Origin of the sequence: Pseudomonas sp. QD4, assembly GCF_049199125.1 — a bacterium.
GTDB lineage: Bacteria > Pseudomonadota > Gammaproteobacteria > Pseudomonadales > Pseudomonadaceae > Aquipseudomonas.
On sequence record NZ_JBLZOM010000001.1, the window covers coordinates 1095338 to 1153008 of the forward strand.

At 65.9% G+C, this 57671-nt stretch carries 42 protein-coding genes and 1 tRNA gene (2 of these 43 running past the window's edge); 21 read left to right on the forward strand and 22 right to left on the reverse strand.

The window, feature by feature from the left end; translation table 11 throughout:
• Both ACOZJV_RS04875 and ACOZJV_RS04880 read right to left on the reverse strand, forming a co-directional pair.
• Positions 1 to 713, reverse strand: partial view of a hypothetical protein gene (locus ACOZJV_RS04875; RefSeq protein WP_421546973.1) — the 5' portion only. The gene continues 85 nt to the left of window position 1, outside the view; only the first 713 of its 798 coding nucleotides appear in the window; its start codon is at positions 711 to 713; its stop codon lies beyond the left edge, outside the window.
• Positions 714 to 899: 186 nt separating this feature from the next.
• Positions 900 to 1268, reverse strand: a complete 369-nt coding sequence (locus tag ACOZJV_RS04880; RefSeq protein ID WP_238596173.1) for a hypothetical protein — start codon at positions 1266 to 1268, stop codon at positions 900 to 902.
• Positions 1269 to 1432: 164 nt separating this feature from the next.
• Here ACOZJV_RS04880 and ACOZJV_RS04885 point away from each other — a divergent pair, with 164 nt between their 5' ends.
• Positions 1433 to 2359 (forward strand): YncE family protein, encoded by a 927-nt coding sequence (locus tag ACOZJV_RS04885; protein WP_421546974.1) that lies wholly within the window; start codon positions 1433 to 1435, stop codon positions 2357 to 2359.
• A gap of 55 nt (positions 2360 to 2414) precedes the next feature.
• Here the strand turns inward: ACOZJV_RS04885 and ACOZJV_RS04890 are convergent, their stop codons facing one another.
• A complete protein-coding gene (locus ACOZJV_RS04890; RefSeq protein WP_421546975.1) occupies positions 2415 to 3146 on the reverse strand; it encodes a leucine-rich repeat domain-containing protein in 732 nt (243 codons plus the stop codon).
• A gap of 329 nt (positions 3147 to 3475) precedes the next feature.
• Between ACOZJV_RS04890 and ACOZJV_RS04895 the strand changes: the two genes are divergently transcribed.
• From ACOZJV_RS04895 to ACOZJV_RS04910, 4 genes are all read left to right on the forward strand, one after another.
• Complete coding sequence (locus ACOZJV_RS04895; RefSeq protein ID WP_421546976.1) at positions 3476 to 4681, forward strand: SGNH/GDSL hydrolase family protein; 1206 nt, start codon at positions 3476 to 3478, stop codon at positions 4679 to 4681.
• Positions 4678 to 5382 carry a hypothetical protein gene (locus ACOZJV_RS04900; protein WP_421546977.1) on the forward strand — a complete coding sequence of 235 codons (705 nt, stop codon included), beginning with the start codon at positions 4678 to 4680 and terminating at the stop codon, positions 5380 to 5382. The genes ACOZJV_RS04895 and ACOZJV_RS04900 overlap by 4 nt, the downstream gene beginning before the upstream one ends.
• A 131-nt stretch (positions 5383 to 5513) precedes the next feature.
• Positions 5514 to 5588: transfer RNA gene (locus ACOZJV_RS04905), tRNA-Gln, on the forward strand.
• Positions 5589 to 5786: 198 nt separating this feature from the next.
• Positions 5787 to 6233 carry a DUF3806 domain-containing protein gene (locus ACOZJV_RS04910; protein ID WP_421546978.1) on the forward strand — a complete coding sequence of 149 codons (447 nt, stop codon included), beginning with the start codon at positions 5787 to 5789 and terminating at the stop codon, positions 6231 to 6233.
• A gap of 125 nt (positions 6234 to 6358) precedes the next feature.
• Here ACOZJV_RS04910 and ACOZJV_RS04915 read toward each other — a convergent pair whose 3' ends face one another.
• The 9 genes from ACOZJV_RS04915 to gspG form a co-directional block, all read right to left on the reverse strand.
• Complete coding sequence (locus ACOZJV_RS04915; RefSeq protein ID WP_421546979.1) at positions 6359 to 18736, reverse strand: filamentous haemagglutinin family protein; 12378 nt, start codon at positions 18734 to 18736, stop codon at positions 6359 to 6361.
• Positions 18737 to 18923: 187 nt separating this feature from the next.
• A complete protein-coding gene (locus ACOZJV_RS04920) occupies positions 18924 to 20141 on the reverse strand; it encodes a substrate-binding domain-containing protein (RefSeq protein ID WP_421546980.1) in 1218 nt (405 codons plus the stop codon).
• 406 nt (positions 20142 to 20547) lie between these two features.
• Positions 20548 to 21759, reverse strand: coding sequence for a type II secretion system inner membrane protein GspF (gspF, locus tag ACOZJV_RS04925; protein ID WP_078473773.1), 1212 nt, complete (start codon positions 21757 to 21759; stop codon positions 20548 to 20550).
• The gene (gspE, locus tag ACOZJV_RS04930) at positions 21759 to 23177 is read right to left on the reverse strand and encodes a type II secretion system ATPase GspE (protein WP_421546981.1); all 1419 of its coding nucleotides are present in this window, start codon (positions 23175 to 23177) and stop codon (positions 21759 to 21761) included. Before gspE ends, gspF begins: the two co-directional genes overlap by 1 nt.
• 261 nt (positions 23178 to 23438) lie before the next feature.
• Complete coding sequence (gene gspD, locus ACOZJV_RS04935) at positions 23439 to 25805, reverse strand: type II secretion system secretin GspD (protein ID WP_421546982.1); 2367 nt, start codon at positions 25803 to 25805, stop codon at positions 23439 to 23441.
• Complete coding sequence (gene gspM / locus ACOZJV_RS04940) at positions 25802 to 26368, reverse strand: type II secretion system protein GspM (protein ID WP_421546983.1); 567 nt, start codon at positions 26366 to 26368, stop codon at positions 25802 to 25804. The genes gspD and gspM overlap by 4 nt, the downstream gene beginning before the upstream one ends.
• Positions 26361 to 27527 carry a type II secretion system protein GspL gene (gspL, locus tag ACOZJV_RS04945; protein ID WP_421546984.1) on the reverse strand — a complete coding sequence of 389 codons (1167 nt, stop codon included), beginning with the start codon at positions 27525 to 27527 and terminating at the stop codon, positions 26361 to 26363. Before gspL ends, gspM begins: the two co-directional genes overlap by 8 nt.
• Positions 27524 to 28504 (reverse strand): type II secretion system minor pseudopilin GspK, encoded by a 981-nt coding sequence (gene gspK / locus ACOZJV_RS04950; protein ID WP_421546985.1) that lies wholly within the window; start codon positions 28502 to 28504, stop codon positions 27524 to 27526. The genes gspL and gspK overlap by 4 nt, the downstream gene beginning before the upstream one ends.
• An 8-nt stretch (positions 28505 to 28512) precedes the next feature.
• Positions 28513 to 28962, reverse strand: a complete 450-nt coding sequence (gene gspG, locus ACOZJV_RS04955) for a type II secretion system major pseudopilin GspG (RefSeq protein WP_078473767.1) — start codon at positions 28960 to 28962, stop codon at positions 28513 to 28515.
• A 148-nt stretch (positions 28963 to 29110) separates the two neighbouring features.
• Here gspG and gspI point away from each other — a divergent pair, with 148 nt between their 5' ends.
• Positions 29111 to 29500, forward strand: a complete 390-nt coding sequence (gene gspI / locus ACOZJV_RS04960; protein ID WP_078473766.1) for a type II secretion system minor pseudopilin GspI — start codon at positions 29111 to 29113, stop codon at positions 29498 to 29500.
• Positions 29501 to 29506: 6 nt separating this feature from the next.
• On the opposite strand, the gene ACOZJV_RS04965 is transcribed toward gspI, so the two are convergent.
• Positions 29507 to 29938, reverse strand: coding sequence for a type II secretion system protein N (locus ACOZJV_RS04965; RefSeq protein WP_421546986.1), 432 nt, complete (start codon positions 29936 to 29938; stop codon positions 29507 to 29509).
• Between the two features lie 116 nt (positions 29939 to 30054).
• Here ACOZJV_RS04965 and gspH point away from each other — a divergent pair, with 116 nt between their 5' ends.
• Positions 30055 to 30516 carry a type II secretion system minor pseudopilin GspH gene (gene gspH, locus ACOZJV_RS04970; protein ID WP_421546987.1) on the forward strand — a complete coding sequence of 154 codons (462 nt, stop codon included), beginning with the start codon at positions 30055 to 30057 and terminating at the stop codon, positions 30514 to 30516.
• Positions 30513 to 31136, forward strand: coding sequence for a type II secretion system protein GspJ (locus ACOZJV_RS04975; RefSeq protein WP_421546988.1), 624 nt, complete (start codon positions 30513 to 30515; stop codon positions 31134 to 31136). The genes gspH and ACOZJV_RS04975 overlap by 4 nt, the downstream gene beginning before the upstream one ends.
• Positions 31137 to 31247: 111 nt before the next feature.
• On the opposite strand, the gene ACOZJV_RS04980 is transcribed toward ACOZJV_RS04975, so the two are convergent.
• The 3 genes from ACOZJV_RS04980 to ACOZJV_RS04990 are packed head-to-tail and all read right to left on the reverse strand — an operon-like array spanning position 31248 to position 33423.
• Positions 31248 to 32198, reverse strand: coding sequence for a FecR family protein (locus tag ACOZJV_RS04980; protein WP_421546989.1), 951 nt, complete (start codon positions 32196 to 32198; stop codon positions 31248 to 31250).
• 38 nt (positions 32199 to 32236) lie between these two features.
• Entirely contained in the window at positions 32237 to 32782 is a 546-nt protein-coding gene (locus ACOZJV_RS04985) for a sigma-70 family RNA polymerase sigma factor (RefSeq protein ID WP_020296056.1), read from the reverse strand.
• Positions 32779 to 33423, reverse strand: a complete 645-nt coding sequence (locus tag ACOZJV_RS04990; protein WP_201132169.1) for a secretin and TonB N-terminal domain-containing protein — start codon at positions 33421 to 33423, stop codon at positions 32779 to 32781. The genes ACOZJV_RS04985 and ACOZJV_RS04990 overlap by 4 nt, the downstream gene beginning before the upstream one ends.
• A gap of 244 nt (positions 33424 to 33667) precedes the next feature.
• Here ACOZJV_RS04990 and ACOZJV_RS04995 point away from each other — a divergent pair, with 244 nt between their 5' ends.
• The 3 genes from ACOZJV_RS04995 to ACOZJV_RS05005 all read left to right on the forward strand — a co-directional run bounded on the left by ACOZJV_RS04995 (position 33668) and on the right by ACOZJV_RS05005 (position 36028).
• Complete coding sequence (locus tag ACOZJV_RS04995) at positions 33668 to 33979, forward strand: hypothetical protein (RefSeq protein ID WP_421546990.1); 312 nt, start codon at positions 33668 to 33670, stop codon at positions 33977 to 33979.
• Between the two features lie 106 nt (positions 33980 to 34085).
• The gene (locus tag ACOZJV_RS05000; RefSeq protein ID WP_421546991.1) at positions 34086 to 35519 is read left to right on the forward strand and encodes a PLP-dependent aminotransferase family protein; all 1434 of its coding nucleotides are present in this window, start codon (positions 34086 to 34088) and stop codon (positions 35517 to 35519) included.
• A 98-nt stretch (positions 35520 to 35617) separates the two neighbouring features.
• Positions 35618 to 36028, forward strand: a complete 411-nt coding sequence (locus tag ACOZJV_RS05005; protein ID WP_421546992.1) for a cupin domain-containing protein — start codon at positions 35618 to 35620, stop codon at positions 36026 to 36028.
• A gap of 101 nt (positions 36029 to 36129) precedes the next feature.
• Here the strand turns inward: ACOZJV_RS05005 and ACOZJV_RS05010 are convergent, their stop codons facing one another.
• Entirely contained in the window at positions 36130 to 40989 is a 4860-nt protein-coding gene (locus ACOZJV_RS05010; protein ID WP_201130754.1) for an NAD-glutamate dehydrogenase, read from the reverse strand.
• Positions 40990 to 41501: 512 nt separating this feature from the next.
• On the opposite strand from ACOZJV_RS05010, the gene ACOZJV_RS05015 reads away from it, so the two are divergent.
• From ACOZJV_RS05015 to ACOZJV_RS05060, 10 genes are all read left to right on the forward strand, one after another.
• Positions 41502 to 41855: a hypothetical protein gene (locus ACOZJV_RS05015; RefSeq protein ID WP_078473757.1), complete on the forward strand. Its 354-nt coding sequence runs from the start codon at positions 41502 to 41504 to the stop codon at positions 41853 to 41855.
• A gap of 221 nt (positions 41856 to 42076) precedes the next feature.
• Positions 42077 to 43036 (forward strand): AAA family ATPase, encoded by a 960-nt coding sequence (locus ACOZJV_RS05020; protein WP_003218556.1) that lies wholly within the window; start codon positions 42077 to 42079, stop codon positions 43034 to 43036.
• A gap of 5 nt (positions 43037 to 43041) precedes the next feature.
• Positions 43042 to 43989 (forward strand): DUF58 domain-containing protein, encoded by a 948-nt coding sequence (locus ACOZJV_RS05025; RefSeq protein ID WP_421546993.1) that lies wholly within the window; start codon positions 43042 to 43044, stop codon positions 43987 to 43989.
• Positions 43986 to 44480 (forward strand): DUF4381 domain-containing protein, encoded by a 495-nt coding sequence (locus ACOZJV_RS05030; protein WP_421546994.1) that lies wholly within the window; start codon positions 43986 to 43988, stop codon positions 44478 to 44480. Before ACOZJV_RS05025 ends, ACOZJV_RS05030 begins: the two co-directional genes overlap by 4 nt.
• Complete coding sequence (locus ACOZJV_RS05035) at positions 44473 to 45549, forward strand: vWA domain-containing protein (protein ID WP_421546995.1); 1077 nt, start codon at positions 44473 to 44475, stop codon at positions 45547 to 45549. The genes ACOZJV_RS05030 and ACOZJV_RS05035 overlap by 8 nt, the downstream gene beginning before the upstream one ends.
• Complete coding sequence (locus ACOZJV_RS05040; protein ID WP_078473779.1) at positions 45549 to 47306, forward strand: tetratricopeptide repeat protein; 1758 nt, start codon at positions 45549 to 45551, stop codon at positions 47304 to 47306. The genes ACOZJV_RS05035 and ACOZJV_RS05040 overlap by 1 nt, the downstream gene beginning before the upstream one ends.
• Complete coding sequence (locus ACOZJV_RS05045; protein WP_421546996.1) at positions 47303 to 48946, forward strand: BatD family protein; 1644 nt, start codon at positions 47303 to 47305, stop codon at positions 48944 to 48946. The genes ACOZJV_RS05040 and ACOZJV_RS05045 overlap by 4 nt, the downstream gene beginning before the upstream one ends.
• A 59-nt stretch (positions 48947 to 49005) precedes the next feature.
• Entirely contained in the window at positions 49006 to 50250 is a 1245-nt protein-coding gene (locus ACOZJV_RS05050; protein ID WP_421546997.1) for an exonuclease SbcCD subunit D C-terminal domain-containing protein, read from the forward strand.
• Positions 50247 to 53891: an AAA family ATPase gene (locus ACOZJV_RS05055; RefSeq protein WP_421546998.1), complete on the forward strand. Its 3645-nt coding sequence runs from the start codon at positions 50247 to 50249 to the stop codon at positions 53889 to 53891. The genes ACOZJV_RS05050 and ACOZJV_RS05055 overlap by 4 nt, the downstream gene beginning before the upstream one ends.
• Positions 53888 to 54502, forward strand: a complete 615-nt coding sequence (locus tag ACOZJV_RS05060) for a glutathione S-transferase (protein WP_421546999.1) — start codon at positions 53888 to 53890, stop codon at positions 54500 to 54502. Before ACOZJV_RS05055 ends, ACOZJV_RS05060 begins: the two co-directional genes overlap by 4 nt.
• Positions 54503 to 54555: 53 nt before the next feature.
• Here the strand turns inward: ACOZJV_RS05060 and ACOZJV_RS05065 are convergent, their stop codons facing one another.
• From ACOZJV_RS05065 to ACOZJV_RS05085, 5 genes are all read right to left on the reverse strand, one after another.
• The gene (locus tag ACOZJV_RS05065) at positions 54556 to 54681 is read right to left on the reverse strand and encodes a hypothetical protein (RefSeq protein WP_020296071.1); all 126 of its coding nucleotides are present in this window, start codon (positions 54679 to 54681) and stop codon (positions 54556 to 54558) included.
• 217 nt (positions 54682 to 54898) lie between these two features.
• Complete coding sequence (locus ACOZJV_RS05070; protein ID WP_078473750.1) at positions 54899 to 55078, reverse strand: hypothetical protein; 180 nt, start codon at positions 55076 to 55078, stop codon at positions 54899 to 54901.
• A 167-nt stretch (positions 55079 to 55245) separates the two neighbouring features.
• Entirely contained in the window at positions 55246 to 56421 is a 1176-nt protein-coding gene (locus tag ACOZJV_RS05075; protein ID WP_421547000.1) for a lactonase family protein, read from the reverse strand.
• Positions 56408 to 56701, reverse strand: coding sequence for a DUF5629 family protein (locus ACOZJV_RS05080; RefSeq protein ID WP_078473748.1), 294 nt, complete (start codon positions 56699 to 56701; stop codon positions 56408 to 56410). Before ACOZJV_RS05080 ends, ACOZJV_RS05075 begins: the two co-directional genes overlap by 14 nt.
• 198 nt (positions 56702 to 56899) lie before the next feature.
• On the reverse strand, positions 56900 to 57671 hold the end of the coding sequence (locus ACOZJV_RS05085) for an efflux RND transporter permease subunit (RefSeq protein WP_078473747.1). 1604 nt of this gene lie beyond the right edge of the window; only the last 772 of its 2376 coding nucleotides appear in the window; its start codon lies off the right edge, out of view; it ends in the stop codon at positions 56900 to 56902.

Here is a 57671-nt window from a genome sequence, read left to right on the forward strand (position 1 = left end):
TGATCGGTGCCGGGCGCCGCGACGCCGCTGGCGATGATCTGGAACTGATTCGCGCGGTCAGGCAGATCCCGCAGGCCGTAGGCCGCATGGCGCGAGATACGCTGCTGGCCATCGTTGTAACGCTGGCCCTTGACCCGGCACTGCAGGAGGTCCGCCGGGGCGGGGCGCTGGCGCGAGGCAAAATCATAAATCTCGACAATGGGCGCTTCGTGATTGCCGAGGATCTCCAGGACGTAAATCCCGTAGAACCACTCGCCGATCTGCACCGACGCGGCATCACCGGCCCTCCAGAACGTCTGGTCCTTGCTCCTTGCCGGGCGCCGGCTCAGCGCGGTCGGCGGCGAAACGAGCAAGGCCTTGACCGCCTCGCGCTGGCGATAAAAAGCGTCGCTCAGCACCACCTGGTCGTTGAGCCGGTCGACCGCCCGCAACGCACCGTGGGTCAAGCCGTCGTCCTTGAACCCATGACGGTGCAGCACCACCGCCAGGGCCAGGCATATCAGGTCCTTGTAATGATCGGTGGCAACCTCCCCGGAGGCGTTCAACACACAATTCCAACGCAACAACAGCGGCCCGATCACCCGCGCCGCGAGCGCCTCATGGGGGTCTTTTTCCGGGCCCAGCATCTCCCAGGCGGTAAGTCGCGAAACGTCATGCACGATGGGATCGACCAGATCACGGGGAAGATAAGCCAGCAGTTGTTTGTGATTCAAAATCGAGCGCCTGGGTTGTGAGAGGGGTTGCGGATCCTTGCCCAGACGCAGGCGCCGGGTCAAACAACAATTTGCCCGGCTGTAGCCGCTGCCAAGGCACGAGGCTGGGCTGGCCCTCATGGGCGCTGGAAGTACACCTGGAACAATTGCGCTGGATTTTATGATCAGCGCAGCCTCCAGCAGCAGCTACTTCACCGCCGCTAAAATCCGCTCCAGCTCCGGCCGCGTGTATTTCTCCCAGGGGCACACCTCCCGAGGATCGCCGCGGTGGCAATATTCCCCGGCATCAAACGCCTGATAGATGGAAAACGCCGGCTCAGGCATTTGCGCGTCCAGGGACAGGTCGACAATCGCGCCAATCAACCCGTTCATGACCTCATCGCAGAACTCGAAATCCCGACTGTTGGAGGTAAACCTTCGGGCCACGGCCAGCGCGACCTGGTTCAACAGGTCGCGCCGATCGACCTGCAGGCGCTGAGCAATAGGGTTCAGGTCGAGGCCGGAGCCTTCTTCGATGGCGGCGCGCATCACGTCATCAAGGTCGGCGTCGCTCAAAGTAATAATCATCGATGCAAGGATCCGCCATGCAAAAGGCCGGAGTATGCAACGTCGATGCAGGATCCGCCCAGCCCGGAGGTGTGCCACACCAGACGTCACTTTCCACCCCTCCTCCCAGCCTTTATCCTGCCGCTCCTTGTTCGCTGGCTTTTGGGGTTTTCATGTACGTCGATGTTCCGCGCCGCCTGGTGTTTTTTGACAAGAGCGACACCGCCAAGGTCCCGTGCCTGACCCAATACCATCCGGACACGGGGGCGCTGACCCAACCGCTGGGTGCCCAGCCGGATGACATGGTGTGGGATGTGGCGCGCGATGGTCGGCGCATGGCCCTGCAAGGGGCTGACTGGCAGGTGGTGCGGGGCGCCAGTCGCTCTCGCCTGAGTTTTCTGGAGGACGGTGCGGCGCTGCATGAGACCCAACAGTTCCTGTCGTTCTGGTGCCGGTTCGACCCCAGTGGCCGCTACGCGCTGACCAGCACTTTCAATGGCAAAAAACGCCCGGTGGTGATCGACCTCGACAACGGAACTTGCAGTGAGCCTATCGCCCGAGATGTGGACGCGCGCTACGGCTGCATCGACCCCTTGCAAGGCAGGCTGTGGGTGCCCGACGAGCGTACGCGCAACAGCCTGCTGGCGGTGGACTGCGCCAGTGGCGAAATCGACAAGCTGACGCTGGCGCTGGAGGCCAAGAGCAAGAGCCTGCGGTTTTCCCGGGACGGCCAGTCCCTGTTTGTCACGACCGACAGCAATCGGCTGCTCTGCTGCGACCGCACGGGCGCCACGCTGTGGTCCCGGGACCTGGGGGAATACGGCCAGTTGGGCTCGGGGACGATCCTGTTCAACGAATCCGGCAGCCATTTATGCGTGCCGATCTCGTCAACGCCACACTCGCGCTGGGGCGAAGACATCATCATCGCGGCCGACAGCGGCCGGATCGAAAACACCGTCGTGCGCCAGAAAGGCCCACCCGCCCGGCTCGCCGCCGACTGGTTTGGCGATCATCTGTTGACCCATCTGGCCGAGGTCGTGGATTTTTTCACCGGGGAAGTGGTCGAGCAGTTGGAGCTGTCGACTGTGCGGCCTGCATAAGAGCCAGCCGCTGTGGCTACTGGGGGTAGCCGCGACCCACCCCCATCGGCCGCGGCTACCCCTGCGCCTCACGCACCAGCTGATCAAACTCCCCGGTCAATTTCTCGAAGCGTTTGCGGTCGCAATCAGGACACAGAAACGGCATTCGCCGTCCGCTGAACAACGAGGTCGGCGCAGCGCATTTCTTGCAGGGAACGCGGGTCTCGTTACAGGCCGTCAGCGGCTCCGCCAATTGTGAATTCAGCCGGCCGGCAACAAAGGCCACCTGAGCCCGCTCGAACTGGTTCGACAGCTTGAGCCGGCGCAGGCCGGTGCAGCGTGCCAGCACGCGGATATCATCGTCATCGATCCTGGCATTGACCAACGACAGCTCGCTGAGCCCGGGCAACCCCACAAGGGGTTCAAGGGAGACCAGGCGCATCGGGTTGCCAGACGCCCCCTGGCTGCCCGACAGGTGCAATCGGGTCAGCTGCTGCAAGGCCTCGATGCCTGCCAGTTCATGCAGCCGGGGAACGTCAACAATCGACAGGCTCTGCAAGCGGGTCAATTGCCACAGCGGCGTCATGTCGTCGATTTTCGTCGCCCACTCCAGCTCCAGCTCGCGGGTGTCGACCAGCCGCTCAAGCCCTTGCAGGGAGGCCAGGGTCAGGTGGTAGAGCCGCAGCTTTTGCGCGCGGCAGTGCGCCAGCACCTGGGGCCAGACCTTGGGCCCGATATTGCGCAGGTCGAGCTCGGCACTTTGCGCCAGCGAGGTCTCTGGAAATGGCCTGTCGAGTAACACGATCATCGGCGACGCCTCTGCCTGAAAAAGAGTCCGCCCTTGAGCGCGGCGGCGCAGTATAGCCCCGGCAACGCGTTGCGCGCGGCAGACTCAGAGGTATCAGTGACCAGGTCAGGCCTGCTGCGCAGGCCAGCGGGAGCAAGCTCCCTCGCCACAAAAAAAAGCACAGTGCGACGCCCATACACCTGGCTCCTCTCCCTGTGGCGAGGGAGCTTGCTCCCGCTCGGCTGCGCAGCGGCCGCAAAGGGCGGTACGCGCCTTATGTAGCTCTCCTATGTAGCTCCCTTACATAGCCCCTTGTTAAGATCCGCCGTCCCCCATCTGGCGCCGCCACCATGACCCACCCCCGCCCGGCCCTGATCACCACCCCCATCAGCCTGGAACTGATGCGCGGTGCAGTGGAGCTGGAAGCCGGCGAACAGGGCCTGTTGCCCCACCGCCTGCCCGCCTGGGCCCGGGCGCAATGCGCGGACCCGCAGTTCGCCCGGGCCGAAGCCCAACCCTGCGGGGTGCGCCTGGTGCTGCAAACCGAGGCCACCGAGATCGAGCTGGATGTAGTGCCGATCCGCTACCTGTATAGCGGCGCACCGCCCCGGCCGCTGGGGGTCTATGACCTGTGGGTGGATGGACAGTTGCTGCACCAGTGCAGCGCCCAGGGCGGTGACCAGGTACGCATCGACCTGGCAACGGGTGCGCAGACGTGCACCTCGGGGCCGGTCGCCACCCTGAGTTTTGCCGGCCTGCCGGCGCGGGACAAGACCGTGGAAATCTGGCTGCCCTATAACGAAACCAGTTGGCTCCAGGCCCTGCGCAGCAACGCCCCGCTGGCGGTGCCCGAGGCCACCGGGCGCCCGGTCTGGCTGCACCACGGCAGCTCCATCAGCAACGGTTCCAATGCCGCCAGCCCGACCTCGATCTGGCCGGCGCTGGCGGCCCGCCTTGGCCAGGTGGAGCTGTACAACCTCGGCCTGGCCGGCAACGCCCTGCTCGACCCCTTCACCGCGCGCAGCATGGGCGGCATCGCCGCCGACCTGATCAGCGTCAAGCTCGGGATCAATCTGGTGAACGCCGACCTGATGCGCCTGCGAGCCTTTATCCCGGCGGTGCACGGCTTTCTCGACACCCTGCGTGACGGGCACCCGCACACCCCGCTGCTGCTGATTTCACCGCTCTACTGCCCGATTCATGAACACACCCCCGGCCCCGGCGCTTTTGATAGCCAGGCCCTGGCAGCGGGCAAGGTGCTGTTTCGTGCGTCGGGTGACCCCGCAGAAGCCCAGGCCGGCAAGTTGACCCTGATCCGCATCCGCCAGGAGCTGCAGCGCATCGTCGAGCAACGCCGGGCCGACGACCCGAACCTGCATTATCTCGACGGCCTGCAGCTGTACGGCGCCGAGGATTTTGCCGATTTGCCGCTGCCTGATCAGTTGCACCCGGACGATGCCGCGCACCAGCGGATCGGCCAGCGCTTCGCCAGGATCGCGTTCGACACAGGCGGCCCGCTGGCGCTCGAAAAAACCGCAACCGGAACCACACCGTGAATACCTACCTGCCCCTGTTCTGGGCCACCGACCTGGGCATCGACTACGGCGCACCGACCCTGTACCTGCGCGACCTGCTGCCGGCCGTGGGGCAAAACACCCTGGCAGCCTTCGATTGGCAGGCCCACCTGACGCCCGGTGAAACCCTGCAACTGATCTGGTGCCCGCCGGTCTCCGACCTCAACGGCTGGAGCGAACAACCTTCGGAAATCGCCCTGAGTCACCTGTTGCGGGCCAGGGTTATCCGCGCGCTGCCCGGCGCGGCAAACGCCCACGGCATGCTGCATGGCAAGTACCGCTATGAATTCGAGGTGCTTGCCTGCGAGGCACTGTTGCCTGTCCTGCGTGCACTGCCGCCCGTCCCGGACGCCTGGCACCTGCCCCAGGTAGGCACCGCGCGCGGCACCCGGTTGAGTTGGGATGAGGTGCGCGTGTGCGGCCGCGCCGAGGTTGCGGGGTTGATCTACCTGACCGCCAGCGCACCCCATGAAACCTATATGGAGATGCTCCTGGAAGACGATGGCGAGCAACTGACCGGGCTGTTTTCACTGCATATGGACCCGGGCTCCAGCACCTGCGACCTGGGCCGCAAGCGCCTGGCGGGCGATGAGCTGCGAGCCATCCGCCATGCGCTGGACATTGCCCGGCCCCTGAAGGATACCCAGGCCGCTTATATAGCCGAGGGCCCATTGCCTGAGTAAGCCGCTGTTTTAAAAACTATTTTTTTCAACTTTCACTTCCCATACGCGATAAATATTGATAAATTTCCGCGCGTTCTTGCACAGGGGCCTCCACGGCCTGCAGTGACAGCAAGCAACGTCGCAACAGCTACAGGGGCGTCGCCAAGCGGTAAGGCAGCAGGTTTTGATCCTGCCATGCGTTGGTTCAAATCCAGCCGCCCCTGCCATTTTCTTCAAGGGTTATCCACCCGTTATCCCGCAGCCGATACTCGGCTTGTGCCGCGTACATGCCGGCCGCACCGAACGACCTCCTCCGTCAGCCACCTCGCCTCGCCTGCCCCGGCCAATCCGCGCCTGTGCGCTGGAAATTGGCTCGAAAAAATCCGATAGTGGCGCCCCACGACACCACCCTATGGAGCTTTCTGATGTCGAATTCCCAACCCGCCACGGCGACCTTCGGCCCTATCCCTGGTGACCTGCTGGCCACGATGCACGGCTTGCGCGCCCAGCTCGGCGAGCGGATTGCCCAGCAGTTCCCAGGCGCCTCCCTGAGCGGCACCGGCGCCGATTTCGCCCTGTTGCAGCAGATGGTCGCCAGCCAGACCCTGGAGGATTCCGACGTCCAGGCCTGGGAGGCCATGGGCATCGCGCTGGGCGACGCATTGCTGGTGGAAGTCCCCGGCCTGGCCTGGGCCCTGGTCAGCGATGAGTACGGCGTCGATCCGGTCCTGCGCTACCGGCAGACCACCCTGCAGATCGGCGTGACTGGCCTGCTGCTGAAACGCGTCAGGCAGGGCGAGCCCATCGACGTTGAACATATCGCCCACTGGCTCAAGGAGTTCATTGAAACCCAGAGCCATGAATACCAGTGAGCAGCCACCCGCGCTGATCAGCTCGAACTGCGGTTGCGTACGCGGCGCGGCATAGGTCGTGGCGCGGCGACCGGCAAAAAAAGGGGCGATCAGCGATCGCCCCCGAACGTACTACGAGAACAACCCTATAACGTCAGCTGCCCACGTTCCTCATCGGTCAGGCGCGCCCGTGCCTGGTCGCTCAAGGGCCCTGCGCCCAGCACTTGCACCGGGCTGTCGGGGTTGTAGCCCGGGGCGCGGCTGGCGTCTTCGCGACCGCGTTGCAGCGGTTCGGAGCCAAAGCCCAGGACCTCGACGGTAACGATCGACGCCCGCCCCTGTTTCGCCGCCGCCTGCTGGTTGCGCGCAGCGTCTTCAGCAGCCTGGGAAGCCGCAGCGCCCGCCGAACTGGCCGAGCTCATGGCCCCGGTATTGACCGCCGCCGACACCGGCACCCCGGACGACTTGCCCTGGGTCTGGATGTTGGCCGCATTGACCACCCGCAGCGCGGCGATGTTGATATTGCCCGACACGCGGATCCCCGCCTCGCCGGCATCGATAGTGCCCAGGGGCGCGATCAGGTCGATGTCGCCGGCCGCGACTTCCGGGATCGGGTTGAGGGTGGCGATCCCGGCCCCGGTGCTCGGCACCGACGGCGACAGGCCGACGTTGCCCCAGGTGTCGTACACCCGCTTGGGCGGCGTATAGACCACGGTGGTCTTGGAACCGCGCCCGGCGTTGATGTCGCCGGCCGCCGACCAGCCCATGATCGAGCCGCCAAAGGTGGTCATGATCCGGCTCTGGCCGAGCAGGATGCTGCCCAGGGAATACAGCTGGATATCCCCCGTGCCCTGGGTGATGACCCCGGCCGACGCCGGTGGCGCCGCGCCTTCGATGCCGAAGGTCTGGTTGCCGCCGGGGGTCAGCATCTGGATCGAGCCACCAAAATCGGTGTGCACCCCGGCGCCGCCGAACAGGGTGATATCGCCCTGGTAGCGGATGGGGTTGCCGGCCACATCGGTCTGCGGGAACAACGCCGCAATCGCCGTGCGCCCCCGGGCATAGCTGCCCTGGCGCAGGCCGCCTTCCTGGGTGTACTCGCGCCCGCCGGCCTTGAGTTCGGCGAAATATACCTCGCGGGCAAACACCCGCTGCTGCTCCGCCGGCAGCGCCGCGTAATAGGCCCGGGCCTGGGTGCTGTCGCCGACAAAACCGAAGCGCCCGGCCAGCCAGGCCTGCAACTCGCCCTCATAGGTCTTGGCCACCTTGCCGGCGCCCAGGCTTTCCCCGGGCTGGGCCAGGTTGGCCGGGTCGAGGTAGGCCTGCACGAAGCGCTGGTAGTCCGGGCCGTTGGGACCGACGCCGGCCTGCATCACGATGCTCGACCCGGGGCGGCTGTCGCCGGGTGCCACGCCGCCGAGGCTGATGACGCTGACCTTGTCCTCCATCAGGATAGTGCGCCCCGCCGTCAGCTCCAGGGTGCCGGGGCCGGCGACCCTGAAGTTGCTGTAGAGGATGTCGCGCCCGGCACTGGCGATGGAGATATCGGTCGGGTCGTTATGGATAAACAGGTTGCCCACCAGGGTATAGGCACCGAAGTTGAAGTCGCCGCCAGTGCTGCCGTTCATGGGCGTGCCGCTGCTGACGATATCGCGCCCGGCCAGCATCCGTACCGGCCCACCGCCCTCGTAGAAGGTTTGCCCGAAGCGCGAGTCGGTGGTGGAGGTCATGGTGATCGCCCGGCCGCTGCTGACCCCCATCAAGTCGCCATTGATGGCATAGAAGCGTGCCGGTTCGGCGGCGCTGCCCCACTCGGTGGAAGCACTGTTGGGGCCGAAGGCGAACAACGGAAAGGTCCCGCCACGGGCCCGGTTGCCGTCACTGGGCAGATTGCCGCGGCCGACGATGGGCGCGCCCGTGAGGTTGTCTGTGGTCACGATATAGGCCGGGTGCTGCGGGGTGGCCAGGACCCGCGCCGCGGCGCTGGAGCGGCTCACCGTCAGGTCCCCGCCGTAGATCGAGTCGCCGGCCAGCAACTGCAGTTGGCCATTGAGCGACGGCGCCAGTACCAGGGCCGCCGGGACGTTGTTCGCGCCTGCCGAAAACTGCCTGGAGTGCCCGTAATACAGGCTGCCGCTGGCAGCGACCGCCCTCAGGGTGGCCGGGTACACCGTCGCCATATCGGTGGGGCTGCCGTCGTTCATGGGCGTGAGGTTGCCCCCGGCGGAAAACAGATCGACCGCGGTGCGCTCGGTCCACAGGGTGAACCAGCTCTGGCCGACGCCCCAGGTGCCAGCGGGGCTCTGATAACTCCAGCCATTGACCAGGGTCGCCCGACCCGGGTCGGCCACGGTCTGCAGCACCAGGTCGCCACGGGTCGACAGGTTGAACGTGGCGTCCCCCGGCACCAGGGTCAGACCGCCCGAGGCGGCCGCCAGGGTCGCGCGCTGGAAGTCGAAGGCGCGGATTTCGCTGGAGCTCTGGTCCACCGCCCGGGCGCCGTAATGCAGCTCCAGGCTGCCCAGGGCGCTGCCGCTCACTTGCACATGGCCACGCAGGTCCACCAGCGCGCCGTTGAACGCACCGGCCCCGTATTGGCGATAAGGGTTCAGGGCACCGCCCACCCGCAGGTTCAGGTCGCCGCCACCGGTCACTTGCCGACTGCCATCGGCCGCCAGGCGCCCGGTGCTGCCGACGGCCAGGATCAGGCCCTGGCTGCGGCGGTTGGCGTAGCCGGCGAAATCCGCCGCCGCCAGCGGTGCGAGCACCCCGGCATCGCCACCGACCTCTACCTCCAGGTTGCCACCGCCCAGGGTGCCGAAGCCGGTAAAACCGACCATCTGGTCGGCACCGGACACGCTGTTGGCGGTGTAGGTCCCGAAGTTGATCCACCAGGCCGTGTCCCGCGCCTGGCCGGCACCGGCGTCGTTGCCCTGGCGCCAGAGCCAGTTGCCGACATTGCTCGAGTCATGGCCCATGTCCGACCCCACCGGGCGACCGTTGGGGCTCTGGCTCGGGAGGTCGACGATATTGCCGCTCAGGTCGCCGCCGGCCTTGATCCGCAGGTTGCCGCCGCCTTCCGGGTACCAGGCGCGGTACAGGCTCTGGGTGCCGCCGTCGACCAGGGCTTCATAGCCGCCGGCGAGGTTCTTCAGGACCTTGCCGCCGCTGCCTGAGCGCGCCAGGTTGTAGGGGTCGCTGGCAGAGGTCTGGGTCGAGGAAGTGCCGGCGGTGTAGACGCCGAACAGCGAATCCATGCTCAGGTTGCCAGCCGCCAGCAGCTCCAGGTCGGCGGCACCGGTACGCACCACGCTGGGGCGGGTGCTGCTGGCGACCAGGGTATAGCCACTGCCGACCTGGCAATAACTGGGCGTATCGTCGCAAAGCCCCGGGTATTGCAGTTCGACGAAATCGATCGGCAGCCCCACCATGCTGTCGTCGCCAAAGAAGTCCAGCGAACCCTCTTCGGTCCAGACAAACTCCGGCTGGCCGTACATCCCGTAGTGACTGTCCGCCAGATGCAGATCGCCGGCCCGAGCCTGGGTTTGCAGCAGACGGCTGTCGGCGGCCTGGGTATCGGCACCCGCCACCAGGCGCAGCGACCAGGACTGGGAACCCTCGGCCAGCATCGGCGCGATGGCCCACAGCTTGCCCTGGCGCCCGGCCACCTCGGGCCGCAACTGCACCGACTCGACACCGGCCGGCAGCTTGATGTCGGTGCCGGACGGGATCAGCGCCCCGCGCGGCAGCAGCCGGCTGCCATCGAGGGTGACCACCGCCCGGCTCCCGGCCTGGCCTGGCAGCGGCACGCCCTTGGGCCAGGTCATGGCCCCGACCCGGGTGTTGCCGACCAGCAAGGTGCCGGCGTCCAGCACACTGCCCACGGCCAGGGTCTGGTCGTGGCCGAGCAAGGAGCCGGCGGTGAACAGCACCTTGCCGTCGGCATCGCGCACCGCCGCCGACAGCACCGTACCCGCCGGCAGGAACAGCTCCTGGGCCAGGGTCGCGGCGACCGGCAGGCGGCTGCCGGCCGGCAGCATCAGGCCGCGGATCGGCAGGTCGTAGTTCAGGGTGCTGCCGCCGGGGAACAGCGTGCCGTCGGCCAGGGTCACGCCCGTGCCCGGCACCACGATGTCGCCGCCGGTGAAGTCGAGGCCGGCCCGCAGAATCCAGCCCGTGTCATCGTCGGTGGGCGGTGGCGGCGCAAAGCCGTCGTTGATGCTGCCGTAGATGTTTAGGTCGCCACCGGCGCGCAAGGTCAGGCTGCCCACCTCACCGGAGCCGTGCACCTGGGTCTGCTCGGTGTGCGGGTTGACGCTGGCGTAGCGAAACTGCGACAGGTCGATATCGCCCTGCACCACCAGGTCGCCGTCGGCGGTCTTGCTGACGATCTCCACCCCCGGGCGCAAATGGAAGGCATCGGCGTAGGTGGCATTGTTCAGGCCGGCGAGTTTGTTCTGCATCAGGTCGCTGTTGTTCTTCGCCGCGTTGATAAACAGCACGCTCAGCGCATGTTTCTGCTTCAGGTAATCCTCATCGATCACCTGGTATGGGCGGCCACTGGCGCTGGTATCGGTGCCTTCCCGGGCGTCGTCGTAGCTGATCATGCCGTTGACCGCAATCGAGCGTGCACCCTGGATATCCAGCTGGCCATGGGCGTCGATGGCAATGTCGTCGCTGCTCTGATCGGGCTTGATCAGCCGTGGCGCATTCAGCTCCAGGGTGCCGCGGCTGCGACCGTCGTTGGCGCCGGGGGCCGTGCCGAGCGCAACCTCGGTGCCATGGCGCAGGTCGATACGCACGCCGTCGGCCAGGGTCAACTGGCCCTGGCCGGAGCTGAGCACCACCATGGCGCGGTTGGGCGAGTCGATGATCTTGCCGTAGCTGTCGACCCGCAGCCGGCTGCCATGGGCGTCGAGCACTGCGCTGCCGTCCAGGGTCAGGCCGTTCCTGGCCGCCAGGTTGATGCTGCCGACCCGTTCGCCGCTGGCGTCCACCAGGCCGTTGACCCGCAGGCTGCCGTTGTCCAGGGAGACGCTGATGCTGCCGGCCTTGAGGCCATTGCCGATGGTCAGGTCACCCTGCTTGAGCTGGAAACTGCGGGCACCAAACACCTGGCCTTCGTTCAGCCGCTGGTTGAGCGCGGCGAACTGCTGGTCGAGGCTCGCGCCGGCCCCCAGGTGCTGGGCCTGGATCTCGACGCCGCCCGCCGCGTACGGCATCAGGCTGCCACCGGCATCGTAATAGCCGCTGCTGCCGGCGAGGATCCGTCCTTGCAGGTCGACGCCACCCGCGCCCGGGTCCAGGGCGATGGCTTGCAGCTTGCCGGCCTGGTTGTTCCTGGCCGACAGGTCAATGGTCGAACCCGCCGCCTGCAGCACGTTGCCGGCGCGGCTCTGCAGCAGCACGTCGCCGCCCCAGCCATATTTGGTCAGGTCGTTGAAGGCAATGGCGCGCCCGGCCACATCGATCAGCGCGGCGTCGGTCAGCAGCACATCGCCCCGCGCACCCAGGGTCACCTTGCCGCTGGGCAGCACCACGGCGCTGGCCAGGCGGATGCTGTCGCCCTGCAACGCCAGCTCGGCGCCCTGGCCGTCAGCCGTGCCCGGGGTAACGCCCGTTGCCGCCACATCAATCGCGCCCCCGGCGGTGATGCGATTCACCGAACCGGCGGCACCGGTCAGCAACGGCGTGAGGATATTCAGGTTGCCGCCGCTGTACTGGAAGCCCTTGCCGGTTTCATAGGCACCCTGGCTTTGGTAGACCGCCAGGCTGCCCTTGTGGTTGGCGGTGATGCGCTCGCTGGCACTCAGGTTGACGCTGCCAAAGCCCAGGGCCAGGCGATCGAAGCTCTTGATCGTGCTGGGCTGGGCGAAGGCGCCATAACCGAACTCGATGCGCTCGGCCTGGATATCCAGGCGCCCGCTGCCCGTGCCGGCGCCACCGGCCACCACCGCGCCGGCAGGCGTATCCGTGCCCTGCCAGATCAGGTTGGCGGTGTGAATGCTCGCCACGTCGCTGGCGCTGCCCGAGCCGTAGATGGCCGGGCTCGACAGCAGCAGGTTGCTCAGCAGCGACTTGCCGGTCAGTGGGTCATAGGTGTCCAGGGCCGTGCTGCCGTAGAAGTTGAAGCTGTCCCGGGCCGAGAGTTGCAGGGTCTCCAGGGCCGGCGCGCCGAACTGGGTGTCGCCGCGCAGCAAGCGGTCCAGCAACTGCTGGTTGAGGGTCATGCCGGTCGGCAGGCGGCCACTGGCCGCGGCCGCAGCCAGGGCCTCGGGGCTGCCGACGTTGACGCTGCTCAGGCCCAGGTTGAGGTGCCGAGTGCCGTAGCGCACCTGGTCTCCCAGCTCGAAGGTGTTGTCGGTCAGGGCGACGATACTGCCCTCGGAATACAGCGCGGTCTGCCCGCTGCACGGGGCGTTGGTGCAAGCGCCGACCTGGATGCCGCCGCTGACCTGGCCGCCGGCCTGGGTCTGGCCGATGACGTTGAGCAGGCCGTTGGACACCGCCAGCAGGTTGCTCATCTGGTAGATAAACCCATCCCGGGCGTCGTAGCTGGCCCGGCCGCGGCCGATGCTGTTGATCGACGCGCCTTGTTCGAGGACGATCTGGCCGTTGCCCGCCACCAGAAACACCTCGGGCGCGGCCAGGCTCGCGCCCTGGCGCAAGGTGATCGAGCCCGACATAGCGTTGGTGCCACTCGCCAGGGTGATGTAGTTGCCGCCCTGACCGTACTTGACCAGGGTCAGGCCGCCGAGCATCAGGCGCGCCGCGCCCAATGCGTTCAGGCTCCGGTCATCCAGGGTCACGCCGCCGAAGCCGCTGCTGGCGGCGTTGCCGGCTTTCACCACTTCAATACCGCCAAAACCCGAATTCAGCACCGCCACCGTGCCACCGTAGCCACCGGCAGCCGCCTCGAAGCGGCCAATGCCCTCGAAGGAAAACGCCTCGGCCCCGGCGCCCGCGTACAGGGCCAGCTTCAGGGTCTTGGCATCCACCGGCAACAGCGGCCGCGGCACCCCGAGCTTGGCCGCGTCGGCCAGGGCGAACTGCGCATAACCGGTTTCGTTGTATTGGGAGTAACGACGCAAGGTCTCGGCCGGGGTCAGGATCACCTGGCTGGCCACACTGTTGCCGATCCCGGTATGGGCCACGGACAGGCGCCCGGCGGTTGACCAGGAGCCATTGCGCAGCTGCTGCGCCGTGCCTTCGCTGCCGAGCCCGGCCAGGCCGTTGATCTCGACCCGGAACGCCCCCGGCATCAGGGCGTAGGTCGACGGCATCAAGGTGTAGGTGCCTGCCGCCAGGCCCGGCACTCCGGCGCCGATGCTGATCTGCTGGCCGATCATCGGGTCCACCGCCCCACCTTCCGCCGCCACCGGCGCATAGCCCGGCTGCACTCCGGGCACGATCGCGTAGATCGGGTTGGTGCCCAGGCCCGGCAGGACAAAGCCGCCATTGGCGCCAATCTGCACCAACGGGCTGTAGCGGGCATCGGTGGAACCGCCACGCCCGGAGATAAACCCGGCCCCCAGCAACTCACCGCCGCCGGACAGATCCACCGTGGCCTCGGGCAGCACCTTCACCGACTGGCCGCCGAGGATCACCCCCACGCTCAGGTCGCTGTTCTCATTCACCAGCGCTCCCTGGCCAAGGAAGGTCACATTCTTGCCGTTGTACTTGTAGAGCTGGCCGTCGACCGTGCCGCCATAAGGCAGCACCAGGCCCTTGCCGCTGACCGAGGTCACGCTGCCGGGCAGCAACTCGACCCGGGTCGCCCCCAGGTTGCCGATTTCGATCAGGCCCAGGGGCGCACGCAGCACGCCGCCCTGCTTGATGGTTGCCGCGCCCAATTGCAGGCGGCCGAAGGCCGAATAAGGCACGGCCAGCTCGGCATTGCCGCTGCGGCCGATGGTCAGGGTCCGTGCGGGGTCGAAGTTCAGCAGCAGGCCATTGCCGGCCCCCACGTAACCAGCCAGCACTCGGGCCCCGACTTCGGTGGCCGGGTACAGTTGCGCCGCCCGCAGGGTCATGTCGCCGTGGGTCAGCAACTGGGTGCTGATGCCCTTGGCGATCACATCGGCGCCGGCACCGGCGAGGAAGCGCAGGTCGCCCTGGCTGGTCAGTTGCACATCATCGAAGCCACGGCGCTCGACAACCTGCTGGCTGCCATTGGCCTGGCGCAGGCTGCCCAGGCTGCCGAACACCACACTGCCGCGCACGTCGATCAGGTTGCCACTGGCGCTGAACTGCGCCTGGGTCGGCCGCTGTGACGGCGTTCCGCCGAGCACCGGATGCTCATACTGATCCTTGGCTTCCAGTGGCGCGAGGATCCCGGCCAGCAACAGGTAGGGCGCCGACAACTCGACCCGCGAGTGGGCCGCGGCGTTCTCGCTGAGGTTCAGGGCGCTGCTGTACAGGCGCAGGCTCTGGCCCATATGCAGCGAGACATCGCCATCGAAACTGAGCAGACCGTTGCTCAGCAGCGCCAGATTGTCGAAACCACCGGCGCTGACCTGGTCCACCCCGAGGCGGCCATGGCCGTACTCCAGGCTGGCGGCCGCGTCTTCGGCGGTCGCCGGCAGCGTGCTCGGTTGGTGCACCTGGCCGAGCACCAGTTCCCGGGGCTTGAGCACCCGGTCGGTCAGCGCATTCTTGATGTAGTACGGGCTTTCCAGGGCCAGGGACAGGCTGCCGCCCGCCGCGCCGGCGCCTCCGGCCCGGGCCGCAAAGCTGCCGTCCAGGTACAGGCCGTTGTTGGAGGCGAAGCTGATGCTGCCGCCATTGCTGGCCACCTGCACCCGGCCCTGCCCCGGTATATCCAGGGCCGCCTGGGCGCCGGAAGCCTCCAGCCGCGCGCCTTCTCGCACCACCACGAACAGATCGCTGGCCTTGGCGATGCCGGTGGCCAGGTCGATCTCGCCGCCGATGGCAATCGTGCCGCCATTGCGCACCTGCCCGTAACTGCGGCCACGGTTGTCCACCGCGCTCACCGCCCGGGCCGCGACATCGATCAGCGCCTGATCGCCGACCCAGATCGAACGCCCGTGGCCGGTGGCGTTGGCCGCCTCGCCACTGGCCGTCGTCAGGCCGCCGAGGCTGACGCGGCCACCCCAGGCATTGAGGGTGCCATTGACGGTCAACTGGCCGACGCTGCGCAGGTTGATCGCCTGCCCCGGGTCGACCGTGATCACCGCACCCTGGCCAACGCTCAGGGCGGTGGTCGCCAACTGGGCGGCGGTGGCGTATTGCGTGCCGGCGCTCAGGGTCAGGCTGGCACCACGGCGCTGAGTCAGCACACCTTTGGCCGGGTCCTGCTGGTACAGCTCCGGCAGCCAGCTTTGCAGCACGCTGGCCGGCGCGCTGCCGGTGGGGCGGGTGCTGGCCTCGGTGCCCAGGCGGTACAGCGGCTGGTTGACGTCGACCCGGGCGCCGTCGGCGACGATCAGGCCTTCATTGCCGGTGATGTCGTAGGCGGAAAAGCCCTTGTCGAAGAAGTCCCCGGCCAGTTGCAGGGTGCCGGCCACAGGCGCGGCGCCGATGTCGCCGATCAGCACCTTGTGCGCCTGCAGCGCCAGGGTGCCGCCGCCGTTGACCCCGTAGCCGAGCAGCTCGCTGCCAAGGTCCAGCGAGCCATCGGCCGCCAGGGTCAGATCACCGCCCTTGCCGCCACTGGTCCTGCCGTCGTAACCGATGCTCGCACCGGACGTGACATCCAGCCGGGTGCCGCTGGCCAGGTTCAGGTCGCCGCTGCTGCGTAGCGACAGCTTGCCGCCGTTGATAAAGGCCAGCCCCTCGCTGGCCTGCGGATCAAGGGCGAGGTTGGTCCAGCGTCCAGAGACATCGAGCTTGACCCCGGTCGCCACATCGACCCGGGGCTGGGCAGCGCCAATGGGTGCGAGGATCACGTCACCGAGCACAAAACCACGGTTCACATCCACCTGGTTCAAAACGTTGCCGGCATTGATCCGGCCGCCATGGGCGGTGAGGTCGGCGTTGATCTGGACCTGGGGTCCGAACAGGGTGATATCGCCGCCGTCGGCCACCTTCAGCCCACTGTTGACCTGGATCTGCTGCCGCGCACCGACCTTGATCGCCCCCAGCTGGAAGCCGTTGAGCTGGTCGCTGTCCAGCACCAACTGCCCTTGGCGATCGGCCGGCAAGGCGCTGGTGAGGTCCAGGCCGTCGGCGATCTTCTGCGTGTTGGCCTCGATCAGCACCTGGTCCACGCTCGGGCTCAGGGCGTAGCGCAGGGTGCCGCTGGCCTTGTTGTAGATCGGCGTGTAGTTGCCAATGATCAACTGCGCCCGCTGGGCAGCGGCCTTGTGGGATTGCTGGTAGCCGTCGAGGTTGACGTTGGGCGCCTGGGTCTGGCGCTCGCCCTTGAATACGTCGCTGATCAACTGGCCTTCGAGCACGGCGTTGCGGGTGCCGATCACCAGCTTGCCGGCGTCGCGGCCGATGGTGTAGCCGGCCTCGTAACGCCGTTGCTGGGCGATCAGCGGATTGTAGTAGTAGTCGTTGCGGTTCCAGCGCGTACTGATGTCTTCATACCCCTTGTAGAGCCCGGTGTAGAGAATGTCCCCCGGTGCCCGCGACAGCTCGTACAGCTGGCCATTGGGCCCCTTGAGCCAGCTTTGCTGGATATACCCGCCTTGCACGTCGACGGTGCCGCCGGAGAGGTTCAACTGGGCACCGGACTGGGTCACCACGTCCTTGCCGGTAAAGGTCAGGGTGCCGCCCTGGGCCATCCACTCACCGACTGTATGGCCCTGGGTACCGAGGTAGCCGCCCACCTCCAGCAGGCCGCCGGCGGTGTACCAGCGGTCGGTGGCGTAGCCATTGGTGCCGGCCGGGACGAACACCAGCTCCCGCAGGTCGACCCAGACATCGTTGTTGATCAGTTGGCCGTTATCGCGGTTGCCCGCCGAGTCGCGCTGCTCGTTGCCCTGGACGTTGATCTTGATGGTGTTGGACTCCATCGCCACCTTGACCCCGACGGCGCCGGACACATCGATAGTTGCGCCGTCGCGCACCAGGCTGCGCTGGCCCGCCGTCACCGCCACCTGGCCGCCGGTGGCCAGGGTGATGGAGCCGCTCTGGAAATCCACATGGCCACCGCTGACGATTTCGATCCGGGACTGATCGGTGCGGTCGCTGATGCTGCTGAGGTTATTGAACTGGCCAGTGATCAGGTTGGTCGGGGTGCCGTCGAGGTTGATCAGGCCATTGTTGCGCTGGCTGTCCAGGGCACTGCTGCCACTGCTGTCGAGCAGGATCGCGGTGGTGCTGCCCTGCCCCAGGGTCACGCTGCCCGTGCTGTCGCTGGCCGAATTGAGCAAGTGAATCGTGCCGCGGGTGTCCACCGAGGTGCTGGCCAGGGCCACGCCGTTTTGCTGCACCTGGTGCCCGGTCAGGGTGATATCGCCGGTGGACGCCATGATCAGGCCGGTGTTGGTGACCTTGCCGGCACTGCTGCCGGGGTTGAGGCTGGTCGCCACTTCGTTGCCCCGGGTGGTGGAATGCTGGTTGCCGCTGGTGCCCACGCCACGCCGGATGTAAAAACTGTCACCGGCCGCGAGGGTGGTCTGGCCCTTGGCGGTGATCAGGGTGCCGGCGTTCTCCACTTCCGACCCCAGCAGCAAGGCGTAGCCACCGGCGTCGGTGGACGTCGCCGGGCTGTGGGTCTGGATCAGCGCCCCGCGCTGCACCTCGACCTTGCCGGCGGCATCGGTAAAGGTCGGCAGGGTACCGTTGGTGTCCACGTACAGTCCGTGCTGGGTGAACTGGTCATCGCTGATGCTGGCGGCCGCGGCCACCAGGTTGCGCACGTTGACCTGGCTGCTGCCGCTGAAGATCACCCCGTTGCGGTTCATGATCATCACCGTGCCCGCGCCCTTGATCTGGCCCTGGATCTCGCTGGGCCGGGCATTGGGGTCGTTGACCCGGTTGAGCACGGCCCAGCTCGACTGCTGCTGGAAGTCGACCGTGGTGTTGCGCCCGACGTTGAAGGTCTCCCAGTTGAGGATCGCCTTGTCGGCCGTCTGCTCGATGGTCACCGTGGTCTGGCCGCCGGCCTGGGTCTGCACCGGGCCTTTGGCGTTGGTCCAGCCCTGGGTCAGGCTGTTGTCGACCTTGAGCCCGCCTTCGCCGAGGCCGTCGGGCACCGTGGTCACCCGGCCGAACGCGGCCTGGCGCCCGGCCGCCTGGGCCGCTTGCTGGGCGGCAATGGCCGCGACGCTGGTGTTGAGGTTGCTCAGGGAACGCTGCAACTGCTGGTTGGCCCGGGTCTGCTGGGACAACGGCGGCGGCATGCCCGGCACCTGGCCCCCGGTGCGCGCCGCCGTGGCCGCCTGGGACGCGCCCTTGGCGGCAAACCAACCGGAACTGAACGCCGTGGCGCCATGGGCACTGCCGGCCATCAGCAGCAAGGCGATGGCATGGGCCAGGGGCTTGAGCCGCAGGATCGCCTGGCCATCGTGGCCTTGGGCTTGGGGTTTGACCGGTGGTTTGCAGCGAACCATTACGACTCATCCTTTGTTATGACGCCCACGGGAGCACGACGCTTCAGGCAATAGGCCGTTGGCGCGGGCTGCGACCGAACGCTTGTCATGGAAAATTCATCTTTGAGGCCTCAGGGCGCCCCAAGCAAAAAATCAGCAACGGCCTGGGCCGTTGCTGATCGGGTATTGCGCGACAGTGAAGCGAGGGTTACAGCGGACGACCGATGCCGTTGCAGATGTTGCTTTTGCCGATGCTCTGATCGCTGCTGGCGGTCAGGAAGCTGCTGCGTACAGCGGCTTTCCAGGCAGTTGGCAGCGGTACGAAACGGTTGGCGGTGATGGCGGCGTCGTTGTTGGTGGCCGTTGCGGCACCGTAGTGGCGAGTGAAGAAATCACGCACCTGGTTGCTTTGATCCTGGTTGAAGTAGCACTGGCTGAAGATCAGGTTGGTGAAGCCCAGGATCGGGTAGCCGGTGGTTGGGTAGAGCTTGAGGCTCGGGTCAGTTGGGTTGAGGTCGATCTGAGCCTGGGAAGTGAAGACCGGAACCCAGGCGTTCGGGTTGGCACGATCAGTCGTGGCCGGTACGGCTACGGCGTTGATTGCGGCCGAGACGTTGGCCGGTGCAGGCGACAGGCCGACGATGTTTTTCGCCACATCTTTGCCCACGCGGGCCACTTTGGTGGCGTCGTCCAGACCGGCCAGGGTGGTGGCGGCGAAATCCGGGCTCATGTAAGTGATACGACCCTCAGCAACGGTGGTGTCGTTCAGCGCAGTCATCACGCCCTGGCTACCGGTAGCGGCCACAGCACCGGCTGGCAGGCCGCCCGAGTAGCTGCTGGCGAAGGTCGTGGTGACGGCGAAGGCGCCGGTTTCAGCGCACTTGGCGTTGAGGAAACGGGTGAACAGTTCGGTGGTGCCGCTGCTCTCGCTGCGGTAGACCACAGTGATCGGGCCAGTACGACCGGAGCCGGTGATCTGATCCCACTGGTTCACACGACCAGAGAACACACCGCACAGTTCGTTGACGCTCAGGTCAACGGCGTTGGCGCCGCTTTTGCGGAAAGGAATGGCAACCGAAGTGGCCACCGAAGGCACCTGGATCAACGGACCCCAGGCGGTGTTGTGAGCCGTCACGTAGCCGCTCAGTTCAGCCGCGGAGAGCTTGGAATCGCTGCCCGCCCAGTGCACGTTCTTGCCAGTGGTGCCGGCCACGAACTTGGTGTAGTCGTTGTTCAGGAAGGCCGATTTGCCGTTGCCGCTGCCGACGCCGATGTAGGGCGCGAAACCGGCGGTCAGTACGCCCGCAGTCTGGTACAGCGGTTGTGGCAGGGTTGCACCGCCGCCGTTGATGTCTGCCAGTGCAGCCTGGGCCGAGCACAGGGCCGCGAGGGTCAGGGATGCTGCGAGAACGTTGCGCTTAAACATGAAGAAGCTCCTTTCATCGTGTTCGTACGTGGGGTAGATGGCTCTTGCATGACGCCATGGCGCTCCGGTCCGCAGCCTTGATCCAGAGGGCTTGAGGGGTGAGGCCATGGGTAGAGAAGTTCGCAGCTTCCGGTGACAGATAAAGGAAAAAACCTCGGGAGGAACCGCGGGTTTTTGCCCGGGATTCTCGGGTGTTCAGCAGGGTTTTGCGGGGGCACGCCGGGCAGGTGAGCGCGAGAGTTCAGCGGGCCTCGGCGGGAGCCGGCAGCGCTGTTGAAGCCGGGCCCGACACATGACAGAACAACGAACCCGAGAACCCGCCTGCCCGGAGTCGGGAGCGCTGGCACAGCAGTGAAAAATTTTCGGGCCTGACCCCATGCCGCAGATAAAAACCGGGTGACCTTACTCAGGTCACCAGTTGGTTGATCTCGATGATCGGCAGCAGGATCGCCATGACGATCACCAGCACCACCGCGCCCATGACCACAATCATCAGCGGCTCCAGCAACGCGGTCATGCCCATGGCGCGGCGTTCGATATCCCGCGACAGGGTCTGCGCCGCGCGCTCCAGCATCGGCGGCAAGGCGCCGGTCTTTTCTCCGCTGGCGATCAGGTGGATCAGCACCGGCGGAAAGACCTTTTCCACCCGCAACGCCGCCGCCAGGTTGACGCCCTCACGGACCTTGGCCGTGGCATCGCTGACGCTCAGGCTCAGGCGGTCGTTGGACAGGGTTTGCCGAGCGGCTTCCAGGGCCCTGAGCAACGGCACCCCGGCGCCGCCGAGAATCGCCAGGGTCGAGGCAAAACGGGCGGTATTCAGGCCCAGCACAAAACGCCCGATCAGCGGCAGGCGCAGGATCCGGCTGTGCCAGCTCAGGCGTGCGGCGGGGTTGCGCAGGTACAGGCGCCACGCCCAGAAACCGCCTGCCAACAGGCTGAAACACAACCAGCCCCAACTGCGAATAAAGTCGCTGGCGTTGAGCATGGCCAGGGTCAGGCCCGGCAGGTCCTGGCGCGCCTGGGAAAACGCGCTGACCACCTGGGGCACCACGTAGCTGAGCAGGAAAATCACGATGCCGATCGACACCAGCCCCACCACCCCGGGGTAGATAAAGGCGGTGAGAATCTTGCCCCGCAGGTTGTTGCGCTCTTCGATGTAGTCGGCCAAACGCTCCATGACCTGGGCCAGGTCGCCGGACTCCTCGCCTGCGGCAATCAGCGCCCGGTAAATCTCCGGAAAGTCCCGGGGCCGCGCCGCCAGGGCTTCGGCCAGGCGCATGCCACTGCGCACGTCGGCGCGCACCGCGCTCAGGGTCTGGGCGATATGTTTGCGCTCGGCCTGCTCCACCGTGGCGCTGAGCGCAGCTTCCAGGGGCAGACTGGCTCCCAGCAGGCTGGCCAATTGGCGGGTGGCCCAGGCCAGGTCGTTGTCTGAAAGCTTGGCGCTGAACAGGCCCCCTGCCCCATTGGTTCCCTGATGGCTGTCCAGTTGCACCATTAGCGCCGTCAGGCCACGACCACGCAGGTTGGTAAACGCCGCACTCTGGCTGTCGGCCTCCAGGTGCCCGGACTCGATCTTGCCGCTGGCGTCGGCGGCTTCGTAGCGATAGCGATTCATCAGGCGTCCCGGGTTACGCGAAGGATTTCTTCCGGCGCGGTGGCACCGCTGCGCACCCAGCGCTCGCCATCCTCGCGCATGCTCAGCATTCCGGCTTTACGGGCAGCGGCCCTGAGAGCCTGCTCGCCGGCGCCCTGGTGAATCAGGGTGCGAATATCGTCGTCGATGCAAAACAACTCATGGATCCCGGTGCGGCCGCTGTAGCCAGTGTGATTGCACGCGGCGCACCCTTGTGGGCGCCAGGTGCCGGGGGCCGTTGGGTCCTCTTCCTTGCACTGCGAGCACAGGCGGCGCACCAGACGCTGGGCGAGGACTCCGAGCATTGATGAGGCGAGAAGAAAGGGTTCGACCCCCATGTCAATCAGGCGATTGACGGCCGACACGGCATCGTTGGTGTGCAAGGTTGCCAGCACCAAGTGCCCGGTCAGCGAGGCTTGCACTGCTATCTGCGCGGTCTCCAGGTCGCGGATTTCGCCGATCATGATGATGTCCGGGTCCTGGCGCAGGATAGCTCGCAGGGCCAGGGCGAAGGTCATGTCGATCTTGGCGTTGACCTGGATCTGGCTGATACCGGGCAGGTCGTATTCCACCGGATCCTCGACGGTGAGGATATTGCTGGTGCTGGCGTCGAGTCGGGCCAGAGCGGCATACAGGCTGGTGGTTTTGCCGCTGCCGGTGGGGCCGGTGACCAGCACGATGCCGTGGGGCTGGCGGATCAGGCTGTCGAGCCGGGCCAGCACCTCAGGGTCCATGCCCAGGGTTTCCAGTTGCAGGCGCCCGGCCTGTTTGTCCAGCAGGCGCATCACCACCCGTTCGCCATGGCCGGTTGGCACGGTGGAGACGCGGATATCGATGGGGCGCCCGGCCACGCGCAGGGCGATGCGGCCGTCCTGGGGCAGGCGTTTTTCGGCGATGTCGAGTTGGGCCATGATCTTGATCCGTGAGATCAGGGCGCCGTGCAGGGCTTTGCGCGGCGACACGACATCGCGCAGGGTGCCGTCGACGCGGTAGCGCACCACGGAATGGGTTTCGTAGGGCTCGATGTGGATGTCGCTGGCTTCGTCGCGGGCGGCCTGGGTTAGCAAGGCGTTGATCATGCGGATCACCGGGGCGCCGTCCTGGGTGTCGAGCAGGTCGGTGATTTCCGGGATGTCTTGCATGAGGCGATCGAGATCGACTTCGTTTTCGGCGGCGCCCACCACGGCGGCGGCGCTGCCGGTGTCAGCGTAGGCGCTGGCCAGCAGGCCATCGAGTTCGTCATCGCGGATGTGTTCGATGGGGCTGGGGCCGAATTGGCGTTGGGCTTCGTTGATTGACCAGCCGGGGGTTGAGGGGCAGACCAGGAGTATGGCGCCCGCCTCGCTTTGGCGCAGGAGGATGCGGTGGGATTTGGCCCAGGCGTAGGGGAGTTGGGTCATGTGGACTCCGCGGGATTTAGATCGGGGGCAGATCCGTTGTTGGGGGGTGGGCTGGTATTGGTTCCGCCCTTACGGCGGGTCACTTTGGAAAAGCCGGAATGCCGGCCCAGCCCAAAGTAACCAAAGGGCTCTTGCCCCACCATTGGGTACCTCGCCTAGGCTCGGCATGCCCTCGCTCCGGCCATCGTGGTTTAACGGGGCGCTGCAGATCAAAATCAAGAGCGCGGCGGCCTTCCGGCCGGCCTGGGTGTTGGCGCCGAATCATTGCGGCACCGCCCTGATCACGGCCCTGGGCCCTTGGGCCGCTGGGGTTGCGCCGGGGATGCCCTTCTCTACCGAGGGCAATTGCGGTGCCTGCATATCCGGCATGGCCCAGCTTCTTTCCGGCTGCAGGCCACCTTGGGCGCGGCGCATGAAGTCGTAGCGGTTCAGGGTGATACTGCGCCCCGCTCCGCTGTCGCGGATGATGTAGGGGCGTAAAAACACCATCAGATTGGTTTTGTTGACGCTGCGTTTTTCATTGCGAAACAACGCACCAAGCCCGGGGATATTCGACAGCCAGGGCACGGCGTCGTTGCTCTGGCTGTAGCCGTCCTGCAGCAGGCCGCCGAGGACCATGATCTGCCCGTCATCCAGGAGGATGCTGGTATCGATTGCGCGTTTGTTGGTGACAGTGCCGGCATCCACCGAAGCGCGCTGATCGACGCTGCTGACTTCCTGGTAGATATCCAGTTTCACCGTGCCGCCTTCGGAAATCTGCGGCCGCACATTCAGCTTCAACCCCACTTCTTCGCGCTGTACGGTCTGGAATGGGTTATTGCTGGTGCCGCCGCCTCCGGTCACATAGCTGCCGGTGACAAAGGGGATGGTCTGCCCGACAAAAATGCTCGCTGCCTCGTTATCCAGGGTCAGCAGGTTGGGCGTTGACAGCACATTGGTCCCGCCTTTGCTTTTCAGGGCACGGGCCAAAACCTTGAGGTCCAGCACTTTGCCTATCCCCGGAATATCCACCGTGCCGTTGACCAGGCCGATGTTCAGACCTTTGGGCAAGACATCGATGCTGGTCTTGCTGGTGGGTGTGCCGTTGATCCCGCTCCCCCCCAGGTTGACCCCGCCGAAACCACCAGTACCGGCCAAATTGCCGGCCTGCCATTGCACGCCGAACTCGCTGGCATCGTCTTCGTTGACTTCGACGATCAGGCTTTCGATCACCACCTGGGCCCGGCGCTGGTCGAGCATGTCGATCACTTCCCGCAGGTTGCGGTACAGCGGGTCCGGCGCCGAAATCAACAGGGTGTTGGTGGTGGCGTCGGCCTGGATGGTGACGCCGCCTGCGCTGAACGCGGTGCTCTGGTCGCTCTGGGCCGTGCTGCTGCCCTGGGTGCTGGCGGCACTGGCGCCCTGGGCATAGCCGCTGCTGCCTGTGCTGCCATTGAGGTTGCCGCTGGCGGTGGGTGTGCCGCTGCTGTTCTGGCTGCTGCCCTGGGCGCTTTGTCCGGAGCCGCCCATGCCGCTCAGCATCGAACGGGCATTGTCGTTGCCACCGCTGTCGCTTTCACCGGTCAGCAAGCCGCGCAGAGCCTGGGCCAATTTGCCGGCCTGGGCGTTGCGCAGGTAGACCACGTGCAGGTTGCTGGGGTTGCTTTGGGCGTTGTCCAGTTTGTAGATCAGGTTGCGTGCCAGTTCGGTCCGTTCCGGGCTGCCGGCGCGGATGATGATCGAGTTGGAGCGTGGGTCGCCGATCACGTTGATTTTTTGCGTCTGGTCGCCGCCCTGGTTTTCCAGCAGCTCGGCCACCATGGCCGCGATATCGACCGCGATGCCGTTTTGCACCGCCACCACATCGGTATCGATGGCGCTCGGGGTGTCGATGCCGTCGATAATCTGCGCCACCCGTTGCAGGTTTTCCGCGTAGTCGGTGACGACGATGCTGTTATTGCCCGGGTAGGCGTTGATCGGATTATTCGGCGAAACGATCGGGCGCAGCACCGGGATCAGGTTCACCGCGTTCTCATATTGCAGGCGAAAAGTCCGGGTCAACATGCCGTTGCCCGCGGGTTTGTCGGCGCTGTAGATCGGCCCGCCCAGCAGCTTGGCATCGGCCTCGGGCACCACCTGGGCCACGCCGCCCACATCCACCACGCTGAAGCCCTGCATGCGCAGCGCCGCGAGCAACATTGCATAGGCTTGATAAGCCGGCACCTGCCCCTCGCTGACCAGGGTCAAAGTGCCTTTGACCCGCGGGTCCACCAGGAACTGCTGGCCGGTGGAACGGGACAACGCCCGCACCACGGCCTGGATATCGGCCTCGACAAAGTTCAGCTGCACCGGCTGCTCACCCAGGGGGTTGCGCGCTGCGCTGCCACGGGTATTGGCGGCGTGGCCACGGGCGCTGTTGGTCACCGGGTGCTGCACCCTTGGCCGCGGCTCCAGGCTGCTGGCCGGGCGCTGGCGGTCGAGCAAGGCGTCGCCGCTGCGTCGGGTATCGGCCAGGGGTTGGCCCAGTTCGCTGTCCACCAGCAAGGGCGGCGGTGTCGGCGACTGGGTGTTGCTGCACGCTCCCAGGGCGAGCAATAGCAGGGGCGCGGCCTTGCGACAGCGCGCGGTGTTGGATCCTGACCACTTCATGAAGCTTCCTTAGCGCCAAGCGCCTGATCCATGCGAACGGTTCCGGACAATGTGCCGGCCGAATCTTCGGCCTGGGCCGCGCCTGCGCGTTGCAGGCGAGCCTCGGACACCTCCAGGGAAAATTGCCGGGGGCTACCCAGCAGCCAACCGACCACGGCATCCGCCGGGGCCTCTTGAAAGGTCAGGCGCCAACTGCCGGGCGCCGCAGCATCGGGGGCCTGCAATTGATAACGGTCCTTGAGCCCGGCACTGTCCAGGGCCTGGCGCAACGCCGGTTCCAGGTCCGCGCCGGGGGTTGGCCGCGGGTCGCTGGCGACCTCTTGCAGCAGCACGTGCAAGGCTTCGGCCTGGGCCCGCAGCTTGGGGGTTTCGGTTTGCCAGTAATCGATCCTGGCCAGCGCCGGCTGGATCAGCAGCATCCACAGCAGCAGGCCGGACAGCCCCAGGCCCATGCCCGCCAGCAGGCGCTTCTCCCGCAGCGCCAGGCCGCTCCACAGCTGTTCGGCCTGGCTTCGCAGGCGCTGCCAGCGCAATCGATACGGGGCCAACGCGCGCTTACTCATCCGCGGCCTCCTTGGCAGCCGTGGCCTCGGCGGACTCGGCCAGGGGACCCAGGGTCCAGCCGTGTTCATCGCGAACGGCGGCAAAACCGGCCTGGGTCAAGGCCGCTTGCCAGTCGCCTGGCGCGCCCTGCTGGCTATCGTTCGACAGCCTCAGGTGCAGGCGCCCTTGCTCAAACTCCAGTTGCTGCACGCCGCCGACCATAAACGGCATGGCCTTGCCCGCCAGTTGCAACAGGCTGGCAAAGCGTTGCCCGGGGTCAGCCGCCGTGCCGCTCTGGCGAGCGGCCAATTGCTGGCGGGCCTGTTGCAACGGGTTGAGAATCACCGGCAATTCGGGGAAGGCCTGTTTCACCCGCTGGCTCATCTGCGCCTTGAGCCGCTGCCCCTCTTCGGCCTGTCGTGCCGCGTACAGGTTCAGGCCCAGGGCCCAGATCGCCACGGCCAGGGCGCCGCACGCCAGCGCCCGGCCCCAGCCGGCCGCGCCGACACGGGGCGCGTCGAGCCCACCGTGCAGGCCCCAGGTTGGTGCCGCGCCGCTCCAGCGTTGTGCCGTGCCCAGCGCCTGCGCCGTTGCCGGAGCGCCCTCGCCGACCCACTGCAACTCGGCGCCCGAGGCCAGCAGGTCCTGCAGTGCCTGCTGGCCCAAGGGATGCACCGCGCCCTGTTGCAGGCTGTGGCGCAACAACAAATGCTCCGCCGCCAGGGCCACCGTCAGCCGTCCAGGGGGCGGCAGCGCCAGGGCATAGGGCGCCGGGTACAGGCCGCGCACCTTCAGCTGCACCTGGGCCAGGACCCGACCCAGGTGGGCCAGGCGCACCTTGGGCAGCCAGGCAATCTGCACCAGGCCATTGCTCTCGCGGGGGCCGTGGGCCACATGCATCTCCTGCAACGGCCCGAGGATCAGCGCCTGGGCCGCGCAATTCACCGCCGCCGCGACCTTGGCCGTCGGCAACAGCGGCAATTCGAGGCTGGTCAGCAGGCTGTCCTGGGGGTGCAGGAAGCACTCCAGCGCCAGCGCCTTGTGCGCCAGCCCCAGTTGCGCCAGGCTGCCCTGGCCCTCACGGCTGACCTGTCCGGCGCGGTCCAGCCAGGCAAACTGCACCAGGCTTTCGGCGCTCAGGTGTTCCAGGGCCGGCAAGGCGACCCGCAACCGGCTCATGCCCCCACCCGCGACCAGATCACCTGTGGCAGGCGGTCTTCGGGCCGATGCAACAGCGCCTGAAGATGCAGCCGGCGCTGCTCGCGGCGAACCTGCCCATTGAGCTGAAACCACTCGCTGGTGATCCCCACCTGGACCTGGTCCAGGGCCAGCCCCTTTAAACGCAGGCGGTTGAAAAAGTCCCCGCGGTTGATAAACCAACGACCGCCGTCACGCTCGGCCACCAGGGCCCGGGCCCGGGGCAAACCCAGGCCCGGCACCACTGCGCTGAGCACCTCGGCACTGGCGGTGTTGCCGTTGACCCAGGTGTTGCTCGGCAACAGGCTGATATAGGCCGCCAGCTGCTTCAGCCGGCGTTCATCCAGCCCTTCCAGGCCCCGCAGATCATCCAGGCTGCGCAGCATCGGCTGTCTGGCCGGCAGCAGGCGCGCGGCACTGCCCGGTGAGGTTTCACGGCCGCTGTCGAAGCCGTTCTTCACCGGCACTGGCGCCAGCCGCTCAGGCAGCAGGTCATAGGAGGCGATCACCCGCTGGCTGATGCGTCGGCCAAGGCTGGCGTCGATGCCGAGCAGCGCGCACAGGCGCTGGAAGTTCTGCAATTGGGCGGCGTCCGGCTGCTGATTGAGCACCAGGTTGCGCAGGTTGAACTTGCCCTGCTCATCCTCCAGCCGACCCTCGAACACGCCGCCAAGGTTGCTCGCCTGGATCCCGCCCAGAGGCTGGGCCCATGCCTGATCGAGGCGGGTCAGGACCTCGTGCTGGCGCGCCTCCCACAGCAGTTGGCGGCTCAGTTCCAGGCTGCCCTGCAACTGCCAGTTGCCCTGGATCCGCAGTTGCTCGGCCTCCAGGGTGCGGGTGAACAGGGTCTGCCGGGTGAGCATGCCTCCGGCGATGACCGCGACCACGGCAGCAATCAGCAAGGCACTGATAATCGCCATGCCGCGCTGCTTCGCCGGCTTCGGCGAATGGGTTTTCATGGTCGCCCTTACAGCTGCCAGGAGCCGATATCGGCATTCACACCGTCGCCATCGGGTTGCCCGTCGGCCCCCAGGGAAAACACGTCGACCTCACCGTTGGCGCCCGGGTTGAGGTAGTGATAAGGCCGGCCCCAGGGGTCGTTGGGCAGGCGCTCCAGGTAAGAGCGCCAGTTGCTGTTTTTGGCGTCGGCCGGGCGCTCTGCCAGCACCTTCAGGCCCTGGGTCATGTTCGGGTAGCTGCCGTGGTCGAGGCGGTAGAGTTTCAGCGCCTGCATCAACCCGCCAATGTCCTGCTTCGCCGCCGTGGCCCGCGCCTGGTCCGGCCGGTCAAGGACCTTGGGCACCACCATGGCCGCCAGGATCCCGAGAATGACCACCACTACCATGATCTCAATCAGGGTGAAGCCACGCTGGCCGCGAGGGCCTCGGGGCGGGGACGTGAAGTGCGCGATATCCATCTCGACATTCCTTGGCTTGATTGCGGATTCGTCGCGCAGTGTTGCAAGAAGATATGTCAGTGGCATTGAAAATCCTCGGGTGTTTCGGTCGCCAATCGGTCAAGCCCGAAGGCTAGTCTGCGGGCCTGTTTCCCGGCCCGAGCACGCCATGCCACACCCGCGAAATGAGCAAGGTTTTACCCTGATCGAAGTGCTGGTGGCGCTGGCGATCATCGCCGTGGCCATGTCGGCGGCCGTGCGCGTGGCCGGGGTCATGACCCAGAGCAACGGCCTGTTGCGGGACAAATCCATCGCCATGCTGGCCGCCCAGAGCCGCCTCGCCGAGGTGCGCCTGGAGGGCCGCCCGAGCCTGGGCAGCCAGGTGTTCGAGTGCGACCAGGGCCGCCTGCAATTGCGTTGCGAACAGGTCATCAGCCAAGGGCCGCAGGCGCGGCTGTTCAAGGTCAGCGTGCAGGTGCTGGACCGGCGCCAAGACGGACCGCCCCTGGCGCGCCTGGAAACCCTGGTGGGCCGCGCGCTGCTGAAGAAGTTGCCCTAGGCCGCTCTAGGGCCGGGTGAGAATCGGCAAGGCCGGCGGCTCCGCTGGCTTGGGCAGGCTCAGGCGCGTGGTTTCGCCACCACGCTCGATCAGCACCGCATCGCCTTCGATCGCCGCCAGGCGCACGCCCTGGCTCAGGCGTTCGCCCTGCATGAAACTGCGCGGCGGCCCGTCGTTGAGGCTGAGGATCGCCACCGCGCCATGGGCCCCGCTGAGTACCCCGGAGACCTTGATCTGCACCGGCGCCGGGCGATTGGAAAACCACTGCAGCGCCGGGTTGTCGTTGCGCTCCGCCAGCACCTGGGGCGCCACGGGCGGGGTGTGGGACTCGGCGGAGGTGAGCAGCAATGATGACCAGGTCGCAACCCCGGCCAGGGCGGCCAGCAAGGCCAGGCCCTGGACCGCGTGCGCAGCTGAAATACGATGGGCGAATGCCATGGATGGGACCTCCTGATTGTCCGTGCCGACAGCCTACAGGCCAATTCTCACGTTTTTATTTCACACGCCCATCATCTTCGCCGTGCAGCATCGGATCGACGCAAGGGAGCGCGAACATGAACAACCTCAAGCAACAGGGCTTCACCCTGATCGAGCTGATGGTGGTGCTGGTGATCATCGGCATCGCCAGTGCGGCGGTCGGCCTGAGCATCAAGCCCGACCCGCTGCAACAGCTGCGCAATGATGCCGAGCGCTTGAGCCAGTTGCTGCAAATGGCCCAGGCCGAGGCACGGGTCGATGGGCGCCCGATCACCTGGCGCGCGGACGCCAAGGGCTATGGCTTCAGCCGGCGCAGCGCCGATGGCCAGGGGCTGGAGCACTTCGTGGGCGACCCGCAATTGCATGCACGGCCCTGGGACAGCACGCCGATGCAGGTGCGCATCGAGCCCCGGCAAACCCTGGTGCTGGACGCCGAGTGGATCAACCCGCCGTTGCGCCTGGTGCTGTCCGACGGGCAGCACAGCCTCGGCCTGCAACGCGACGCGGATGGCCGGTTGCGGCTGGTGAACCAGCCATGAAGCGGACGCAGCAGGGGTTTACCCTGATCGAAGTGATGGTGGCGATCATGCTCATGGCGCTGGTCAGCCTGATTGCCTGGCGCGGGCTGGACAGCGTGACCCGCGCCGACCGTCATCTGCAGGCCAGCACCGAGCAGACTGAAGCCTTGTTGCGCGCCTTGAACCAGTTGCAGCGCGACATCAGCTTGCGGGCCGGGATCGAACTGGCGGAACCCGAACAGACCTCGGCCGAACCTCGGGAAGACCCGCCACGGCCCCTCGCGCCACCGGCCCTGAGTGTGCGCAGCTCGGACAGCAAGGGCTTTCGCCTGGACCTGATCCGCAGTGCGGCGGTCCCGGGTGCCGGCCTGCAACGGGTGCGTTGGTGGCTCAAGGGCGACACCCTGTACCGCGCCGCCGCCCCCGCCGGCGACCGCTACCCCCTGCCTGCGCCGAAACAGGCGGTGGCGGTGCTGAGCCAGGTCAGCGACCTGCAACTGCGGGTCTGGGACCCCGACAAAGGCTGGCGGCAACTCAGCGGCAATCGCCAGGACAACCCACCCGGCCTGGAAATCAGCCTGGTGCGCCAGACACCCCAAGGCGTGGAACGCTACCGACAAGTGCTCGGCCCCCTGCAATAACCTGTAGCCGCTGCCACCAGGCTGGCCCGTATGGGCGCCGGGATACATCCGGAAGGAACGCATGGGTTGGAGGGACAGCGCGGCCCGAGCCTTCGGCAGCGGCTACAGGGCCTAACTGAGCAGGACCACGCCGCCCGGCAGTTCGGTGCATTTGGCGCCGTAGGCGTCGCGGATCAGCAGGGCCACGCCGGCCAGCTGGTTGAGGCTGAAGCGTGCCTGGACCTTGCGCTTGCCCAACTCGGCGTTGAGCAGCACCAGCATCCCCGGGCGATAGCGGTTGATCTCGTCGATCACGGTGTTGAGGCTGGCGTTGTCGAACACCAGGACCTGCTCGCGCCAGGCAACCACCGCCTGGGTGTCCACCACCTGCGGTTGGCCGATGCCCTGGGCGTCGTAGATCAGTTGGCGGCCTGCCTCCAACGCCATGCTGCGTCCACCCACCGCCACCGCCACCGAACCTTCGATGCAGGTGACGCAGACCCGGCTGTCGGTGTTGCGCACGTTGAAGCGCGCCCTTGTCGCGCTCAGCCAGCCGGCGCCAGCCTGGACCTTGAGCGGCCGCGTAGCCTGGGCCAGGACCTCGACTTCGCCCTGCAGCAACTCGATGCCTTGCTCGCCCTCGGCCAATGCCCGGCGGTTGATGCGGGTCTGGGTGTTGAGTTCGAGGCTGACGCCCTCGGCCAGTTCAACTCGCCGTTGCTCACCGACCTCGGTGCGGTAGTCGGCCGTCAACCCGGCAAAACCGCCGGGCACCGTGAGCCGCACCATAAACAAGGCCGCCGAGGCAGCAATCGCCCCACCCAGGAACGCCCGCCGCCCGAAACGCCGGGGCTGCGTCGCCTGCTGCCAGTGCTCGGCGGCGGGCGCCAACTGCTGCCACAGGGCCTTGGCCTGCTCGAAGGCCCGGGCATGCTCCGGGCTCTGCGCGCACCATTGGCGCAAGGCCCTGGCGTCGGCCACGGTGGCCTGGCCCGAGGTCAGGAGCAGCAGCCAGTCGCGGGCCTCGCTGTGCAGTCGGCTGTCTGGCGTATCCCGAGCAGTGGAAATGCTAAAAATATTCAAGCGCGCAAATACTCACGGATTAATCAGGGACTCGTTGACTAAGACGGTTTTCCGGCCCCGGGACCGAACCGCTGGATGACTTTTCTTTCCAGGCGCAAGGCGCAGTGCCCCAGGGCGGCCTTGAGTTCCTTCTCCACCATGCGCGTGGAAATGCCGAAGCGCTGGGAGATTTCCAGGTGCGGCGCTTCTTCCAGGCGCGCCGCGATAAAAATCTTGCGCCGCCGCGCCGGCAGTTCATAAAGGGCCTTGAGCAGGGTCTGGATTTCTTTCTGGCCGCCTACCACCCGCGACGGGTCCTGGGCTTCATCGGCCACCTGCAACAGCTCTTCGACTTCGCTGCCGGTCAACAGCCGGGCATCGGACTGGCGCCGGTCGGCGGCAATATTCAGGGCCATGCGGTACAGGTAGGCATTGGGTTGCAGCAGGTTCGGCGGGACCTCCATGCGGTCGACCCGCAGGTAGGTTTCGTGGAGGACATCGTTGGCCAGGTCCTCCGAGCCCAGGCGTCGGCGCAGACGCACCTTGAAATCCTCGTAGGAGGTCAAGAACAACCTGACCATCGGACTGTGCCCGGTATTTTTCATACCCCGGAAGCTCCTTCCCGTGCTGTGCATTCCATGCGTGTTCCTGTGGTGTCCGGCATCAAAAGTAAGGTCAGCGGCTGGCGCAACGAACTCGGCGCCAGGCGTTCGACCCGGGTACTGCCCAGGCTGCGGACCAGCGCTTCATCGCGCTGGACATCACCCGTGGAACTGACCAGGCGGCTGTGCTCAATGCTGCCGTCAGGGCCGATCCAGACCTGCACCAGCGCCCGGAAACTGCCCGGTCGGGTCAATGGCGAGCGGCACAGGCTGCGCTCGATCGCCTGCTGCAACGCCGTGGCGTAGCTGCTGTTGATCCGTGCCGCACGTGGCCCCTTGGGCGACAGTGGCTGACTGGCCTCGGGCACCTGCAGGGTGAACGCATCGCTGCGGGCATAACGCGCCACCAGGCCGCTGCCGGTGAGCAACAGGCCCAAGGCTTCGCGCGCGCTGTAACGGCCGTGCACCCCAATCGAGCGCCGGCCCCGGGTCAACTCGCGGTCCACCAGCACCGCCATCCCGGTCGAACGACTGAAAGCTTCCAGGGCGTCCGCCAGGTTTTGCGCCGGCAGGTCCAGCGCCAGCAACTGCGGCGAGTCGATCTGCGGCGGCCCCAATGGCTCGGCCCGCAGCAGGCCGGGCATGGCCAGGCCCAGCAGCACCGCCAGGCAACAGCCCGCGAAACGTGCGTGCACCCAAGACCGCCGCTCGACCTCTGCTCTGCATCGCTGCACGGCTGACGCGTCCCTGAAAACCGTCATCCTGAGGCCAATTTATGAATCTGATGTTACGGTGATAGCAAAAAAAACATCACCTTTGGCCAAGTGCCCCTGCACTACACTCAGGTCCCATACCGGCCCACTCCTTAGGGCCCGCCAGGAGGCCCAGATGAAGCTGTTTCCGACCCTCGCCAGCCTGTTGCTGTGCGCCGCCCTGCCCTTCGCCGCCCAGGCCGAAGAGCCCGCCACCGGCTGCGTCGACGTCAGCGTCGGCGGTTACAAGGCACCGGACTACGGCTGCCTGAGCCAGCAGATGGGCGGCACCCCGGACGCCGCCAAGGCCGCGCAGCACAACCAGCAGGCGCAGACCGTGCCGGTCGAGAAACGCCCGCCGAACCAGATCGGCCTATCGACCCCGGCCGCCACCAGCGTGCGCATGGGCAATACATTCGGCACCTCGGTGAAGCCGCAACGGCCATAAGGCACCGCACAATGCCATCGCCGCGAGCGCCAGGCTGGCTGCGGCGCTACACCCGCTGCGGGCATGGGAGTAACCTTGCGTCCATTGCCTTGCTCAGGATGTATCGATGGAACTGCATGTCGTCATCAACGGCCGCAAGGACCTGGCCGACCAGCTCTACCAACAACTGCGCAGCGCCATCGAATCCGGGCGCCTGGCCGCCGGGGCCCAGTTGCCGCCCAGCCGTCTGTTGGCGCAACAACTGGGCATTTCACGCAAGACCGTGTCCGACACCTATGCCCTGCTGACCTACGACAACCTGCTGATCGGCAAGATCGGCCGTGGCACCTTCGTCAATGCCCGGGCGGTCAAGGTCGAACGCAAACAGGCGGCCCAGGACCTGGCCTGCGCCGCCAACCTGGAGAAATGGCAGAACCTGCCCTGGCCCCTGCGCCACCCCTCCCTGGAAAGCACCGCGCGCTATGAATTCATCGGCGGCGCGACCCGGCGCAATCAGTTTCCCCAGGAGGAATGGCGGCGCTGCACCCAGGAAGCCCTGCGGCGCATGGCCGAACACGGCGGGTTCTACAGCCAGCCGGAAGGCTTGCCGGCCCTGCGCAGCGCCATCGCCGGGCACGTGGCGTTTTCCCGGGGCGTGGTCTGTACCGAGCACGACATTGTGATTTGCAACGGTGCGCAACAGGCCCTGGACCTGATCGCCCGGGTGGTGCTTGAACCCGGCAGCCTGGTGGCCATGGAAGACCCCGGCTACAGCCCGGCGCGCATGCTGTTCAGTGCCCAGGGCGCGACGGTGATCGGGGTCCCGGTGGATGAGCAAGGGTTGCAGGTGGCGTTGATCCCCGATGGCGTGCGGCTGATTTACGTCACCCCGTCGCACCAGTTCCCCTTGGGCATGCCCATGAGCCAGGCACGGCGCGAGGCCCTGTTGCAGCGGGCGCAGCAACTGGGGGCGATTGTCATCGAGGACGATTACGACTGCGAGTTTCGCTACGAAGGACGGCCCTCCGACTCGCTGCAAAGCCTGGACAGCCATGGGGTGGTGGCCTACGTCGGGACCTTTTCCAAGACCATGCTGCCGCAGCTGCGCCTGGGCTATGGGGTGCTGCCGCCGGCGATCATCGGCGCGGTGGTGCGAGCCAAGCACCTGACCGACTGCCACACCTCGACCCTGGCGCAGTGGGCCCTGGCCAAGTTCATCAGCGATGGCTGCCTGCTCAAGCATATCCGCCGCTGCCACACGGTCTATGCCGGGCGCCGCGAGCGTATCCTGCAGCGCCTCGACGGCGACCTTTCGCCCTGGCTGCAAGCCATCCCCTCCACCGCCGGCTTCCATATGGCGGCCTTGTGCAAGGTGCCGGTGAACCTGCCGTTGCTGCTGGAGCGGGCGAAACAGGCCGGGATCGGGCTGTACTCCCTGGACGGTTTCTTCAACGACACGCCGGTCAGAAGCGGGTTGTTCATCGGGTTTGGCGCCATTGAAACCCTGGACATCGATCCGGCCCTGGACCAGGTGCGCGACATCCTGCGGCAGATCGCCTGAGCAGTGGTCTGCCGTTCTTTGCCGGGATTGGCCATAGGTCGGGGCGCTGAGCGGGATTAGTCTGGGTCGGTCTTTTCATTGAGCACGAGAACCCGACCATGAACCCATTGACCGCTGCCCTCGCCGCCCTGGCGCTGCTGACCTCCCTGTGCGCCGCCGCCCATGAACCGGTGTACGGCCAGGAAAAGCTGGCGATTCTCCAGGAACAGGCCCTGAGCAATATGCCTGGAAAGAAAGCCCTGATGCTGACCGTGGACTACGCCCCGGGCCAGGCCACGGTGCCCCATCGGCATGCCGGCGCGGCCATGGCTTATGTGCTGCAGGGCGCGATCACTTCGCGGGTCAATGACCAGCCGGCGATAACCTACAAGGCCGGGCAGTCCTGGTTCGAGCCTGCCGGTTCGCGGCATCCGGTGTCGAGCAATGCCAGCCAGACCGAGCCGGCGAAGCTCTTAGTGTTCATGTTGATGGATGAGCAGGACGCGGTGTTGACGCCGTTGGAGAAGTAGCGGCGGGGATGGTGGGGTTGGGCGTTGCCATTATCGAGTGCAATGAAAAAGCCCCGTATCTCGCGATACGGGGCTTTTTGGGTTAACGCTCGATCAGGCCGTTACAGGCTCGATTGACCGCTCAGTGCCAGGTCCAGCAGTTCCCGGTTGGCCACCGCGTACATGGCGTAGTCAGTGCCGACTGCGGCACGGATTTCCACCATCATGGCGCGCCAGCGATCGGCCATGCTCGCGTTCTGCTCCAGCCACAGGGCCACACGGGCTTCCATGTCGTCCGGCGCATCGGCCATTTGCAGAACCTTGATGGTGATCGCCCGTTGCTGCCAGTCCACGTCGTCGCGGAAGGCTTCGCGGGCCTGGGCCTGCCAGTTGTTGCCCACTGGCAGATCGCTGATCTGCTGCAGGTACCACGGCAGGTCCAGGGCGCTGCCCACGGCGAAGTAGGCCTTGGCCACATCGGCGGCGCTCTGACCAGTGACGTCAGCCGCTTCGATGATCGGCAGCAGGGTGTACAGGTGAGTGGTGCCTGCAACCATGCGTGCCAGCAACTCCGGCACACCGGCTTCGACATACGCCTGATAACGGTTCTGCCAGCCTTCGCGGGTCGGGCCTTCCAGCAGTTCGTCGAGCTTGAGGCCCAACGCCGCCAGGTGCGGACCGAAGTGGGCGACGTCGCGCGCTGCATCCTGCTCGTTGCGACGGCTGCGCAGGAACCAGCGCGTGGCACGACGGCCCAGGCGCATCAGCTCATCCATCAACGCCAACTGCACTTCAGCCGAAACCTGGTGGTCCAGGGCTTCGATCTGACGGAACCAGTGCGGGAGGTGGAAGATGTCACGCACGATCACATAAGCACCGGCCACGTTCGCCGGGCTCATGCCGGTGGACTCCTTCAAGCGCTGCACGAAGGTGATGCCCATGTGGTTGACCAGGTCGTTGGCGATCTGGGTGCTGACGATTTCGCGCTTCAGGCGGTGACGACGCATGGCCTCGGAGAACTTGGCCACCAGGCTTGGCGGGAACGCGGTCTCCATGTCACGGGTCAGGTAGTCGTCATCCGGTACCAGGGACTTGAGCAGTGCTTCCTTGAGGTCGATCTTGCTGTAGGAGATCAGCACCGACAGCTCTGGACGGGTCAGGCCCTTGCCCGCCGCGGCGCGCTCGGTGAGCTGCTCCTCGGTCGGCAGGTACTCGATGGCGCGGTCCAGCTTGCCCCGGCCTTCCAGGTCGCTCATCAGGCGCTTGTACTCGGCAGCACGCTCGTAGGCACGGCGCGCGGCCAGGGACAGGGCCTGGGTCTGCTTGTAGTTGTTGCCCAACACCAGGCTGCCGACTTCGTCGGTCATGCTCGCCAACAGCTGGTTGCGCTGCTTGTCGGTCATGTCGCCGGCCTGCACCACTTCGTTGAGCAGGATCTTGATGTTCACTTCGTGGTCGGAACAGTCCACGCCACCGGCGTTGTCGATGAAGTCGGTGTTGGAACCGCCGCCATTGAGGCCGAACTCCACACGACCCAGCTGGGTCATGCCGAGGTTGCCGCCCTCGCCCACCACCTTGCAGCGCAGCTCGTTACCGTTGACCCGCAGTGCATCGTTGGCCTTGTCGCCGACATCGGCGTGGCTTTCGGTGCTGGCCTTGACGTAGGTGCCGATACCGCCGTTCCACAACAGGTCCACCGGTGCCTTGAGCAAGGCATTGAGCAGTTCGGTCGGGGTCAGCTTGTCGGCTTGGATGTCGAAGCGTTCTTTCATCTGTGGCGAGATGGCAATGCTCTTCGCGCTGCGCGAGAAGATACCGCCGCCTTCGGACATGATGCTGGTGTCGTAGTCGGTCCAGGCCGAACGCGGCAGGTCGAACAAGCGCTGACGCTCGACGAAGCTGTTGGCCGGCGTTGGGTTCGGGTCGATAAAGATGTGCAGGTGGTTGAATGCGGCCACCAGCTGCAGCTTGTCGGACATCAGCAAGCCGTTGCCGAACACGTCGCCGGCCATGTCGCCGACACCGACCACGGTGATGCTGTCTTCCTGAACGTTGATGCCACGCTCGCGGAAGTGGCGCTGCACGCCGACCCACGCGCCCTTGGCGGTGATGCCCATTTTCTTGTGGTCGTAACCGGCCGAACCACCGGAAGCGAACGCATCACCCAGCCAGAAGCCGTAGTCGATGGCGATGCCGTTGGCGATGTCGGAGAAGGTTGCGGTGCCTTTGTCGGCCGCGACCACCAGGTACGGGTCATCATTGTCGTGACGCACCACGTTGGCCGGTGGCACCAGGGCGCCGTCTTTCAGGTTGTCGGTGATGTCCAGCAGGCCGGAGATGAAGATGCGGTAGCAGGCGATGCCCTCGGCCGCGATCTCGTCCCGGCTGCCGCCCAGTGGCAGGCGACGCGGCAGGAAGCCGCCCTTGGCGCCGACCGGCACGATCACCGAGTTCTTCACTTGCTGGGCTTTTACCAGGCCCAGGACTTCGGTACGGAAGTCTTCTTCACGGTCGGACCAGCGCAGGCCGCCACGCGCCACATTGCCGAAGCGCAGGTGCACGCCTTCAACCCGTGGCGAGTAGACGAAGATCTCGAACTTCGGCACCGGTTTCGGCAGCTCTGGAATCGCGTGCGGGTTGAACTTGAAGCTGAAGTACGACTTGTTCTGGCCGTTGGCGTCGGTCTGGTAGAAGTTGGTGCGCAGGGTGGCCTTGATCAGGTCCAGGTAGCGACGCAGGATGCGGTCTTCGTTGAGCACCTGAACGTCGTCCAGGGCGGTGAGGATCGCTTGTTCCAGGCGCTGCTGCTTGTCTTCCAGGTCGTCGCTGGTGAGCTTGCGCGCCAGGTAGAAACGGGTCTTGAACAACCGGGTCAACTCGCGCGCGATGTCGGTGTGGTTGTTCAGGGTGCTGGCGATGTAACCCAGGTCGAAGCCCAGGCGGATCTGCTTCAGGTAACGGGCGTAGGCACGCAGCAGCGCGACGTCGCGCCATGGCAGGCCGGCCGTCAGCACCAGGCGGTTGAAGGCATCGTTCTCGGCATCGCCACGCACGATGTGGACAAAGGCGTCCTGCAGCGTGTCGTTGAGCTGCTGGATATCCAGGTCCAGGCCTTCGGCAGCGGTAAAGGCGAAGTCGTGGATCCAGAACTCACGGCCGTTGTTGTGACGCAGGCGATACGGGAACTCGCCCAGCACGCGCAGGCCGAGGTTTTCCAGGATCGGCAGCACGTCGGACAGCGCCAGCGGGGTGTCGGCGTGGTACAGCTTGCAGTGCAGCTCGCGCTGGCCCGAGACCTGGCCCAGGGGCTGGTAGAAGCTCATCACCAGCGGGTTGGCTTCGGTCAGGCTCAGCAGGTGTTGCATGTCGACCACGGCCGAGTGCGCAGCGAAGCGCTCGCGGTAGCCGGCGGGGAAGCCTTTCGGGAAGTCCGCCAGCACATTGGTGCCGTGGGCCTCGCCGAAGCTTTCGACCACCAGGCTGGCGTAGTCGTCCTGCCAGCTGCGGCAGGCCTGGACCACTTCTTTTTCCAGCAGCAGCGGGTCGATGTCGATGCGGTTCTTCGGGTCGACCCGCAGAATCAGTTGGACGCGGGCCAGTACCGACTCGGAGAAGAAGGTCCAGAACTCGCAATCCGAGGCTTGCAGGCGATCCATCAGCACTTGCTGGATCTTCTGCCGCACTTCGGTGGAGTAGATGTCGCGCGGCACATAGGCCAGGCAGTAGCAGAAACGACCGTAGGGGTCTTTGCGCAGGAACACGCGGATCTTGTTGCGTTCCTGGATCTGCACGATGGACATCACGGTGCTGAACAGTTCGTCGACCGGGGTCTGGAACAGGTCGTCACGGGGCAGTACTTCGAGGACCTGGGCCAGTTCCTTGCCCAAGTGGGCCTTGGCCTGGAAGCCCGAGCGCTGCTCGACGATTTCCACCTTGCGCCGGATGTACGGGATGACCCGCACGCTTTCGCCGTACACCGACGAGGTGTACAGGCCCATGAAACGGCATTCCTTGACCACTTTGCCGTCGGCATCGATCTGGCGGATCGACACGTAGTCCGGGTAGGCCGGACGGTGCACGCGGCTTGGGTGCGCGGCCTTGGCGAACGACAGCGGAGTCGGTTCGCGCAGGTAGTTGACGGCGTAGTCTTCGATGCGCAGGTCGTCGGCGGTGAGGCCGGCGCGCAGCAGCTTGGTCAGGCCGAGGAACGAGTTGGGGTCATATTCGATATGACCGCCGTCCTGCTCTTCGCGAACCACAAATTCTTCATAGCCGAGGAAGGTGAAGTGGTTGCCCACCAGCCATTCCAGGAAGCTCTTGATTTCGGTCTTTTCGTCCGCCGCGATGGCGAACTGGCTGTTGTCGATGCCGTCGATCAGTTCCTGGACCTTGACCTTCATCGGTTCAAAGTCGGCCACTGCGACGCGCACTTCACCCAGCACCTGCTCCAGTTCCTTGCTCAGTACATTGAGCTCGGCGGCGTTGGAGCAACGGTCGATTTCCAGGTACATCAGCGATTCTTGCTGGATGCCTTCGCCGTGGGTGCCCTTGGGCAGGATTTCCAGCAACTCGCCCTTGCTGCCGCGACGCACGCTGAGCACGGTGGTTTGCAGGGTATGGATGCTGTAGCCGCGACGGTTGAGCTCGGTACGCACCGAGTCGACCAGGAACGGCAGGTCATGGTGCAGGACCTCGACCGCGGTGTGGGTCGACTGCCAGCCGTGGCGTTCGTAGTCGGGGTTGTAGACGCGCACTTGCGGTTGCGCGTGATCGAAGCGCTCAAGCAGGCGCCAGGCTGACAAGGTGCAGCCCGCCAGGTCGGACAACCGACGCTGGGTGAGTTCGTCCAGGGAAATGATGCCGAAGAATTGTTCAGCGAACAGCGCCACTTGTGGCAGTGCCTGTTCACTGATGTGCTGCGCCAGTGCCGCTTGCAGTTGGTGCTGGAAGTCGGCTTTGCTGGCTGCGGTGAAGAACGCCATCTGTGGTACTCCGCTTGGGCTTGTTATTGATGGAAGCGTCGCGTGCAATCCCCTTGCGGGGTCAAGCGTCACCCTGCTCCTGATCTCGGGCAGAGGTTGCAGGATGACAAGGTGGTGAAGCTGGACGGGACACTCGGGTCACATTCACCTTCGCTGCGATGGGCATCTGCAAAAACGACTGACGCATCACGCGCGCAATGCCTTTACAGGTGTCCATCCGTTGCGCAGCTTAACGAGTGCGGCAAGGCCGCTGCTTGCGATGCTGCGACATATTCGGTCATTGGCACGCACCCGACGCGCCGCACCCCGCACAACACTAGCAGCCAGCGGGCCGAACCGTGGCCTGAACCTGGTTTTCGGGGTACTGGCGTACCAGAAATGACCCGCCAGGGCGACTGCGGTCACGACCTGTTCTCAGACACGCAAACCAGCAGAAATTCCCCAGGGCTGGCAGAATTGCGCTTTGCCTGCCCCGCTGTGGGTCCGTGCAGCCACTCTTCAGGAACAGCCCCATGCAACTGACCACCGCCCATTTGATCGCCAACCCCTGCGATGACGAAGAAGACAACATGGCCATGCTCTGCTGCCACAGCAGCCAGGGCGACATGTTTCTGATGAGCCGCTACCCGGATGAGGACGAGCTGGAAATCACCCTCGACGGTGAGCCTTCGACCCTGGACGGGGTGAAAGTCACCCTGAGCCCGACCCGCCTGCTGATCGAAATCGCCGCGGCCGACGCCGACGCCCTCAACGGCGACGACCACCTGGAAATCCACCACGCCACCGCCGCCAGCGACCTCGCCGAAGTCGAACTGACCCTGCAAAACATCCTCAAGGGCACCGGCACCTATATAAGCCAGCTGTAAGCCCTGTGGCCGCCGGGAGGGTGTCGGACAAACCTGTATCGCCCTCCCCGGCCTGCGCAGCCTGCGGCAGCGGCTACAGCGCTACGGGCTGATTTTTTCGACTAAATCGGCAATTCCGGATTTCCCCGTTAGTCGGCACCCCCTGCTATGGATTAAAGTATCGCCCCCAGCCCCGGCGTTACTCGAACACCCGGGCTCTCCCTCTCCAGGAACAGTCATCGATGGAACATCGTGAAGCGCTGCTTGCGCTGCGAACCTTTCTTTCAACGCAGATTCTCGGCCAGGAAAAACTCATCGAGCGCCTGCTCATCGCCCTCCTCGCCGACGGTCACATGTTGGTCGAGGGTGCGCCAGGCCTGGCCAAGACCAAGGCCATCAAAGAGTTGGCCGAAGGCATTGAAGCGCAGTTCCATCGTATCCAGTTCACCCCTGACCTGTTGCCGGCCGACATCACCGGCACCGAGATCTATCGCCCGGAAACCGGCAGCTTCGTGTTCCAGCAAGGCCCGATCTTCCACAACCTGGTGCTGGCCGACGAAATCAACCGCGCCCCGGCCAAGGTCCAGTCGGCCCTGCTGGAGGCCATGGCCGAGCGCCAGGTCAGTGTCGGGCGCAGCACCTATGAGCTGTCGCCCCTGTTTCTGGTGATGGCGACCCAGAACCCCATCGAGCAGGAAGGCACCTACCCCCTGCCCGAAGCCCAGCTCGACCGCTTCCTGATGCACGTGAAAATCGGCTTTCCCGACGCCGCCGTCGAACGCCGCATCCTGCAACAGGCCCGTGGCGAAGCCCTGAACGGCGAAACCAAGCCCGAACGCCGGGTCAGCCAGCAGGCGATTTTCGCCGCGCGCAAGGAAATCCTCGGCCTGTACATGGCCGACGCCGTGGAGGAATACCTGGTGCAACTGGTCATGGCCACTCGCACCCCGGCCAAGTTCGACCCGGAGATGGCCGAGTGGATCGCCTACGGCGCCAGCCCCCGGGGCTCGATTGCCCTCGACCGCTGCGCCCGGGCCCACGCGTGGCTGGCCGGGCGCGACTTCGTCAGCCCGGAAGATATCCAGGCCGTGCTGTTCGACGTATTGCGCCACCGCATCATCCTGTCCTTTGAAGCCGAAGCCGCAGGCATCGACCAGGACCGGGTGGTCCAGCGTATTCTCGACGTCGTTGCCGTCGCTTGACCCCCATGAGCCCGAGCCCCAAGACCGCCGAACCCGGCATCCGCATCAGCCTCGCCGAGCTGATCGAGATGCGCCATCGGGTGCGCGAAGTGCAGCTGTTCTCGACCCCGAGCCAAGGCAGCCCGCTGATCGGCCTGCACCACTCGAAACTCCGTGGACGCGGGGTCGACTTCGATCAGGTGCGGGTCTACCAGGCCGGCGACGACGTGCGCACCATCGACTGGCGCGTGACGGCGCGCACCCAGGAACCGCACACCAAGCTGTTCCATGAAGAACGCGAACGGCCGATTTTCATCATGGTCGAGCAAAGTCGCCGGCTGTTCTTCGGTTCCGGGCTGATGTTCAAATCGGTGCTCGCCGCCCAGGCCGCGAGCCTGATCGGCTGGGCCGCCCTGGGTCACAACGACCGGGTCGGCGGCCTGGTGTTCGGCGATGACGAACACTACGAAATCAAGCCGCGCCGCAGCAAACAGAGCCTGTTGCAGCTGCTCAACCGCCTGGTGCGGGTCAACCAGTCGCTGCACACCGAGACCGAACCCGAGCGCGATGCCCTGGGCACCGCCCTGCGCCGTGGCCGCGAAGTCCTGCGCCCGGGCAGCCTGGTGATCGTGATCTGCGACGAGCGCGCGCTGTCCGACGCCGCCGAACAACAGCTGAGCCTGCTTTCACGCCATTGCGACCTGCTGCTGATGCCGCTGTCCGACCCCCTCGACCACGCCCTGCCCGCCGCCGGCCTGCTGCGCTTTGCCGAGCGTGGTGCGCAGCTGGAGCTCGACACCCTGAATTACGACCTGCGCCAGGCCTACCGCGCCATGAGTGAGGCGCGCATCGCCCGTTGGGAGCTGCTGGCGCAAAAGCTGCGGGTGCTGCTGATGCCCCTGAGCACCCAGAGCGAGATGGTCGAACAACTGCGCGAATACCTGAACCCGCAACGCCCGGGTAAATCCCGATGAGCAGCCTCGAACAACTGCAGCCCTTGATGGCCCCGCCCGCCATCGGCTTCTGGCCGCCCGCCCCGGGCTGGTGGCTGCTGCTGGTGCTGCTGCCGTTGCTGGGGTTCGGCCTGTGGCGGCTCAAACGCTGGTGGCCGCGCAAGCGCCCCATCGTGCGCGCCGAACTGCCCCTGGACCCGGTGCGCCTGGCGGCCCTGGCCGAACTGGCGCTGCTGCCCAAGCCCTACGACGGCGCACCGGCCGGGGCCTGGCTGCAACAGCTCAATGCGCTGCTCAAGCGCCTGTGCCGCAACCACTACCCCTACAGCCAGAGCCATACCCTGAACGGCCGCAAATGGCTGGCGTTTCTCGACAACCGCTGCCCGGCTGCGGGGCTGACGCGCTGGATGGTGCTGGTGGAAGGCGCCTACAAGCCCGAGTGCAAGCTCGACGACAAAGCCATCGCCGGCCTGACCCAGGCGGTCGACACCTGGATCCGCAAACATGTTTGAGTTCGCCTGGCCCTGGGTCTTTGCCCTGTTGCCACTGCCGTGGCTGCTGCGGGTGCTGCTGCCGGTGGCCGACAGCGGCGAGCCGGCGCTGAAGATCAGCTTCCTCACCGAACTCGAAGGCCTTACCCGGCGCCGGGCCCGGGCCAACCTGCCGGCCTGGCGCCAGCAGGCACCGTTTATCCTGCTGTGGCTGTTGCTGCTGCTGGCTGCGGCCCGTCCCCAATGGCTGGGCGAACCCCTGCCGGTGGCGGCCAGCGGTCGCGACCTGCTGGTGGCGGTGGACGTGTCCGGCTCCATGGACTTCCCCGATATGCAGTGGCTGGACGAAGACGTCAGCCGCCTGAGCCTGGTGCAGCACCTTCTGGGGGACTTTCTCGAAGGCCGCGAAGGCGACCGCGTGGGCCTGATCCTGTTCGGCAGCAAGGCTTACCTGCAGGCGCCACTGACCTTCGACCGCCGCACGGTGCGCATCTGGCTGGATGAAGCGAAGATCGGCATCGCCGGTAAAAACACCGCCATCGGCGATGCCATCGGCCTGGCCTTGAAACGCCTGCGCCAACGCCCGGCGCAAAGCCGGGTGCTGATCCTGGTGACCGACGGCGCCAACAACGGCGGCGAAATCGACCCCCTGACCGCTGCGCGCCTGGCCGCTGAAGAAGGGGTGAAAATCTACCCGATCGGCATCGGCGCCGACCCCGAGCAAAGCGGCACCCAGGGCCTGCTGGGGCTGAACCCGAGCCTCGACCTGGACGAGCCGGCCCTCAAGGAAATCGCCACAGTCACCGGCGGCCGCTACTTCCGCGCCCGCGACGGCCAGGAGCTGCAAGCCATCAAGGAAACCCTCGACCAACTGGAGCCCGTGGCCCAGCAGCCGACCCAGGCGCGCCCGGCCCAGGCGCTCTATAGCTGGCCGCTGGCCCTGGCGCTGATTTTCAGCATGCTGCTGGTGGTGCGCGAGCGTTGGCCGGAGAACCCGCTGCAACGGTTCTTCACCAAGGCGCACTTCCTGCAACCGGCCCATGACTGGCGCGAGCGTCTCAAACGCCTGCGCCTGCGGAGGCGTCGATGATCGCCGCGCTCTGGCCGCACTGGTTCCGCCCCGCCTGGCTGCTGCTGTTGCTGCCGCTCGGCTGGCTGCTGTGGCACCTCTGGCATCGGCAAAAACGCGCCGGGCGCTGGCAGATGATCCTGCCACCGGCCTTCCATGCTGCCCTGCTCAGCGGCGGCAACGGCCGTGAGAGCAAAATGCCCTGGGTGGTGCTCGGCCTGGCGTGGCTGATCGCGGTCCTGGCACTGCTCGGTCCCAGCTGGCAGCGTGTGGAGCAAATCAGCCAGAAGCCCGCCGACCCGCTGGTGGTGCTGCTGGAGCTGACGCCGCAAATGCTTGCCAGCGACGTGCCGCCCAACCGCCTCGAACAGGCGCGGCGCAAGCTGCTGGACCTGCTGCAACTGCGCAGCGACGCGCAGACCGCCATCGTGGTCTACGCCGGCAGTGCCCACACCCTGGTGCCGCTGTCGGACGACCTGGCCACCAGCCGCAACCTGCTCGAAGCGCTCAAGCCGTCGATCATGCCCGAGGCCGGCCAGCGCGCCGACCTCGCGGTGCACAAGGCCCTGCAACTGCTGGACCAGGGCGCCCTGGGTCAGGGCCGGATCCTGTTGATCGCCTCGTCCCTCAGCGAACAGGAACGCCAAGGCATCCGTCAGGCCCTGGGTGGCCGTGCACCGCAACTGTTGATGCTGGGGATCGGCAGCCGTGACGGTGCACCGGTGACCCAGGAAAACGGCAGCCTGCTCAAGGATGACCAGGGCGCGATCCTGGTTTCGCGCCTCGACAGCCCGAGTCTGAAAAGCTTCCTCGGCGACCTCGGCGGGCGTTATCGCCAGGTGCGCCTGGATGACAATGACTTGCGCGGCCTGGGCCTGCTGGGTGGCCCGCGCAACCTGCGCGACGACGGCCAGACCCTGCAACTCGACACCTGGGCCGACCAGGGTTACTGGCTGCTGTTGCCGCTGTTGTTGCTGGCGGCCTGCGCCGGGCGCCGTGGCTGGCTGTTCTGCCTGCCGCTGCTGTTCATGCTGCCGCAGCCCAGCTACGCCTTCGAGTTCAACGACCTGTGGCTGCGGCCCGACCAGCAAGGCCAGCGCCTGTTGCAACAGCAACGCCCCGCCGACGCGGCGCGGCACTTCCAGGACCTGCAATGGCAAGGCGTGGCCCTGTATGAGGCCGGCGACTACGCCGCTGCCGCTCAGCGCTTTGCCGAAGGCAGCGACGCCCGCGCCCACTACAATCGTGGCAACGCCCTGGCCCGCAGCGGTGAGCTGGAGGCCGCGGTGGACGCCTACGAACAGGCCCTGGAGTTGCAGCCCGACCTGCAACCGGCGCTGCAGAACAAGGCCCTGGTCGAAAGCCTGCTGCAAGAACAACAGGTGACCACGCCCGAGGTCCCGGACAAGGAGCAGCCTGGCGACGGCGACGAAACCGGCACCTCGGCGCAATCGGGCGCTGCCAACCAGGGCTCCCAGGCACCCGGCGAGCACGAAAACCAGGGGCAGAACCCGCCTGCGGGCAATGGCCAGGGAGACGAAGAGCAACCTGCGGACACCCAGGCCCAGTCCGGGCAGTCCGATGTACCGGGTTCCGAACTGGGTGACGAGCGCACCACCACACCGCCCCTGCGCGCCGGTGCAGAGACCCTGGACGGCGAGCGCCGGCAGGCATTGGAGCAATGGCTGCGCAAGATTCCGGACGACCCCGGCGAATTGCTGCGGCGCAAATTCTGGTACGAACAGCAACAACATCAGGATCAGGGAAAAACTCGATGACCCGCTTCACCGCCCTCTTGCTCACCTTCTTTCTCTGGGCCTCCCTGGCCCAGGGCGCCGGGCTGGTCGCCAGTGTCGACCGCAGCCGGGTGAACTCCGGAGAAACCGTGGAGCTGACCCTGGAGTCCAACGACGTCACCCTGTTCGGCAAACCCGACCTGGCGCCGCTGGAGCCGTCGTTCGAGGTGCGCGGCACGCGCCAGGTCAACCAGTTGACCACCCTGAGCGATGAAAGCCGCGCCACCACGCGCTGGATCATCACCCTGCTGCCACGCCAGACCGGCACCGTGCTGATCCCGGCCCTGCAACTGGGCGAGGTGCAGAGCCAGCCGATCACCCTGCAGGTGATCGAGAGTGCTGTGCAACTGCCCGACAGCCGCATGGAGCCGGTGTTCATCGACGTCAGCCTCGACCAGGACAGCGTCTACGTGCAGGCCCAGGCCCTGTTGACCCTGCACATCTACCATTCGGTGGCGCTGTACGACGACAGCAGCCTGACCCCGTTGCAGATCGGCGACGCCCGAGTCGAACAGCTGGGCGAGCAGCGCACCTTCGAGAAGGTCATCAATGGCGTGCGCCACGGCGTGATCGAGATGCGCTACGCCATCTACCCGCAACACAGCGGCGCGCTACTGATCCCGGCGCAGACCTTCAGCGCGACCATGGTCGACGTCAAGCCAAGCCAGGAGCCGGCGCCCTTGGGGCCCAAGCCGGGCAAGCTGATCCACGTCAGCTCCGCCGAAATGCCGCTGTCGGTCAAGGCCAAGCCCGCCGCCTACCCGGCCGACGCTCCCTGGTTGCCGGCCCGCAGCCTGAGCCTGAGCGAAAGCTGGAACCCGGAGCCGGACAATCTGCAGGTCGGCGACTCGGTGACCCGCAGCCTGACCCTGCGCGCCGAAGGCCTGTCCAGCTCGCAACTGCCGCCCCTGCCCAGCAGTGAAGTCAGCGGCCTGCGCAGCTACCCGGACCAGCCGCAGTTGAGCAACCAGAACAGCGAGCGCGGGCTGATCGGCATTCGCGAAGACAGCCAGGCCCTGGTGCCCAACCGCAGCGGCAGCATTGAACTGCCGGCGGTGGAAGTGGTGTGGTGGAACACCTTCGAAGACCACCTGGAACGCAGCACCCTGCCCGCCCGTACCCTGCACGTGGCGAACAACCCGAGCCTGGTGGTCGACACCCCGGCCGGCAACCCGACACCGAGCAGCAGCGTCGACAATTCCAGCCTCTGGGCCTGGCAACTGAGCACACTGCTGCTGGCCTGCACCACCCTGATCGGCTTCGGCCTGTGGTGGCGCGCCCGCTGGCAACCGGCGATCCTGCGGGCGGCGCAAACCGGGCCCAGCCCGCGCACGCTGCTCGACGACCTGAAACGCGCGAGCCTGGCCAACGACCCTCAGGCCACCCGCCAGGCCCTGGATGCCTGGGCTCGCCAGCAACCGGAAACCCTGGCCGACATGGCCGCACGCTTCGTGCCGCTGTCCGACGCCCTCGACGGCCTCAACGGCGCGCTCTACAGCGAAACCGGCCAATACTGGCAAGGCGAAGAACTGTGGCGCGCGATTCGCACCATCCCCATCAATGAGCGGGTCCAGGCCCCGGTGGCCGACACCAGCAGCCTGCCGCCCCTTTACCCTAAGTAGGGCCGCGGCAAGCTTTGAGCTTCTAGCTACAAGCTTGCCGCTGCTTTCTGGAGCTTATTTTGCGACTGTTCCACACCTCCGACTGGCACCTGGGGCAGAACCTCCACGGCCAGGAACGCGACTTCGAACATTCCAGCTTTCTCGACTGGCTGCTGCGCCAGCTCAAGCAGGAGCAGCCCGATGTGCTGCTGATCGCCGGCGATATCTTCGACACCGTCAACCCGCCGGTCAAAGCCCAGGAAGGCCTGTACGACTTTATCGTCAGCGCCCACGAACAGCAGCCGCTGCTGACCATCGTGATGATCGCCGGCAACCACGACTCCGGGGCTCGCATCGAACTGCCCGCGCCCTTGATGCGGCGCCTGCGCACCCACGCCCTGGGCCGGGTGCTGTGGCTGGATGATGGCCAGCTCGACGCCGAACGCCTGCTGCTGCCATTGCCCGACGCCAGCGGCGCGATTGGCGGCTGGTGCCTGGCGCTGCCCTTTTTGCGCCCGGCCGAAGTCACTGGTGCGCAACTGGGCGACGACTACCTCAAGGGCATCGGCCAGGTGCATGAACGCCTGATTGCCGCCGCCGAGGCCAAGCGCGAACCGGGCCAGGCCCTGATCGCCATCAGCCACGCGCACATGGCCGGCGGCTCGATCTCGGAAGACTCCGAGCGCAGCCTGATCATCGGCAACGCCGAAGCCCTGCCCGCCAGCCTGTTCGGCCCAAGCATCAGCTACGTCGCCCTCGGCCATTTGCACAAACCGCAAAAGGTCAACGGCGAAGAGCGCATCCGCTACAGCGGTTCGCCGATCCCGCTGTCGTTCTCGGAGATCGACTACAAGCACCAGATCCTCGACGTGCGCCTGGACGGCGAGACCCTGGTCAGCGTCGAACCCAGGCTGATTCCCCGCGCCGTGCACCTGCAACGCCTGGGCCCGGCGCCACTGGCCGAGATCCTGCTGCAACTGGGGCAACTGCCGGACATCGACCTGCTGGCCGACGAACAGCGCCAGCCCTGGCTGGAAGTGCGGATACGGCTCGACGAACCCCAGCCCGACCTGCGCCAGCAAGTGGAAACCGCCCTGCAGAACAAGGCCGTGCGCCTGGTGCGGATCGCCGCCGAATACGCCGGCAACCGTACTGGCGACAGCAGCGAGGACGGCGCGCAACTGATCGAACTCGACCAGCTCAGCCCCCAGGAGCTGTTCAGCCGCGCCTGGCACGACAGCTACGGCAGCGAGGTCGACGAACAGACCCTCAAGGACTTCGCGGTGCTGCTGCAGGACGTGCAGATGGAGACCGAACAACCATGAAGATTCTTGCCATCCGCCTGAAAAACCTGGCCTCCCTGGCCGGCCCGTTCGAGATCGACTTCACCGCCGAGCCCCTGGCCAGCGCCGGCCTGTTCGCCATCACCGGCCCTACCGGTGCCGGCAAGAGCACCCTGCTCGACGCCCTGTGCCTGGCCCTGTTCGGCGCCGTGCCGCGCCTGAGCAATATCGGGCGCGAGACCAAGGTCCCGGAGGTCGACAGCGAGATCCTCACCAGCGACCCCCGTACCCTGCTGCGCCGTGGCACCGGCAGCGGTTATGCCGAGGTCGACTTTGTCGGCATCGACGGCCGTCGCTACCGCGCGCGCTGGGAAGCCAACCGCGCCCGGGACAAGGCCAACGGCAAGTTGCAGGGCAGCCGCCAGAGCCTGACGGACCTGGACCAGGAACAGCTGCTGAGCAACCAGGGCAAAAGCGAATACAAGCAACTGATCGAAGCCAAGCTCGGGCTCAACTTCGAGCAATTCACCCGCGCGGTGATGCTAGCCCAGAGCGAGTTCAGCGCCTTCCTCAAGGCCGATGACAAGGACCGCAGCGAACTGCTGGAGAAGCTCACCAACACCGCGATCTACAGCCAACTGGGGCGGCGCGCCTACAGCAAAAGCAAAGAAGCTGAAGAGGTACACAAGGAGCTCAAGGCCCAGGCCAGCGGCATCGTTCCCCTGGAGCCCGAGGCCCGGGCCGAGCTGGATCGGCGCTTCAACGACGCCCAGCAGCAGCTCAAGACCCAGCAGGCCCAACTCAGGCAGTTAGAACAGCAGAACACCTGGCTCAAGGAACTGCGGCAGTGGCAAGAGGCGCAGCACAGCTCCAGCGAGCAGTTGCAAGCCGCCGAGCACGAGGGGCAAACCCTGGCCCCGGAACGCCTGCGCCTGCAGCGCCTGGAACACCTGGCGCCGCAGCGGCATCAGTTTCTGCGTCAGGCTGAACTGAGCCAGGCCCTGGAACCGCTGCGCCAGCAGATCGGGCAACAGGCCGCGCAGCAGATCGACCTGCAACAGCGCCACGAACAGCTGCAACAGCAGTTGCTGGATGCCGGCGGCGCCCTGGCCCAGGCCCAGAGCCAGCACAGCGACAGCGTGCCGTTGCTGCGCGAAGCCTTTGCCGAACAGGGCAACCTGAGCCGCCTGAGCCAGAGCCTGGAGGATGCCGGGCAACAGCAGAGCCGCGCCGAAACGGCAAGCGTGGAAGGCCAGCAGAGCATTGTGCACCTGCTGGAACAACAGCGCCTGGTGGGCGAGCGCCTGGAGCGAATCGCCGGGCAACTGGCGCAAAGCGCCGCCCTCGCGCCCCTGGGCGAGGCCTGGAATGTCTACCGCGAACGCTTGCAGCAGCTGATGCTGATCGGCAATCGCCTGAACCAGGGCCGAGCAGAACTGCCGGCCCTGGAACAGCAATCCAATACCGCCGCCCAACACTTGAGCGAGCAGCGTGCGCACCTGGAACTGCTCTACCGCGAAGCCGGCGCCGAACCCCAGGCCGTGGCCGAGCAGATCGAACTGCTGGACGGCCTGCTCAAGGACAACCGCAAGCAACAGCGCGCCATCGAGGACCTGGCACGGCTCTGGGCCCAGCAGCAGGAACTGGACCAGCGCGGCCAGGCCCTGCTGGACAAGCAGCAGGCGGTGGCCACCCAGCGCGAAGAACTGAACAAGGTCGGCTTGCAGGCCAAGGCCGAGCTGACGGTGGCTGAGCAGACCCTGAGCGTCACTCAGGCCCTGCTCGAACGCCAGCGGCTGGCCCGCAGCGCCAGTGTCGAAGAGCTGCGCGGGCAGTTGCAGGATGACCAGCCGTGCCCGGTGTGCGGCAGCGCCGAACACCCCTATCACCAACCCGAAGCCCTGTTACAGAGCCTCGGTCGCCACGACGAAAGCGAAGAGGCCAACGCGCGCAAGACCGTGGATGGCCTCAAGGAGCAACTCAACGAACTGCGGGCCCAGGTCCAGGGCCTGATCGCCCAGCAGAAAGAGTTTCTGCAACAGCAGGAGCAACTGGCGGTCCAGCAACAGGCCCTGGCCCCAAGCCTGCAAGCCCACCCGCAGAGCGCCAGCCTGCTGGACCAGGACCCGGCCAGACGGGACGCCTGGCTGCATCAGCAACTGGAGCAGTTGCAGCAGAGCATCACCCAGGATGAAAGCCGCCAGGGTGCCCTGCTGACCCTGCAAAAAGACGCAGCACGCCTGCAACAGCAATTGCAGCTCGCCGTCGAAGCCAGCCAGCAGGCGACCCAGCACCTGCACAAACAGCAGGAGCAACTGGGCGCCGACCAACAGCGCCTGGAAGAAGAACTGGCCAGTTTCAATCAGTTGCTGCCGGCCGAGGTCCTCGACGGCCTGCGCCGCGACCCGGCCAACACCTTTGTGCAGCTGGACCAGCAGGTGCTGCAACGCATCGAGCAGTTGCGCGAGCACAAGGACGAGGCCGAGGAACAGCAACAGCGCCAACTGACCCTGGAGAAAGAACAGGACCGCCAGTTGACCCGTCAGCAGCAACTGGCAGACGCCCAGCAGCAGTTCGCCGGGCTCAGCGCCCAGCAGCAGGCTTGCCAGCACAAACTCGCTGAGCTGCTGGGGCAACACAGCAGCGCCGAGCACTGGCAACAACACGTGGATCAGGCCGTGGAGCAGGCTCGCAGCGCCCAGGCCACAGCCCAGCAGCAACTCCAGGACCTGCATCAGCAACTGATCCAGCTCGGCGCCGAACTCAAGGCCCGCGAAGAACGGCGACTGGCTCTGGAGGATGAACAGCAACAACTGGCTGCCAGCATCCAACACTGGCGCGCCGGGCATCCCGAACTCGATGACGAGGGGTTACAGCAACTGCTGGCTCTGGATGAACCACAGGTCCAGCAGTTGCGTCAGCGCCTGCAAGCCAATGACAAGGCCATCGAGCAGGCCAGGGTATTGCTGCAGGAACGTCAGCAGCGCCTGGAACAGCATCAGGCCCAGCACAACGGCAACCTCGCGGCCGAGGAATTGACCCAGGCCCTGGAGGCCTTGCAGCAGGAGGCCCTGGCCAGCGAACAGCAGGTGGCGGAACTGCGCGCGCAGCAGAGCGAAGACCAACGCCGCCAGGATGCCAACCAGGCCCTGGGCCAGCGCATCAGCGACGCCTACAACGAATGGCAGCGCTGGGCGCGCCTCAACGCCCTGATCGGCTCGGCCACCGGCGACACCTTCCGCAAGATCGCCCAGGCCTACAACCTCGACCTGCTGGTGCACCACGCCAATGCCCAGCTGCGGCAACTGGTGCGCCGCTACCGCCTGAAACGCGGTGGCAGCATGCTTGGCCTGCTGGTGCTGGACACGGAAATGGGCGATGAACTGCGCTCGGTGCACTCGCTGTCCGGTGGCGAGACCTTCCTCGTGTCCCTGGCACTGGCCCTGGGCCTGGCGTCCATGGCATCGAGCACGCTGAAGATCGAATCGCTGTTTATCGACGAGGGCTTCGGCAGCCTCGACCCGGAATCCCTGCAACTGGCGATGGACGCCCTGGATGGCTTGCAGGCCCAGGGGCGCAAGGTGGCGGTGATTTCCCACGTGCAGGAAATGCACGAACGAATTCCGGTGCAGATCCAGGTCCGCCGACAAGGCAACGGCCTGAGCACCCTGGAGGTCAAATGAGTCAGGCCGCCGCGACCCTCTACTCCTTTCGCCGTTGCCCCTACGCCATGCGTGCCCGCCTGGCGCTGCGCTACTGCGCAGTGACAGTGGACATCGTCGAAGTCAGCCTCAAGGCCAAGCCGGCGCAGATGCTCGCGCTGTCGAGCAAAGGCACGGTGCCGGTGCTGGAGGTGCAAGGCCAGGTGATCGATGAGAGCCTGGACATCATGCGCTGGGCCCTGGCCCGGCACGACCCGCAGGATTGGTTGCTGCGCCAGGACCCGGCGGCACAGGAGGCCATGGCGGCGCTGATCAGCGACAACGATCAGGGCTTCAAGCACTGGCTCAATCGCTACAAATACCCCGAGCGCCATCCGCAGGAGTCCATGGCGCACTACCGCGCTCAGGGCGAACTGTTTTTGCAGCGGCTGGAACGGTTATTGAGCGAGCGCGACTACCTGCTGGCCGAGCACATGAGCCTGGCAGACGCAGCCCTGGTGCCTTTTGTGCGCCAGTTCGCCCATGTCGACCGCGAATGGTTTGCCCAGGCGCCCTACCCGCGCCTGCAGGATTGGCTGCGGCGGATCCTGGACTCGGAACTGTTCGTGGCGGTGATGGCCAAGCCAAGCTGATTGACCCCAGGCGCCGGTGATATCACGGGCGCCCTGGCAGGCCCGGCGCAGACTCAGTCCTGCAACAGACTCAGCATGCGCTCGCGTGAGGCTTCCGGTTCGCCTTCGACCGGCTGCGCCGCCGAGACGATCGGGGTGGAATAGAGAAACAGAAGTACCACTGCCAGACGCATGACCATGCTGTCGATCCTTTGCTGGGAAAGAGTCAAAAAGTTAGCGTCAAATTTAAACATATGGCGATATGACATTACCAAGACTATTTCCCGGCACCGGGCTCGCGTGTCGCAAACACGTGATGCAGGAGCGACATCACTGCTGACCCCGCCGAGTGACCGAGGGGGGAGCCAATGACTTCGCTCCTGCATACGTTGCTTGAAAACAGGGGTGGTTGAACGCTCAGTGCTGGGTCTTGTGGTCCAGGGCGGCGTAGAAGTTGGCGCTCTGTTGCAGGTATTTCTGGGTGTAGGTGTTGGTGCGCGACTGTTTGCTGCTGACCTCGGAGCTGGCGCTGGCAGGCAAGGCCACGGTGGCGGAGATGGCGGAAGCGGCGATCACGGAGAAGAGATTGAAGTTCATGGCGGTAACCCTCGGATGCAGTTGGTTGACTTCCCGTATGGCGGTTGAGCCCGGGCGGTGAAGCAAAACTACGCCCGAGGGTGGGCGCGTTGAAATTCATTGCACAAGTAGCGGATATCAGTGGGATTAATACAAGGAGGCAGGCCCCGTAAACCGGGGCCTGCGGCCTATTGACGCACCAGGAACTTGATGTCGCTGGGGGCATCGAACGCCAGTTTCTGCACGGTTTTACCCAGCAGGCCGGTGTTCGGGTCGCGCTCGACGACCACGATCTGGTTGCTTTTCTGGTTGGCGATCAAGACGAACTTGCCGCTGGGGTCGAGGCTGAACTCCCGTGGATGGTCGCCCTCGACCGAGCGCCGTTGCAGTTCCTTGAGCTGGCCGCTGGCCGGGTCGATGGCGAATACCAGCAACTCATTGGCGGTGCCGCGATTGCTGACATACAGGAACTTGCCGTCCGCCGAGGCATGCAGGGCTGCACCGGCGCGCTTCTCAGGCGGCTGCTCGGCGGCCAGGTCGACCAGTTGGCGCTGGGTCAACTGCCCGGCCTGGTAATCGAACACCGCGACCTGGGCACTCATTTCCATGCTCAGGTAAGCGTGCTTGCCATCGGCGCTGAACAGCAGATGGCGCGGGCCGCTGCCCGGCGGCAGGCTGACGAAGGCCGGCTTGGCGGCGGTCAGCGGCAGCTCGGGGTTGGCCTTGGGGTCGTAGCGGTAGACGAAGATCTTGTCGGCGCCCAGGTCATTGGCGAAGACAAATTGCCCGTCAGGGGCTGAGACCACGGAATGCACGTGGGCCGAAACCTGACGCTCCGGATTGACCCGGCTCGCCGGGTGGCTGCTCAGTTGCACCGGCGGCGACAGCTTGCCCTCGGGGCTGACCGGCAATACCGCCAGGCTGCCGCCCGGGTCTTCGCTCACCGAGTAGTTGCCGACGAACAGATAGCGGCCATCGGCGCTGAGGCTGGAATGGGTGGGTTCATTGCCCAGGCTTTGCACCTGATTGATCAACTGCAGCTGGTGGCTCTTGGGGTCGAGGCGAAAGCTGCTGACCCGGCCCACCGGATCGGCCTGGCCGGGGCCGTTTTCATTGACCGCAAACAGCAGTTTCTGGTCCCGGGACAGTGTCAGCCAGGACGGGTTGGCGCTCTTCACCACTTGCAGCGCCTTGGCCGCGATCTGCCCGGTGCTGCTGTCGAACTGCAGGCGGTAGATCCCTTCGCTGGTGCCCTGGGTGTAGGAACCGACCAACAGTTCGTGGCTGTCCACAGGCGCCGCCTGGACGCCCATGGCGCCGACACTGCCGGCCATCAGCAGAGGCCAGAAATTACGCATCTTCATCGTGCTCTTCCTCATCATCGCGGGCAGTGAACGCGCTCATGCACACCAGGCGGTGCTCGCCGGAATCGCCAAGGATGGTCCAGCTTTGCAAGGTCTCATCGAAGGTTGCGGCCTGCACCTGGGCCAGGCTGAAGTTCCAGCGCTTGGCCGCCCGGCCGTCCATGCATTCGATCAGCAACTGCTGGTCGTCGAGGGAGAAATCAAAGGCATGCAGGCCGTCGATCTCCAGCATGTCGCAGGTTTCAAGGGCGGTGAGCAAGGTAGCGGTCATGGCAGTCAATCATCAAAAGGGAAAGCAGCAATGATAGCTGCTCAGACCCCGGCCGACCTAAAAGAGTCGCGCGAAGCTGTAGTCGCTGCCGAGCCCGCGAGGCTGCGCTGGCTGGAATGAACGCCGTGGCGTGTCAGGTGGACATGGGCCGCACTGGGGGCATAAAAAAGCCGCAACCTGGGTTGCGGCTTGTTGGACGGCGGGCCGTCAGTGGGCGAACAGCGAGTTGCCCTTCTGCCCGGCCAGCTTCTCCGGTTTGATCAGGAAGCGTGCCAGCGCTGGCAGCAGCCACAGCGCGCCGAACATGTTCCACAGCAGCATGAAGGTCAGCATCAAGCCCATGTCGGCCTGGAACTTGATTGCCGAGAAGATCCAGGTCGCCACGCCAATGGCCAGGCACAGGCCGGTGAAGAGCACGGCCTTGCCGGTGGATTTCAGCGTCTGGTAGTAGGCCTCTTGCAGCGGCAGGCCGGCGCGCAGGAAGCTTTCCAGGCGGCTGTAGATATAGATGCCGTAGTCGACCCCGATCCCCACCCCGAGCGCTACCACCGGCAGGGTCGCCACCTTGACCCCGATGCCCATGAACGCCATCAGCGCGTTACCCAGCACCGAGGTCAGCACCAGTGGCAGCACAATGCACAGGGTCGCCGCCCAGGAACGGAAGGTGATCATGCACATGGTGGCGACGCAGATGTACACCAGGATCAGGATGATCAGCTCCGACTCCTTGATCACTTCGTTGGTCGCGGCTTCGATACCCGCGTTCCCCGCAGCCAGCAGGAACTCCAGGCCGTCCTTGTTGTGCTCGTTGGCGAATTCCTGCACCGCATGCACCGCCCGGTCGAGGGTCGCGGCCTTGTGGTCATTGAGGAAGATCAGGACCGGCGCCAATGAGCAGTTGTTGTTGTACAGACCATCGGCACGGGAGATGGAGTTGTTGAGTACGTCCGGGTTGCGCGACAGGGTTTCCCATTTCAGG

Bases quoted from the DNA above. Each gene is read 5' to 3' on its own strand.
- ACOZJV_RS04885 (WP_421546974.1), top strand. From the start codon at position 1,433: ATGTACGTCGATGTTCCGCGCCGCCTGGTGTTTTTTGACAAGAGCGAC.
- ACOZJV_RS04890 (WP_421546975.1), bottom strand. From the start codon at position 3,146: ATGATCGTGTTACTCGACAGGCCATTTCCAGAGACCTCGCTGGCGCAA.
- ACOZJV_RS04895 (WP_421546976.1), top strand. From the start codon at position 3,476: ATGACCCACCCCCGCCCGGCCCTGATCACCACCCCCATCAGCCTGGAA.
- ACOZJV_RS04910 (WP_421546978.1), top strand. From the start codon at position 5,787: ATGTCGAATTCCCAACCCGCCACGGCGACCTTCGGCCCTATCCCTGGT.
- ACOZJV_RS04915 (WP_421546979.1), bottom strand. From the start codon at position 18,736: ATGGTTCGCTGCAAACCACCGGTCAAACCCCAAGCCCAAGGCCACGAT.
- ACOZJV_RS04920 (WP_421546980.1), bottom strand. From the start codon at position 20,141: ATGTTTAAGCGCAACGTTCTCGCAGCATCCCTGACCCTCGCGGCCCTG.
- gspF (WP_078473773.1), bottom strand. From the start codon at position 21,759: ATGAATCGCTATCGCTACGAAGCCGCCGACGCCAGCGGCAAGATCGAG.
- gspE (WP_421546981.1), bottom strand. From the start codon at position 23,177: ATGACCCAACTCCCCTACGCCTGGGCCAAATCCCACCGCATCCTCCTG.
- gspD (WP_421546982.1), bottom strand. From the start codon at position 25,805: ATGAAGTGGTCAGGATCCAACACCGCGCGCTGTCGCAAGGCCGCGCCC.
- gspM (WP_421546983.1), bottom strand. From the start codon at position 26,368: ATGAGTAAGCGCGCGTTGGCCCCGTATCGATTGCGCTGGCAGCGCCTG.
- gspL (WP_421546984.1), bottom strand. From the start codon at position 27,527: ATGAGCCGGTTGCGGGTCGCCTTGCCGGCCCTGGAACACCTGAGCGCC.
- gspK (WP_421546985.1), bottom strand. From the start codon at position 28,504: ATGAAAACCCATTCGCCGAAGCCGGCGAAGCAGCGCGGCATGGCGATT.
- gspG (WP_078473767.1), bottom strand. From the start codon at position 28,962: ATGGATATCGCGCACTTCACGTCCCCGCCCCGAGGCCCTCGCGGCCAG.
- gspI (WP_078473766.1), top strand. From the start codon at position 29,111: ATGCCACACCCGCGAAATGAGCAAGGTTTTACCCTGATCGAAGTGCTG.
- ACOZJV_RS04965 (WP_421546986.1), bottom strand. From the start codon at position 29,938: ATGGCATTCGCCCATCGTATTTCAGCTGCGCACGCGGTCCAGGGCCTG.
- gspH (WP_421546987.1), top strand. From the start codon at position 30,055: ATGAACAACCTCAAGCAACAGGGCTTCACCCTGATCGAGCTGATGGTG.
- ACOZJV_RS04975 (WP_421546988.1), top strand. From the start codon at position 30,513: ATGAAGCGGACGCAGCAGGGGTTTACCCTGATCGAAGTGATGGTGGCG.
- ACOZJV_RS04985 (WP_020296056.1), bottom strand. From the start codon at position 32,782: ATGAAAAATACCGGGCACAGTCCGATGGTCAGGTTGTTCTTGACCTCC.
- ACOZJV_RS04990 (WP_201132169.1), bottom strand. From the start codon at position 33,423: ATGCCCGGCCTGCTGCGGGCCGAGCCATTGGGGCCGCCGCAGATCGAC.
- ACOZJV_RS04995 (WP_421546990.1), top strand. From the start codon at position 33,668: ATGAAGCTGTTTCCGACCCTCGCCAGCCTGTTGCTGTGCGCCGCCCTG.
- ACOZJV_RS05000 (WP_421546991.1), top strand. From the start codon at position 34,086: ATGGAACTGCATGTCGTCATCAACGGCCGCAAGGACCTGGCCGACCAG.
- ACOZJV_RS05005 (WP_421546992.1), top strand. From the start codon at position 35,618: ATGAACCCATTGACCGCTGCCCTCGCCGCCCTGGCGCTGCTGACCTCC.
- ACOZJV_RS05010 (WP_201130754.1), bottom strand. From the start codon at position 40,989: ATGGCGTTCTTCACCGCAGCCAGCAAAGCCGACTTCCAGCACCAACTG.
- ACOZJV_RS05015 (WP_078473757.1), top strand. From the start codon at position 41,502: ATGCAACTGACCACCGCCCATTTGATCGCCAACCCCTGCGATGACGAA.
- ACOZJV_RS05020 (WP_003218556.1), top strand. From the start codon at position 42,077: ATGGAACATCGTGAAGCGCTGCTTGCGCTGCGAACCTTTCTTTCAACG.
- ACOZJV_RS05025 (WP_421546993.1), top strand. From the start codon at position 43,042: ATGAGCCCGAGCCCCAAGACCGCCGAACCCGGCATCCGCATCAGCCTC.
- ACOZJV_RS05030 (WP_421546994.1), top strand. From the start codon at position 43,986: ATGAGCAGCCTCGAACAACTGCAGCCCTTGATGGCCCCGCCCGCCATC.
- ACOZJV_RS05035 (WP_421546995.1), top strand. From the start codon at position 44,473: ATGTTTGAGTTCGCCTGGCCCTGGGTCTTTGCCCTGTTGCCACTGCCG.
- ACOZJV_RS05045 (WP_421546996.1), top strand. From the start codon at position 47,303: ATGACCCGCTTCACCGCCCTCTTGCTCACCTTCTTTCTCTGGGCCTCC.
- ACOZJV_RS05055 (WP_421546998.1), top strand. From the start codon at position 50,247: ATGAAGATTCTTGCCATCCGCCTGAAAAACCTGGCCTCCCTGGCCGGC.
- ACOZJV_RS05060 (WP_421546999.1), top strand. From the start codon at position 53,888: ATGAGTCAGGCCGCCGCGACCCTCTACTCCTTTCGCCGTTGCCCCTAC.
- ACOZJV_RS05065 (WP_020296071.1), bottom strand. From the start codon at position 54,681: ATGGTCATGCGTCTGGCAGTGGTACTTCTGTTTCTCTATTCCACCCCG.
- ACOZJV_RS05070 (WP_078473750.1), bottom strand. From the start codon at position 55,078: ATGAACTTCAATCTCTTCTCCGTGATCGCCGCTTCCGCCATCTCCGCC.
- ACOZJV_RS05075 (WP_421547000.1), bottom strand. From the start codon at position 56,421: ATGAAGATGCGTAATTTCTGGCCTCTGCTGATGGCCGGCAGTGTCGGC.